The 57671-nt window shown below is 40.7% G+C and carries 56 protein-coding genes and 6 tRNA genes (2 of these 62 only partly in view); 54 read left to right on the forward strand and 8 right to left on the reverse strand.

Annotated features, from left to right (window positions below; translation table 11 throughout):
* From birA to tuf (H4J41_RS16530), 20 genes are all read left to right on the forward strand, one after another.
* Positions 1–832, forward strand: the 3' portion of a protein-coding gene (gene birA / locus H4J41_RS16435; RefSeq protein ID WP_182137221.1) for a bifunctional biotin--[acetyl-CoA-carboxylase] ligase/biotin operon repressor BirA. 143 nt of this gene lie to the left of the window's left edge; only the last 832 of its 975 coding nucleotides appear in the window; its start codon lies beyond the left edge, outside the window; it ends in the stop codon at positions 830–832.
* Positions 829–1563: a type III pantothenate kinase gene (locus H4J41_RS16440; protein WP_182137222.1), complete on the forward strand. Its 735-nt coding sequence runs from the start codon at positions 829–831 to the stop codon at positions 1561–1563. Before birA ends, H4J41_RS16440 begins: the two co-directional genes overlap by 4 nt.
* A gap of 134 nt (positions 1564–1697) precedes the next feature.
* Positions 1698–1773 (forward strand) — tRNA-Thr (locus H4J41_RS16445).
* Between the two features lie 34 nt (positions 1774–1807).
* A tRNA-Tyr gene (locus H4J41_RS16450) sits at positions 1808–1892 on the forward strand.
* 29 nt (positions 1893–1921) lie between these two features.
* Positions 1922–1996 (forward strand) — tRNA-Gly (locus H4J41_RS16455).
* 16 nt (positions 1997–2012) lie between these two features.
* Positions 2013–2088, forward strand: a tRNA-Thr gene (locus tag H4J41_RS16460).
* A gap of 77 nt (positions 2089–2165) precedes the next feature.
* Positions 2166–3350: an elongation factor Tu gene (gene tuf / locus H4J41_RS16465; protein ID WP_182137223.1), complete on the forward strand. Its 1185-nt coding sequence runs from the start codon at positions 2166–2168 to the stop codon at positions 3348–3350.
* A 385-nt stretch (positions 3351–3735) separates the two neighbouring features.
* Positions 3736–3812, forward strand: a tRNA-Trp gene (locus tag H4J41_RS16470).
* A gap of 108 nt (positions 3813–3920) precedes the next feature.
* Positions 3921–4304 (forward strand): preprotein translocase subunit SecE, encoded by a 384-nt coding sequence (gene secE / locus H4J41_RS16475; RefSeq protein ID WP_182137224.1) that lies wholly within the window; start codon positions 3921–3923, stop codon positions 4302–4304.
* A gap of 9 nt (positions 4305–4313) precedes the next feature.
* Positions 4314–4892, forward strand: a complete 579-nt coding sequence (gene nusG, locus H4J41_RS16480; protein WP_126667296.1) for a transcription termination/antitermination protein NusG — start codon at positions 4314–4316, stop codon at positions 4890–4892.
* A 615-nt stretch (positions 4893–5507) separates the two neighbouring features.
* The gene (gene rplK / locus H4J41_RS16485; RefSeq protein ID WP_182137225.1) at positions 5508–5936 is read left to right on the forward strand and encodes a 50S ribosomal protein L11; all 429 of its coding nucleotides are present in this window, start codon (positions 5508–5510) and stop codon (positions 5934–5936) included.
* Between the two features lie 2 nt (positions 5937–5938).
* Complete coding sequence (gene rplA / locus H4J41_RS16490; protein ID WP_182137226.1) at positions 5939–6634, forward strand: 50S ribosomal protein L1; 696 nt, start codon at positions 5939–5941, stop codon at positions 6632–6634.
* A 311-nt stretch (positions 6635–6945) separates the two neighbouring features.
* Complete coding sequence (rplJ, locus tag H4J41_RS16495) at positions 6946–7440, forward strand: 50S ribosomal protein L10 (RefSeq protein ID WP_182137227.1); 495 nt, start codon at positions 6946–6948, stop codon at positions 7438–7440.
* A gap of 100 nt (positions 7441–7540) precedes the next feature.
* On the forward strand, positions 7541–7903 hold the full coding sequence (gene rplL / locus H4J41_RS16500) for a 50S ribosomal protein L7/L12 (RefSeq protein ID WP_146877795.1): 363 nt from the start codon (positions 7541–7543) through the stop codon (positions 7901–7903).
* A gap of 198 nt (positions 7904–8101) precedes the next feature.
* On the forward strand, positions 8102–12130 hold the full coding sequence (gene rpoB / locus H4J41_RS16505) for a DNA-directed RNA polymerase subunit beta (protein WP_182137228.1): 4029 nt from the start codon (positions 8102–8104) through the stop codon (positions 12128–12130).
* Positions 12131–12235: 105 nt separating this feature from the next.
* Positions 12236–16441, forward strand: a complete 4206-nt coding sequence (gene rpoC / locus H4J41_RS16510) for a DNA-directed RNA polymerase subunit beta' (RefSeq protein WP_182137229.1) — start codon at positions 12236–12238, stop codon at positions 16439–16441.
* Positions 16442–16654: 213 nt separating this feature from the next.
* Positions 16655–17029 (forward strand): 30S ribosomal protein S12, encoded by a 375-nt coding sequence (gene rpsL / locus H4J41_RS16515; protein ID WP_011045492.1) that lies wholly within the window; start codon positions 16655–16657, stop codon positions 17027–17029.
* A 96-nt stretch (positions 17030–17125) separates the two neighbouring features.
* On the forward strand, positions 17126–17599 hold the full coding sequence (gene rpsG / locus H4J41_RS16520; RefSeq protein WP_182137230.1) for a 30S ribosomal protein S7: 474 nt from the start codon (positions 17126–17128) through the stop codon (positions 17597–17599).
* Positions 17600–17740: 141 nt separating this feature from the next.
* Positions 17741–19837 (forward strand): elongation factor G, encoded by a 2097-nt coding sequence (gene fusA, locus H4J41_RS16525; protein ID WP_182137231.1) that lies wholly within the window; start codon positions 17741–17743, stop codon positions 19835–19837.
* Between the two features lie 68 nt (positions 19838–19905).
* On the forward strand, positions 19906–21090 hold the full coding sequence (gene tuf / locus H4J41_RS16530; protein WP_182137223.1) for an elongation factor Tu: 1185 nt from the start codon (positions 19906–19908) through the stop codon (positions 21088–21090).
* A 433-nt stretch (positions 21091–21523) separates the two neighbouring features.
* On the opposite strand, the gene H4J41_RS16535 is transcribed toward tuf (H4J41_RS16530), so the two are convergent.
* Together H4J41_RS16535 and fusA (H4J41_RS16540) are read right to left on the reverse strand one after the other, a co-directional pair.
* On the reverse strand, positions 21524–23527 hold the full coding sequence (locus tag H4J41_RS16535; protein WP_182137232.1) for a methyl-accepting chemotaxis protein: 2004 nt from the start codon (positions 23525–23527) through the stop codon (positions 21524–21526).
* 235 nt (positions 23528–23762) lie between these two features.
* On the reverse strand, positions 23763–25868 hold the full coding sequence (fusA, locus tag H4J41_RS16540; protein WP_182137233.1) for an elongation factor G: 2106 nt from the start codon (positions 25866–25868) through the stop codon (positions 23763–23765).
* Positions 25869–27065: 1197 nt separating this feature from the next.
* Here fusA (H4J41_RS16540) and rpsJ point away from each other — a divergent pair.
* The 29 genes from rpsJ to H4J41_RS16685 all read left to right on the forward strand — a co-directional run bounded on the left by rpsJ (position 27066) and on the right by H4J41_RS16685 (position 41952).
* Positions 27066–27377, forward strand: a complete 312-nt coding sequence (gene rpsJ / locus H4J41_RS16545; protein WP_070375080.1) for a 30S ribosomal protein S10 — start codon at positions 27066–27068, stop codon at positions 27375–27377.
* A 13-nt stretch (positions 27378–27390) separates the two neighbouring features.
* Positions 27391–28029, forward strand: coding sequence for a 50S ribosomal protein L3 (gene rplC / locus H4J41_RS16550; RefSeq protein WP_182137234.1), 639 nt, complete (start codon positions 27391–27393; stop codon positions 28027–28029).
* 15 nt (positions 28030–28044) lie between these two features.
* Positions 28045–28650: a 50S ribosomal protein L4 gene (rplD, locus tag H4J41_RS16555; RefSeq protein ID WP_146877787.1), complete on the forward strand. Its 606-nt coding sequence runs from the start codon at positions 28045–28047 to the stop codon at positions 28648–28650.
* A complete protein-coding gene (gene rplW / locus H4J41_RS16560) occupies positions 28647–28949 on the forward strand; it encodes a 50S ribosomal protein L23 (protein ID WP_182131657.1) in 303 nt (100 codons plus the stop codon). The genes rplD and rplW overlap by 4 nt, the downstream gene beginning before the upstream one ends.
* A 12-nt stretch (positions 28950–28961) precedes the next feature.
* Complete coding sequence (rplB, locus tag H4J41_RS16565) at positions 28962–29786, forward strand: 50S ribosomal protein L2 (protein ID WP_182137235.1); 825 nt, start codon at positions 28962–28964, stop codon at positions 29784–29786.
* Between the two features lie 28 nt (positions 29787–29814).
* Positions 29815–30090 carry a 30S ribosomal protein S19 gene (rpsS, locus tag H4J41_RS16570; RefSeq protein WP_146877784.1) on the forward strand — a complete coding sequence of 92 codons (276 nt, stop codon included), beginning with the start codon at positions 29815–29817 and terminating at the stop codon, positions 30088–30090.
* A gap of 10 nt (positions 30091–30100) precedes the next feature.
* The gene (gene rplV, locus H4J41_RS16575) at positions 30101–30433 is read left to right on the forward strand and encodes a 50S ribosomal protein L22 (RefSeq protein ID WP_126667308.1); all 333 of its coding nucleotides are present in this window, start codon (positions 30101–30103) and stop codon (positions 30431–30433) included.
* A gap of 11 nt (positions 30434–30444) precedes the next feature.
* On the forward strand, positions 30445–31143 hold the full coding sequence (rpsC, locus tag H4J41_RS16580) for a 30S ribosomal protein S3 (RefSeq protein WP_146877782.1): 699 nt from the start codon (positions 30445–30447) through the stop codon (positions 31141–31143).
* 11 nt (positions 31144–31154) lie between these two features.
* Complete coding sequence (gene rplP / locus H4J41_RS16585; RefSeq protein ID WP_146877781.1) at positions 31155–31568, forward strand: 50S ribosomal protein L16; 414 nt, start codon at positions 31155–31157, stop codon at positions 31566–31568.
* Positions 31568–31759 carry a 50S ribosomal protein L29 gene (rpmC, locus tag H4J41_RS16590; RefSeq protein ID WP_182131655.1) on the forward strand — a complete coding sequence of 64 codons (192 nt, stop codon included), beginning with the start codon at positions 31568–31570 and terminating at the stop codon, positions 31757–31759. The genes rplP and rpmC overlap by 1 nt, the downstream gene beginning before the upstream one ends.
* Positions 31759–32010 (forward strand): 30S ribosomal protein S17, encoded by a 252-nt coding sequence (rpsQ, locus tag H4J41_RS16595; RefSeq protein WP_182137236.1) that lies wholly within the window; start codon positions 31759–31761, stop codon positions 32008–32010. The genes rpmC and rpsQ overlap by 1 nt, the downstream gene beginning before the upstream one ends.
* Positions 32011–32373: 363 nt before the next feature.
* The gene (gene rplN, locus H4J41_RS16600) at positions 32374–32742 is read left to right on the forward strand and encodes a 50S ribosomal protein L14 (protein WP_182137237.1); all 369 of its coding nucleotides are present in this window, start codon (positions 32374–32376) and stop codon (positions 32740–32742) included.
* 12 nt (positions 32743–32754) lie between these two features.
* Entirely contained in the window at positions 32755–33069 is a 315-nt protein-coding gene (rplX, locus tag H4J41_RS16605) for a 50S ribosomal protein L24 (RefSeq protein WP_182137238.1), read from the forward strand.
* A gap of 12 nt (positions 33070–33081) precedes the next feature.
* Positions 33082–33627, forward strand: coding sequence for a 50S ribosomal protein L5 (rplE, locus tag H4J41_RS16610; protein WP_182137239.1), 546 nt, complete (start codon positions 33082–33084; stop codon positions 33625–33627).
* A gap of 4 nt (positions 33628–33631) precedes the next feature.
* Positions 33632–33937 (forward strand): 30S ribosomal protein S14, encoded by a 306-nt coding sequence (gene rpsN / locus H4J41_RS16615; RefSeq protein ID WP_146877776.1) that lies wholly within the window; start codon positions 33632–33634, stop codon positions 33935–33937.
* A 19-nt stretch (positions 33938–33956) separates the two neighbouring features.
* A complete protein-coding gene (gene rpsH / locus H4J41_RS16620; RefSeq protein WP_404842454.1) occupies positions 33957–34346 on the forward strand; it encodes a 30S ribosomal protein S8 in 390 nt (129 codons plus the stop codon).
* Between the two features lie 12 nt (positions 34347–34358).
* Complete coding sequence (gene rplF / locus H4J41_RS16625; protein WP_182137240.1) at positions 34359–34892, forward strand: 50S ribosomal protein L6; 534 nt, start codon at positions 34359–34361, stop codon at positions 34890–34892.
* 9 nt (positions 34893–34901) lie between these two features.
* On the forward strand, positions 34902–35255 hold the full coding sequence (gene rplR, locus H4J41_RS16630) for a 50S ribosomal protein L18 (RefSeq protein WP_182137241.1): 354 nt from the start codon (positions 34902–34904) through the stop codon (positions 35253–35255).
* Between the two features lie 9 nt (positions 35256–35264).
* On the forward strand, positions 35265–35774 hold the full coding sequence (gene rpsE, locus H4J41_RS16635) for a 30S ribosomal protein S5 (RefSeq protein WP_146877772.1): 510 nt from the start codon (positions 35265–35267) through the stop codon (positions 35772–35774).
* A gap of 6 nt (positions 35775–35780) precedes the next feature.
* Positions 35781–35960, forward strand: a complete 180-nt coding sequence (gene rpmD, locus H4J41_RS16640; RefSeq protein WP_182137242.1) for a 50S ribosomal protein L30 — start codon at positions 35781–35783, stop codon at positions 35958–35960.
* Between the two features lie 2 nt (positions 35961–35962).
* Complete coding sequence (gene rplO, locus H4J41_RS16645) at positions 35963–36397, forward strand: 50S ribosomal protein L15 (protein ID WP_182131650.1); 435 nt, start codon at positions 35963–35965, stop codon at positions 36395–36397.
* 8 nt (positions 36398–36405) lie between these two features.
* Complete coding sequence (secY, locus tag H4J41_RS16650) at positions 36406–37731, forward strand: preprotein translocase subunit SecY (RefSeq protein WP_182137243.1); 1326 nt, start codon at positions 36406–36408, stop codon at positions 37729–37731.
* Positions 37732–37761: 30 nt separating this feature from the next.
* Positions 37762–37875, forward strand: coding sequence for a 50S ribosomal protein L36 (gene rpmJ, locus H4J41_RS16655; RefSeq protein WP_182137244.1), 114 nt, complete (start codon positions 37762–37764; stop codon positions 37873–37875).
* 133 nt (positions 37876–38008) lie between these two features.
* Positions 38009–38365, forward strand: coding sequence for a 30S ribosomal protein S13 (rpsM, locus tag H4J41_RS16660; protein WP_182137391.1), 357 nt, complete (start codon positions 38009–38011; stop codon positions 38363–38365).
* Between the two features lie 13 nt (positions 38366–38378).
* Positions 38379–38768 carry a 30S ribosomal protein S11 gene (gene rpsK, locus H4J41_RS16665; RefSeq protein ID WP_076420861.1) on the forward strand — a complete coding sequence of 130 codons (390 nt, stop codon included), beginning with the start codon at positions 38379–38381 and terminating at the stop codon, positions 38766–38768.
* A gap of 33 nt (positions 38769–38801) precedes the next feature.
* A complete protein-coding gene (rpsD, locus tag H4J41_RS16670; RefSeq protein WP_146877767.1) occupies positions 38802–39422 on the forward strand; it encodes a 30S ribosomal protein S4 in 621 nt (206 codons plus the stop codon).
* Between the two features lie 24 nt (positions 39423–39446).
* A complete protein-coding gene (locus H4J41_RS16675) occupies positions 39447–40436 on the forward strand; it encodes a DNA-directed RNA polymerase subunit alpha (RefSeq protein WP_146877766.1) in 990 nt (329 codons plus the stop codon).
* 41 nt (positions 40437–40477) lie between these two features.
* On the forward strand, positions 40478–40885 hold the full coding sequence (rplQ, locus tag H4J41_RS16680; RefSeq protein ID WP_182137245.1) for a 50S ribosomal protein L17: 408 nt from the start codon (positions 40478–40480) through the stop codon (positions 40883–40885).
* Positions 40886–41052: 167 nt separating this feature from the next.
* Positions 41053–41952: a phosphoribulokinase gene (locus H4J41_RS16685; protein ID WP_182137246.1), complete on the forward strand. Its 900-nt coding sequence runs from the start codon at positions 41053–41055 to the stop codon at positions 41950–41952.
* Positions 41953–42282: 330 nt separating this feature from the next.
* Here the strand turns inward: H4J41_RS16685 and H4J41_RS16690 are convergent, their stop codons facing one another.
* Positions 42283–42687, reverse strand: coding sequence for an OsmC family protein (locus H4J41_RS16690; protein WP_182137247.1), 405 nt, complete (start codon positions 42685–42687; stop codon positions 42283–42285).
* A 287-nt stretch (positions 42688–42974) separates the two neighbouring features.
* Here H4J41_RS16690 and H4J41_RS16695 point away from each other — a divergent pair, with 287 nt between their 5' ends.
* On the forward strand, positions 42975–45518 hold the full coding sequence (locus H4J41_RS16695; protein ID WP_182137248.1) for a TonB-dependent receptor domain-containing protein: 2544 nt from the start codon (positions 42975–42977) through the stop codon (positions 45516–45518).
* A gap of 174 nt (positions 45519–45692) precedes the next feature.
* Here H4J41_RS16695 and H4J41_RS16700 read toward each other — a convergent pair.
* Positions 45693–45769, reverse strand: a tRNA-Arg gene (locus H4J41_RS16700).
* Between the two features lie 459 nt (positions 45770–46228).
* Between H4J41_RS16700 and H4J41_RS16705 the strand changes: the two genes are divergently transcribed.
* From H4J41_RS16705 to prsR, 4 genes are read left to right on the forward strand one after another with little or no spacing between them, the layout of a single operon-like run.
* Positions 46229–47221, forward strand: coding sequence for an efflux RND transporter periplasmic adaptor subunit (locus H4J41_RS16705; RefSeq protein ID WP_182137249.1), 993 nt, complete (start codon positions 46229–46231; stop codon positions 47219–47221).
* A 5-nt stretch (positions 47222–47226) separates the two neighbouring features.
* Positions 47227–50271, forward strand: a complete 3045-nt coding sequence (locus H4J41_RS16710) for an efflux RND transporter permease subunit (RefSeq protein ID WP_182137250.1) — start codon at positions 47227–47229, stop codon at positions 50269–50271.
* Between the two features lie 3 nt (positions 50272–50274).
* Positions 50275–52332, forward strand: coding sequence for an XrtA/PEP-CTERM system histidine kinase PrsK (gene prsK, locus H4J41_RS16715; protein ID WP_182137251.1), 2058 nt, complete (start codon positions 50275–50277; stop codon positions 52330–52332).
* A 13-nt stretch (positions 52333–52345) separates the two neighbouring features.
* Positions 52346–53695 (forward strand): PEP-CTERM-box response regulator transcription factor, encoded by a 1350-nt coding sequence (prsR, locus tag H4J41_RS16720; RefSeq protein ID WP_182137252.1) that lies wholly within the window; start codon positions 52346–52348, stop codon positions 53693–53695.
* Positions 53696–54162: 467 nt separating this feature from the next.
* Here prsR and H4J41_RS16725 read toward each other — a convergent pair whose 3' ends face one another.
* The 4 genes in view from H4J41_RS16725 to H4J41_RS16740 are tightly spaced (at most 4 nt apart) and all read right to left on the reverse strand, a layout consistent with a single transcriptional unit that may run on beyond the window.
* Positions 54163–55194 carry an XrtA/PEP-CTERM system-associated ATPase gene (locus H4J41_RS16725; protein ID WP_182137392.1) on the reverse strand — a complete coding sequence of 344 codons (1032 nt, stop codon included), beginning with the start codon at positions 55192–55194 and terminating at the stop codon, positions 54163–54165.
* Positions 55195–55198: 4 nt separating this feature from the next.
* Entirely contained in the window at positions 55199–56827 is a 1629-nt protein-coding gene (locus tag H4J41_RS16730) for a TIGR03016 family PEP-CTERM system-associated outer membrane protein (RefSeq protein WP_182137253.1), read from the reverse strand.
* Complete coding sequence (locus tag H4J41_RS16735; RefSeq protein ID WP_182137254.1) at positions 56784–57647, reverse strand: XrtA-associated tyrosine autokinase; 864 nt, start codon at positions 57645–57647, stop codon at positions 56784–56786. The genes H4J41_RS16730 and H4J41_RS16735 overlap by 44 nt, the downstream gene beginning before the upstream one ends.
* A gap of 3 nt (positions 57648–57650) precedes the next feature.
* A protein-coding gene (locus tag H4J41_RS16740; protein ID WP_182137255.1) for an XrtA system polysaccharide chain length determinant crosses the window boundary here: on the reverse strand, positions 57651–57671 show its 3' end. It continues 1572 nt past the right edge of the window; 21 of the gene's 1593 nt are visible here — the last part of the coding sequence; its start codon lies beyond the right edge, outside the window — the gene reads right to left on this strand; its stop codon occupies positions 57651–57653.

A 57671-nucleotide genomic window follows, 5' to 3' on the forward strand; every position in this document is an offset into this window, starting at 1 on the left:
TTTTAGTGTCACCGGCAAAGGCTATCGATTAGCCGAACCCATTGAACTGCTCAACGAAAGTCTCATCGTTGCAGAATTGGCCGAGCAAAATACTAGCGCCAAGGTAGAAGTTCATAACTTAATCGACTCAACTAATAGTTATTTAATGCGCCGTTTGCCGAACCAAAATGTTATCGGGCAAGTGTGTATTGCTGAATATCAAAGTGCTGGTCGAGGACGCAGGGGGCGACAATGGATTTCACCTTTTGGCTCACACATTTACTTGTCAATGTATTGGTATTTAGAACAAGGTATGTCAGCAGCCATGGGGTTAAGCGTTGTGGCGGCATTGGCGGTGAGTGATGCAATAAAAGCACTTTATCAAGTGGATGTTGAATTGAAGTGGCCAAATGATATTTATTTCAATGGTGTTAAACTTGCTGGCATTTTAATTGATCTTGAAGGTCAAGCGATGGAGCCTTGTCATTGTGTTATTGGCATTGGCCTCAATATTAAAATGCCCGCCAAGAGTGCTGTATTAGTCGATCAACCCTGGATTGATTTGTCGAGCGCTATAGGTGTTGATATTGATCGAAACATGTTAGCGGCCAGCATCATTGCAGCCTTACATAGGCGTTTAAAAGTGCATAGCGAAACGGGCATCAATACTATGGTGACTCAGTGGCATGCACAAGATTTCTACATTAACAAACCTGTTGCTTTGATTACGGGTGAGAAAGTCACTCGGGGTATTTGTCGCGGTATTAACGGCCAAGGGGCATTAATGTTGGAGGTAAATGGCCAAGTAAGTCCTGTGTATGGTGGTGAAGTTAGTCTAAGGGCTGGGTTATGAGGCTGTTAATTGATGTCGGTAATACCCAGGTAAAATATGTTTTTCAAGCATTGGGTGTTTCTGCGCCACTTTCTGACATTGTTTATCTCAACTATCACGCTTTTCAAGCACAGTTATCGCAAGGTAAATTTTCACAAGTGAGCGAAGTTATTCTTGCTAACGTGCATGGTAGTGAAGTGCATGATGCGATCGAAAAGTGGGTAACAGACTATAATATTGCTTTTGTACAAGTACAGAGTTCAGCAAGCGCGTTTGGAATATCCTCGTCTTATCAGCAGCCAGAAAGCCTAGGCGTTGATCGTTGGCTGGCTATGATAGGGGCGAAACAGCTTTATCCACAAAATAACTTACTTATTATCGATGCTGGCACTGCGACAACGGTTGATCTGTTAGCGGCGAATGGTCAGCATTTTGGTGGCTGGATCATGCCGGGCGTACAAACCCTATTTGATAGTTTATTAACCCGCACCACTAAAATTATCGCCACACCTAAAGTTACCGCAAGTATATCTTTTGGTCAGGACAGCTCAAATTGTTTGAACCATGGTAGTTGGGCGATGACCATAGGGGCGGTTAAAGAAGCTATTATTCAAGCAAATAGTTTGTTAACACTTGACAAGGTACTGATAACTGGCGGCAATGGTGAACAGATTGCAAAGCTAATGGCTGAGCACTGTCAACTTGAACCCAAGTTAGTTTTTCTTGGTTTAAGCTGTTTTCAAGCGCGTTAAGATCTGTGTTTATAGTTAAAAATTTGTGATTGTGGGTAAAAAACCATCAAACGCATAAAAACATGCTTATTATTTGCATTTTGCTGTTGCAAGCACGAAAACATTACTCTAGAATTCGCACCACTTAATGTAGTGCCGACTTAGCTCAGTTGGTAGAGCAACTGACTTGTAATCAGTAGGTCGCCAGTTCGACTCCGGCAGTCGGCACCATTAATACATTACTTGTAATGTGGTATTAAAATTTGGAGGGGTTCCCGAGTGGCCAAAGGGATCAGACTGTAAATCTGACGGCTCAGCCTTCGGTGGTTCGAATCCACCTCCCTCCACCATTTTAACAGAGATAATCTGATAGAATTTAGCGGGTGTCGTATACTGGCTATTACCTCAGCCTTCCAAGCTGATGAAGCGGGTTCGATTCCCGCCACCCGCTCCAGTCTTTATAGAGAAATGCTGATATGGCTCAGTTGGTAGAGCGCACCCTTGGTAAGGGTGAGGTCGGCAGTTCGAATCTGCCTATCAGCACCACTTCTTTAGGCCTTCTATAGATTAATCAATGTTGACTAAGAAATTAATAGATTTAATCTACCCAGAGGTACTTTAAGATGGCTAAAGCAAAATTTGAACGTTTAAAACCGCATGTTAACGTTGGTACTATCGGTCACGTCGATCACGGTAAAACAACTTTAACAGCCGCTATCTCTGCGGTATTAACTAAAGTTCACGGCGGTGAAGTTAAAGACTTCGCACAAATCGATAACGCTCCTGAAGAACGTGAACGTGGTATTACCATTAACACTTCTCACATTGAGTACGATACAGCTGCACGTCACTACGCGCACGTAGATTGTCCTGGTCACGCCGATTACATCAAAAACATGATTACCGGTGCTGCACAAATGGATGGCGCTATCTTAGTAGTTGCTGCTACAGATGGTCCTATGCCACAAACACGTGAGCACATCTTGTTATCACGTCAAGTTGGCGTACCTTTCATCATAGTATTCATGAACAAATGTGATGTTGTTGATGATGATGAATTATTAGAATTAGTAGAAATGGAAGTTCGTGAACTTCTTTCTGAATATGACTTCCCAGGTGATGATTTACCGGTAATTCAAGGTTCAGCACTTGGCGCTCTTCAAGGCGACGAGAAATGGGAAGCGAAAGTAATCGAACTTGCTGATGCATTAGATAACTACATTCCAGAGCCAGAGCGTGCAATCGACGGAGCATTCATCATGCCTATCGAAGATGTATTCTCAATCTCAGGTCGTGGTACGGTTGTAACAGGTCGTGTTGAACGCGGTATTGTTAAAATCGGCGACGCAGTTGAAGTTGTTGGTATTCGTGACACACAAACATCTACTTGTACTGGTGTTGAAATGTTCCGTAAGCTTCTTGACGAAGGTCGTGCTGGCGAGAACTGTGGTGTTCTTCTTCGTGGTCTTAAGCGTGAAGACGTTGAACGTGGTCAAGTACTATGTAAGCCTGGTTCAATTTTACCTCATACTAAGTTTGAGTCAGAAGTTTATGTACTAAGCAAAGATGAAGGTGGTCGTCATACGCCATTCTTTAAAGGCTACCGTCCACAGTTTTACTTCCGTACAACGGATATTACTGGTGCAGTAGAGCTTCCTGAAGGTGTTGAAATGGTAATGCCAGGCGACAACTTGAAGTTTGTTGTAGAGCTTATCAACCCAGTTGCGATGGATGAAGGTTTACGCTTCGCTATCCGTGAAGGTGGTCGTACAGTTGGTGCTGGTGTTGTATCTAAAATTATTGCTTAATTTTAGAAGACATTAACACGATAAAAAAAAGACGCTTAGGCGTCTTTTTTGTTTTCTAGTTGAGCTATAGTGAAGTGGCAATAGGTCAATAGTTGTTGGTCTGGTATCTGCTGTTACCTTAACGTAACGTTGCTTGATTTTAGAACACGTTAAGGCGATAAAAAAGCCGCTTAGTCGGCTTTTTTTTGCAGATTTTTGCGTGTCAATGTTATTTATAAAAGCCAATAAGCAGGGTGAAAAATCAAGGCTGATACAGCATCTAGTTAAAACTCGAAAATAGTCCTTGAGTAAAATATTTTGATTAGTATAATAGCGCCTCACTTCTAGAGTCTCTCTTAATTCCCAAACAACTAAGAATCACTCGGTAAGTGTAAGTACAGATTGAAGGGGTATAGTTCCAATTGGTAGAACAGCGGTCTCCAAAACCGACGGTTGGGAGTTCGAATCTCTCTACCCCTGCCATTTTTGAGTAAAGTGCTTATTAATAAAATAATAGGGGCTTTAGATTTTAACTCCGATTGTATCGGGGTGCTTTGTCTTAGATTAGACATGTAATTACGGGTAGTAGATATGAATGCAAGTACTGAAGCTGAACCAAGTGGTTCATTTGATTTTTTAAAGTGGAGCGTAATCGTTTTACTTCTAGCTGGCGCTGTTTTTGGTAATTACATTTTTGCTGAACAATCAGTTCTCGTGCGCGCTATAGCGGTAGTTGCTGCTATTGTTATTGCAGGGCTTATTGCTATGCAAACAGTTAAAGGCCGTACAGCTGTAGCATTTGCTAAAGAGTCTCGTACTGAAGTACGCAAAGTGGTTTGGCCAACGCGTCAAGAAGCCGTGCAAACAACGGGTATAGTATTAGTAGCAACATTAATTATGTCTTTATTACTTTGGGGTTTAGATTCAGTTCTGTTCTGGGTTGTTGGATTAATTACTGGATTAAAAGTAGGTTAAGGTACCGTCATGACTGAAGAAATTACAATTACAGATACGCCTGAAAAAAATAACAATCCTAAATTACGTTGGTATGTAGTCCAAGCGTTCTCTGGCTATGAAGGCCGTGTACAAAAAACATTGCTTGAGCATATTGGTATTCATGGTTTAGAAGAAAAGTTTGGTGAAATTCTTGTGCCGACTGAAGAAGTTATTGAAATGCGCGCCGGGCAAAAGCGTAAAAGTTCACGTAAATTCTTTCCAGGCTATGTCTTAGTTCATATGGAATTAGACGATGAATCATGGCATTTAGTTAAAAGTGTGCCGCGTGTATTAGGTTTTATTGGTGGCACTAAAGAAAGACCAGCACCTATTTCACAAAAAGAGGCGGATCGCATTTTACAACGCCTTGAGGACACTGACAAACCTAAGCCTAAAACATTGTTCGAACCAGGTGAAGTGGTACGTGTTATTGACGGTCCATTTGCTGACTTTAATGGTGTGGTTGAAGAACTTGATTACGAGAAAAATCGTATTAAAGTCTCTGTGCTTATTTTTGGTCGTTCAACACCTGTTGATTTGGAATTTGGGCAAGTCGAAAAAGGCTAGCAATAAATATTCCCAAAAAAGCCAGAGTTTTTACTCTGGCTTTTTTATATCCTCTGATCTATGCCTTCTGCTTCAGTCCTGTCTTTTTTCTTCCTGTGCACTATTTTATTTATGTTTTTACAGGGAGGAAACAATGAGAAGGGAATGAGTAGAGACTGAAAAAATTTAAAGATGCCCTGATCTATACTTTCTCCTGTCGTCCTTCTTTTTTTCTTCCTGTTAATTATTTTATTATGTTTTTACAGGGAGGAAACAATGAGAAGGGAATGAGTAGAGACTTAAAAATTTAAAGATGCCCTGATCTATACTTTCTCCTGTCGTCCTTCTTTTTTTCTTCCTGTTAATTATTTTATTATGTTTTTACAGGGAGGAAACAATCAGAAAAGAAGGCGTAGATCCCCCCTTGGCTTACTGATAGCGCATTTCGGTCTTTTTTTATACAAATCAAGCATCATGTCTTGCACTACCACCTTGTAATAATATATAATCCGCTGCCGATTTTATCTAATGATTTTATCTAATGATTTTATCTGATGAATAAAAAATCGATTTTTTGTTAACGGGGAGCTGTTTTAAATCATCAGCGTTTGAACCCATACTAAAGGTATTAAAACCATGGCTAAAAAAGTCACAGCTTTAATTAAGCTACAAGTTGCTGCTGGTGCAGCAAATCCGTCACCGCCAGTTGGTCCTGCACTAGGTCAACACGGTGTAAATATCATGGAATTTTGTAAAGCGTTTAACGCAAAAACTGATTCTTTGGAAAAAGGCGCTCCAGTACCAGTAGTTATTACTGTTTATGCTGACCGTTCTTTCACATTTGAAACAAAAACTCCACCCGCTGCTTATTTACTTCTAAAAGCTGCTGGTGTTAAGAGTGGTTCAGGTCGTCCTAACACTGATAAAGTTGGTACTGTTACTACAGCACAACTTGAAGAGATTGTTAAGATGAAAGAAGCCGATCTTACTGCTGGTTCTTTGGAAGCTGCAGTGCGTACCATTGCGGGTTCTGCTCGTTCAATGGGTTTAGTGGTAGAGGATTAATTATGACTAAATTATCAAAACGCACTCGTCTTATCCGTGAAAAAGTAGACGTACTAAAAGAATATGACATCGCTGAAGCACTTTCTTTATTAAAAGAATTGGCTACTGCTAAATTTCGTGAAAGCGTAGATGTTGCTGTTAACCTTGGCATTGATGCTCGTAAATCAGATCAAAACGTACGTGGCGCGACTGTATTACCAAATGGTACAGGCCGTGACGTTCGTGTTGCTGTATTTACGCAAGGCGCTAACGCTGATAAAGCGAGAGAAGCCGGTGCTGACATCGTAGGTATGGAAGATTTAGCAGAACAAGTTAAAGCCGGTGTAATGGACTTTGACGTGGTAATTGCTTCTCCAGATGCTATGCGTGTTGTTGGTCAACTAGGTCAGATTTTAGGTCCACGTGGTCTAATGCCTAACCCGAAAGTTGGCACAGTTACACCTGACGTTGTTACTGCAATAAAGAACGCAAAAGCGGGTCAAGTCCGCTACCGCAATGACAAAAACGGTATCATCCATACTACCATTGGTAAGGCTGATTTCGACGATGCTAAATTGCAGGAAAACCTTGAGTCATTATTGGAAGCGCTTAAAAAAGCAAAACCAGCTAATGCTAAAGGCCAGTACATTAAGAAAATTTCTGTTTCAACTACTATGGGTGCCGGCGTTGCCGTTAACCAAGCTAGCTTGACGCTGTAGTTTTCAATAAAGTGTCGGTAATCGATGCTTTACAGGGGTTAAATTGTAGACTATAATTTCGCCCCTTAAATTTTGGTAGGTGTTGTCTACTTAATTCGCGTAAATTAGTGTTAATTAATTTTAGACAACCCCGTCAAAGACCGTAGGAGCCGAGACGATTCTTCGTTGAAAGCTTAATTTTTCCTACGTAGATGGTGATTACCCAGTATTTCCTAATTCTGGTCCTCGCCGTAACGGCCTAAGCGGATCTTAGTTTGCTTAGGGATAGTAAATACCGGTTTTTTATTACCGGTGAACCAGGAGTAAAGCCAATGGCTATCAATCTTGATAACAAAAAAGCAATAGTTGCTGAAGTTCAAGAAGCTGCTAATGGCGCTCAATCAGCTGTAATCGCGGATTCTCGCGGTGTTGCAGTTGAAGCAATAACGACTTTACGTAAAGAAGCTCGTGCAAATGGTGTATGGATGAAAGTTATCCGTAACACGTTAGCACGTCGTGCTTTACAAGGTACTGACTTTGAATGTGTTGCTGACACATTGGTTGGTCCATCGTTAATTGCATTCTCAAACGAGCATCCAGGTGCAGCAGCGCGTTTATTTACAGACTTTGCGAAGAAAAATCCATCGTTTGAATTAAAAGCCGCCGCATTTGAAGGCAATTCAGTAGACGTAAATATGTTAGCTAAGCTACCAACTTACGACGAAGCAATTGCCCGTTTAATGAGCGCAATGAAAGAAGCATCTGCAGGCAAATTGGTCCGCACGATTGCTGCAGTACGCGATCAGAAAGAACAAGAAGCTGCTTAATAATTGTTTATCTCTTAAATTTAAGAGCACAATTTGCACTTTTTGTATTTATAGTTATTTATAACAGCCAACAGGTTGTTAATTGAACAGGAAATTTAAAATGTCTATTTCTAAAGACGATATCCTAAACGCAGTTGCTGAAATGTCAGTAATGGACGTTGTTGCACTTATTGAAGCAATGGAAGAAAAATTTGGCGTATCTGCATCAGCTGCTGTTGCCGCTGCTGGACCTGCTGAAGCTGTTGAAGAACAAACTGAATTTGATGTAGTGATGACTAGCTTCGGCGAGAAGAAAGTTGCTGTAATCAAAGCAGTTCGTGGCGCTACAGGTCTTGGCTTAAAAGAAGCTAAAGATTTAGTTGAGTCAGCTCCAAAAGCAATTAAAGAAGGCGTTGATAAAGCTGAAGCTGAAGCGCTTAAGAAAACTCTTGAAGAAGCAGGTGCTTCTGTTGAGATCAAATAGTCTGTTTTTAAACAGATTATTTGCCTGAAAAGGCAATGGCTGGTGATTTAAACGTCACCGGCCTTTTTGCGCTAAAGAAAGTGGTTTTTTTTTAAACCAAAACAGTGCATTATTTGATGCTTGATAAAAAAAGTATCACTGCTATATCCTGTCTTTTTTAAGACAGATTCGGCCATAACCAGCAAGCTGAGGAACCCCATGGTTTACTCTTACTCTGAAAAGAAACGTATTCGTAAGGACTTTGGTAAAAGTGTTCAAGTAATGGATTATCCATTCTTGTTATCAATCCAACTCGAATCTTTCCGTAAGTTTATTGATATTGATCCAACAGGTGAAACAGGCCTAGAGGCTGCATTTCATTCTATTTTTCCAATTAAAGCTTATTCTGGTAGCTCAGAATTACAATTTGTAAGCTATCGTTTGGGCGAACCGTTATTTGACGTCAAAGAATGTCAAATCCGCGGTATCACCTACTCTGCGCCATTACGCGTTAAATTGCGTTTAGTCGTTTATGATAAAGAAGCGGCGGCAGGCACAGTAAAAGATATCAAAGAACAAGAAGTATACATGGGTGAAATACCATTAATGACTGACAACGGTACGTTTGTCATCAATGGTACAGAGCGTGTTATTGTTTCACAATTACACCGTTCTCCAGGTGTGTTTTTCGATCACGATAAAGGAAAAACGCATTCATCAGGTAAAGTGTTATATAACGCTCGTGTTATACCTTACCGTGGTTCATGGTTAGATTTCGAATTTGATCCAAAAGATAACTTATTTGTTCGTATTGACCGTCGTCGTAAATTACCTGCGTCGATAATTTTGCGTGCTTTAGAGTACTCAACGGAAGAAATTTTAGATATCTTCTACGATACAACAGAATTTTCTATTAAAGGCGATAAGCTAGTAATGGATTTAATTCCAGAACGCTTACGTGGTGAAACGGCTACTTTCGACATAAAATTACCTAAAGGTGATGTTTTAGTTGAGCAAGGCCGACGTATCACTGCTCGTCATATTAAATCGCTAGAAAAAGCTAAGCTTGAAAAATTAGAAGTACCTGCTGAATATATCGTTGGTAAAGTACTGTCTAAAGCTTACATTGACAAATCTACGGGTGAAGTCATTGCTGAAGCGAATGCTGAAATCACGCTAGAAATGTTAGCTGAGTTAAGCCAAGCTGGCCATAAAGTACTTTCTACTTTATATATGAACGAATTTGATGTTGGTTCATATATGTCAGACACACTACGTGTTGACAATTCAACTAACCGCTTAGAAGCGTTAGTGGAAATTTATCGTATGATGCGTCCAGGCGAGCCGCCAACAAAAGACGCAGCCGATACGCTATTTAACAACCTATTTTTTGCATTAGAGCGTTATGACCTGTCAACAGTAGGTCGTATGAAGTTCAACCGTCGTGTTGGCAATGCTGATGATATTGGTACTGGTGTTTTATCTAAAGAAGACATCATTTCAGTGATGAAAACCTTAATCGGCATACGTGACGGTAAAGGTGAAGTTGATGATATTGATCACTTAGGTAACCGTCGTATTCGCTCTGTAGGCGAAATGGCAGAAAACCAATTCCGTGTTGGTTTAGTTCGTGTTGAACGTGCTGTTCGTGAACGTTTAAGTCTTGGTGACTTAGATGCGATCATGCCACAAGATTTAATTAACGCTAAGCCGATTTCTGCTGCCGTTAAAGAATTCTTTGGTTCATCACAATTGTCACAATTTATGGATCAAAACAACCCGTTATCAGAAGTGACGCATAAGCGTCGTATTTCTGCTTTAGGGCCAGGTGGTTTGACACGTGAACGTGCTGGTTTTGAAGTACGTGATGTACATCCAACTCACTATGGTCGTGTTTGTCCAATTGAAACACCGGAAGGTCCAAACATTGGTTTGATCAACTCGTTATCGTGTTATGCACGTACTAACGATTTCGGCTTCTTGGAAACACCTTACCGTAAAATTGTTGATGGTTTAATCACTGACGACATAGATTACCTTTCTGCTATTGAAGAAGGTAACTTCGTTATTGCACAAACCACTGCTGAAGTTGATGCAGAAGGTAAATTAGTCGCAGGCTTAGTGGCTTGTCGTCATAAAAACGAATTTACTTTGATGTCTGCTGAACAAGTTCAGTATATGGATGTTTCTCCACAGCAGATCGTTTCTGTTGCAGCGTCACTTATCCCATTCCTAGAGCACGATGATGCGAACAGAGCCTTGATGGGCTCGAACATGCAACGTCAAGCAGTACCGACACTAAGAGTGGATAAACCACTTGTGGGTACCGGCATGGAGAAAATTGTTGCTGTTGACTCTGGTGTAACTGTTGTTGCTAAACGTGGTGGTGTTGTTGCTTACGTTGATGCTTCACGTATTGTCGTTAAAGTTAATGAAAATGAAATGCACGCTGGTGAAGCGGGTATTGATATTTATAACCTAACTAAATACACCCGTTCAAACCAAAACACTTGTATCAACCAACGTCCAATTTGTCGTATGGCTGAGCCTGTAGTTCGTGGTGATGTGCTAGCCGATGGTCCTTCAACGGACATGGGCGAATTAGCCCTTGGTCAGAACATGCGTATCGCATTTATGCCTTGGAACGGTTACAACTTCGAAGATTCAATGTTGTTATCTGAGCGTGTAGCTACTGAAGATCGTTTTACGACGATTCATATTCAAGAGCTAACTTGTATCGCTCGTGACACTAAGCTAGGCAGCGAAGAAATAACGGCTGATATTCCAAATGTTGGCGAGTCTGCATTATCTAAACTAGATGAAGCGGGTGTTGTTTATATTGGCGCTGAAGTTAATGGTGGCGACATCTTAGTGGGTAAAGTTACTCCTAAAGGTGAAACACAGTTAACGCCAGAAGAAAAACTATTACGTGCCATCTTTGGTGAAAAAGCGGCTGACGTTAAAGACAGCTCTTTACGTGTACCTAACTCAGTGTCTGGTACCATCATCGATGTACAAATCTTCACCCGTGACGGTGTAGAAAAAGATGCTCGTGCTGTTGAAATCGAAGAAATGCAACTTAAACAAGTTAAGAAAGACTTGGGTGATGAGTTTAGTATTTTAGAAGATGGTATTTATGCACGTGCGAAAAAATTATTGCTAGGCTCAGGTTTAAATGAATCTGATCTTAACAGCATGTCTCGTGATAAGTGGTTAGTTCAAAACTTAGCTGATGAAGGTCAACAGTCAGAGCTTGAGCAAATTGCTGAACAATACGACAACATTAAAGCAGACTTTGATAAAAAGTATGAAGTTAAGCGTCGTAAAATCACTCAAGGTGCTGATTTAGCGCCAGGCGTGTTAAAAATTATTAAAGTGTATTTAGCGGTTAAGCGTCGTATCCAGCCAGGTGATAAAATGGCCGGTCGTCATGGTAACAAAGGTGTTATTTCAAACGTAGTACCAGTTGAAGACATGCCTTATGACCAATACGGTGTTCCTGTTGATGTAGTACTTAACCCGTTGGGTGTACCATCACGAATGAACATTGGTCAGATCCTAGAAACACATTTAGGTATGGCTGCACGTGGTATCGGTGAAAAAATTAACCGTATGTTGGAAGCTCAATTAGAAATTCACAAATTACGTGAATTCTTAAAAGAAGTTTACAACCTAGGTGAATCTCGCCAAGAAGTTGATATTGATTCATTCTCAGATGATGAAATCATGCGCTTAGCGGGTAACTTACGAGCAGGTCTTCCTATTGCGACACCAGTATTTGATGGTGCCAGCGAGAAAGAAATTAAAGACTTATTTAAACTTGCTGATATGCCTGAAAGTGGTCAGTTTACGCTGACAGATGGCCGTACTGGTCGTAACTTTGAGCGTCCTGTGACGGTTGGTTACATGTATATGTTAAAACTAAACCATTTAGTAGATGACAAAATGCATGCACGTTCTACGGGTTCATACTCGCTAGTAACGCAACAGCCTCTAGGTGGTAAAGCACAGTTTGGTGGTCAGCGTTTCGGTGAGATGGAAGTATGGGCACTTGAAGCATACGGTGCTGCTTACACCTTGCAAGAAATGTTAACGGTTAAATCTGATGATGTTAACGGTCGTACTAAGATGTATAAAAACTTAGTTGACGGTGATCATCGCATGGAGCCGGGTATCCCTGAATCATTCAACGTATTGTTGAAAGAAATTCGTTCGTTGGGTATCAACATCGAATTAGATCAGGACTAAGCTACCTCAAGCTACATTGCTGACTTTTAGCATCAGCTGAAGTCAGTACAGGGAGAGAACAGATAACTGTTCTCTCCGGTATTTAACTCCGACAGGAGAGAGTGTGTGAAAGATTTACTTAAGTTTCTTAAGCAACAAAATCAAACAGAAGAGTTCGATGGTATTCGCATCGGACTAGCTTCACCTGACATGATTCGTTCATGGTCATTTGGTGAAGTAAAGAAACCTGAGACGATTAACTATCGTACTTTTAAGCCGGAACGTGATGGTTTGTTCTGTGCGCGTATTTTTGGCCCAGTTAAAGACTACGAATGTCTTTGTGGCAAATACAAACGCCTTAAGCACCGTGGTGTAATTTGTGAAAAATGTGGCGTTGAAGTTACATTAACTAAAGTTCGTCGTGACCGCATGGGTCATATCGAGCTAGCAAGTCCAGTTGCCCATATTTGGTTCTTAAAGTCATTACCATCTCGTATCGGTCTATTATTAGACATGACGTTACGTGATATTGAGCGTGTGCTTTATTTTGAATCTTACGTTGTTACCGAACCTGGTATGACAACATTAGAGAAAAGCCAAATTCTAACCGAAGAAGAATATCTTGATGCGTTAGAAGAGCACGGTGACGAATTTGACGCCCTAATGGGTGCTGAAGCGGTACTTGCGTTATTACAACAGATTGATCTTGACGGTGAAGTAGCGCAAATGCGTGAAGAGTTACCTGAAATTGGTTCTGAAACAAAGCGTAAGAAAATCACTAAACGTTTGAAATTAATGGAAGCATTCGCGGCATCAGGTAATAAGCCTGAGTGGATGATCATGAACGTTTTACCAATTTTGCCACCAGATTTACGTCCGTTGGTACCATTGGATGGCGGTCGTTTCGCGACGTCTGATCTAAACGATTTATACCGTCGTGTTATTAACCGTAACAACCGTTTAAAACGTCTTCTAGATCTAGTAGCACCAGATATTATCGTACGTAACGAAAAGCGTATGTTGCAAGAATCTGTTGATGCATTATTAGATAACGGTCGTCGTGGTCGCGCTATTACTGGTTCTAACAAACGTCCTCTTAAATCTCTTGCCGATATGATCAAAGGTAAGCAAGGTCGTTTCCGTCAGAATTTATTGGGTAAACGTGTTGATTATTCTGGTCGTTCAGTAATCACTGTTGGTCCAACGCTACGCTTACATCAGTGTGGTTTACCTAAGAAAATGGCACTTGAGTTATTCAAACCATTTATTTACGGTAAATTAGAAGCACGTGGTTTAGCAACAACAATTAAAGCAGCTAAGAAATTAGTTGAACGTGAAGGCGCTGAAGTTTGGGATGTACTTGACGAAGTAATTCGTGAACATCCGGTTATGCTTAACCGTGCACCAACACTTCATAGATTGGGTATCCAAGCGTTTGAACCTGTATTAATTGAAGGTAAAGCGATTCATTTGCATCCATTAGTTTGTGCGGCCTATAACGCCGATTTCGATGGTGACCAAATGGCGGTACACGTACCGTTGACAATCGAAGCACAAATGGAAGCACGTACGTTGATGATGTCAACGAACAACGTACTTTCTCCAGCGAACGGTGATCCAATCATCGTACCATCACAAGATGTTGTATTAGGTCTATATTACCTAACGCGCGATCGTGTGAATGGTTTAGGTGAAGGTATGGTTTTTACCGACATCAAAGAAGTTGAAAAAGCTTACCGTACAGGTTTTACTGAACTTCATGCCCGCGTGAAAGTTCGTATTACTGAACATGTTCGTAACAGTGATGGTGTTTTTGAACCGGTAACTAAGCTGCGCGATACCACTGTTGGTCGTGCAATCTTATGGCAAGTATGTCCAGATGGCATGCCTTATGATCTTATTGATCAGCCACTAGGTAAAAAGCCAATTTCAAAACTGATTAACCATGCGTATCGTAACTTAGGTCTTAAAGATACCGTTATCTTTGCTGACCAAATTATGTACACAGGTTTCCACTACGCGATGATCGCGGGTGCTTCAGTTGGTATCGACGACATGGTTATTCCAGAAGCGAAATACACCATCATCGAAGATTCAGAAGAAGAAGTTAAAGAAATTCAAACTCAGTTCGAGCAAGGTCTTGTAACTCAGGGTGAAAAATACAACAAAGTTATTGATATCTGGTCATCTGCCAACGAGAAAATCTCGAAAGCTATGATGGACAACTTATCAAAAGAAACTGTTATTAACCGTCATGGTGAGCCAGAAGAGCAAGACTCTTTCAACTCAATCTACATGATGGCCGATTCAGGTGCTCGTGGTAGTGCTGCGCAGATTCGTCAGCTTGCAGGTATGCGTGGTTTGATGGCTAAGCCAGATGGTTCAATCATCGAAACACCAATTACCGCTAACTTCCGTGAAGGTTTGAACGTATTACAATACTTCATCTCGACTCATGGTGCGCGTAAAGGTTTGGCCGATACGGCATTGAAAACAGCTAACTCGGGTTACTTAACTCGTCGTTTAGTTGATGTTGCACAAGATTTGGTCGTAACCGAACATGACTGTGGAACATTAGACGGTTTACAAATGACGCCATTGATTGAAGGTGGTGATGTTGTTGAGCCGTTACGCGAACGTGTGCTCGGTCGTGTTGTAGCTGAAGATGTTGTCAAGCCAGGTACTGACGAAGTTCTATTACCTCGTAATACGCTAATTGACGAAGCTTTATGTGATTTCATTGAAGAAAACTCAATTGATCAAATGAAAGTACGTTCAATCATTACCTGTAAAACCGATTTTGGTATTTGTGCTCATTGTTACGGCCGTGATTTGGCTCGTGGACATATGATCAACCAAGGTGAAGCGATTGGCGTTGTGGCAGCACAATCTATCGGTGAACCAGGTACACAGTTAACTATGCGTACGTTCCATATTGGTGGTGCGGCATCTCGTGCATCAGCAGAGAACAACGTACAGGTTAAGAATACAGGTACACTGAAATTACAAAATGCTAAATTTGTAACTAACTCTGAAGATCACTTAGTGATTACCTCTCGTTCATCTGAGCTAACCGTAATTGATGAGCTTGGTCGTGAGAAAGAGCGTTATAAAGTACCTTACGGTACCATTCTTAATAAGAAAGATGGCGAAGTACTAAACTCAGGCGATATCATTGCCAACTGGGACCCGCATACGCATCCTATTATCACAGAAGTAGCCGGTAAGGTGCAGTTCGTTGAGCTTATTGATGGCGTAACTATGGTTCGCCAAACTGATGATCTTACGGGTTTATCAAGTATCGTAGTCACAGATGTTGGTCAACGTAATACTGCGGGTAAAGAAATGCGCCCAGCAGTTAAATTGGTTGATGCTAAAGGCAACGATGTGATGATCGCGGGTACTGAAATTCCAGCACAATACTTCTTACCAGGTAATGCAATTGTTAACCTAGAAGATGGTGCAGAAGTTGGTATTGGTGATGCGTTAGCGCGTATTCCTCAAGCGTCGTCAAAAACGCGTGATATTACCGGTGGTTTGCCACGTGTAGCTGATTTATTTGAAGCGCGTAAGCCAAAACTTCCAGCGATACTAGCTGAGAAGACAGGTATCATCGCCTTCGGTAAAGAAACTAAAGGTAAAGTGCGTTTATTAATCACACAACCCAGTGGTGAAGTATACGAAGAGATGATCCCTAAAATGCGTCAATTAAACGTGTTTGAAGGTGAATCTGTACTTAAAGGTGAAGTTATTGCCGATGGTCCAGAGTCTCCACATGACATCTTACGTTTACGTGGTGTAGCGCCAGTAGCTAACTATATTGTTAACGAAGTACAAGAAGTGTACCGTTTGCAAGGTGTTAAGATTAACGATAAGCATATTGAAGTTATCGTGCGTCAAATGATCCGCAAGTGTGAGATCTTAGATGCCGGTGATAGCACCTTCCTTAAAGGCGAAATCCTGGAAGTTGCCCGTGTCAATATCTCTAATCGTGAATTAGAAGCTGCAGGTAAACAACCGGCTGAATACGAAATGCAAATGATGGGTATTACTAAAGCATCATTAGCCACTGAGTCATTCATCTCGGCAGCCTCTTTCCAAGAAACGACGCGTGTACTGACTGAAGCAGCGGTAGCTGGTAAGAAAGATAAACTTCGTGGCTTAAAAGAGAATGTTATTGTTGGTCGCTTAATCCCAGCAGGTACAGGTTATTCTTATCATCAAGAACGAGCGCGTGCTAAAAACGCCGTTCCTGTAGAAGAAGTAACAGTATCAGCTGACGACGCAGCGCAAGCATTAACGGATGCTTTGAATGCAGATTTGTCTTCTTAGGCAATCGTATTGAAAAAGTGGTTAAAGCAGATGATTAACCTGTCTATTGCGAGTAAAGCTTGACAGGTTAAAGCTTGACCTATAGAATTCCGCGACCCTGTATTCCCTACTTTTAGGTATTGAATATGAGGTCGCGGATTTTCACGTTTATAAGGGTGTAAATTTCCCCATTGATTGGAATTTACACAAATTTAACTAATCGGGAGCTATTTAATGGCAACTATTAACCAATTAGTACGTAAACCACGTGTAAGACAAGTAACTAAAAGTAACGTACCAGCGTTACAAGCTTGTCCACAACGTCGTGGCGTATGTACTCGTGTGTATACAACTACACCAAAAAAACCTAACTCAGCATTACGTAAAGTAGCTCGTGTTCGTTTAACTAACGGCTTCGAAGTAACTTCATACATCGGTGGTGAAGGTCATAACTTACAAGAACATAGTGTTATCTTGATTCGTGGTGGTCGTGTTAAAGATTTACCAGGTGTGCGTTACCACACCGTTCGTGGTGCACTTGATTGTTCAGGTGTAAGCGACAGAAGACAAGGCCGTTCTAAATACGGTGCTAAACGACCTAAATCTTAAGCTATTTTATTTCTTTAATTAGAGATAGAAAGCGTTAAGTAAGGCCAAATAAAATATTAAATTTTGGGTTATACCTGAAAACAACGGAGAATTAAGATGCCAAGAAGACGCGTCGTAGGGCAACGTAAGATATTGCCAGATCCTAAGTTCCATAACGAACTTTTAGCAAAATTCATCAACATCCTTATGGTTGATGGTAAAAAATCTACTGCAGAAAAAATTGTTTACGGTGCATTAGACATTTTAACTGAGAAAGACACTGAGAAGACTCACCTTGAGTTATTCGAAACAGCGTTAGACAACATCCGCCCACAAGTGGAAGTAAAGTCTCGTCGTGTTGGTGGTTCTACTTATCAAGTTCCAGTTGAAGTTCGTCCTGTGCGTCGTAATGCACTAGCCATGCGTTGGTTAGTTGAAGCATCTCGTAAACGTGGTGAAAAATCAATGGCTCAGCGCCTAGCTAACGAAATGTTAGATGCGTCTGACAGCAAAGGTTCAGCGGTTAAGAAACGTGAAGACGTTCACCGTATGGCCGAAGCTAACAAAGCATTCGCTCACTACCGTTGGTAGGCACTATGAATTAGCAAGCTTTGCTAATTTTATAGTAACAAGCGTAATGCCGTGGTTATCACCGTGTATCAACATTGATATAAAGTGATAACCACAACTGTTTTATAATCTGAGATAAAGTCTCAGAAAGAGGAAGTAATTGTGGCACGTATAACCCCTATTGAGCGTTACCGAAACATTGGTATTTGTGCTCATGTCGATGCCGGTAAAACGACAACAACAGAAAGGGTACTTTTCTACACTGGTCTTTCACATAAGATCGGCGAAGTTCATGATGGCGCAGCCACTATGGACTGGATGGAGCAAGAGCAAGAGCGTGGTATAACCATAACTTCTGCGGCAACAACTTGTTTCTGGAAAGGCATGCAAGCCCAGTTTGAAGACCATCGCATTAATATCATCGACACCCCTGGTCACGTAGATTTTACGATTGAAGTAGAACGCTCATTACGTGTATTAGACGGTGCGGTATTAGTATTATGTGCTTCTTCAGGAGTTCAACCACAAACAGAAACTGTTTGGCGTCAAATGGAGAAATACTCTGTTCCACGGCTAGTTTTTGTTAATAAGATGGACCGCACAGGTGCAGACTTCTTATTAGTAGTTGAGCAACTTAATTCTCGCTTGAAAGCTAATGCAGTGCCTATTCATTTAGCAATCGGCGCTGAAGATGACTTTACTGGTGTTGTCGACTTAATAAAGATGAAAGCCATTAACTGGAACGAAAGTGACCAGGGTATGACTTTTACTTATGAAGATATCCCAGCAGAGATGCTAGAGCAAGCCGAACATTGGCATGAACATCTGGTCTCTGAAGCTGCAGAAGCCTCTGAAGAATTAATGGATAAATACCTTGAAGAAGGTGACTTATCCGAAGCAGAAATAAAATCTGCGCTGCGTACCCGTACGCTAAACAATGAAATTGTCCTTTGTGCTTGTGGCTCAGCTTTCAAAAACAAAGGCGTTCAAGCAGTACTTGATGCTGTTGTAGAATTTTTACCTTCGCCAACTGATGTTGAAGCGATAAAAGGTATTAATAACGACAAAAACGAAACTGAAGGTTTTCGCGAAGCTGATGATAAAGCGCCATTTGCTGCTTTAGCATTTAAAATCGCCACTGACCCATTTGTCGGTACGTTAACGTTCTTTCGCGTCTATTCAGGTGTAGTAAAAACTGGTGACAGTATATACAATCCTGTGAAAGGTAAAAAAGAACGTTTAGGTCGTATTGTGCAAATGCATGCAAATGACCGTCAGGAAATTAAAGAAGTAAGAGCGGGCGATATAGCTGCGGCTATTGGTCTTAAAGATGTCACTACAGGTGATACTTTATGTGATGTAAATCATGTGATCACGCTCGAACGAATGGAGTTTCCTGAACCAGTAATTTCTGTAGCAGTTGAGCCAAAAACTGTCGCTTCCCAAGAAAAAATGGGCATTGCGTTAGGTAAATTGGCCGCAGAAGATCCGTCATTTAGAGTAGTCTCTGATGAAGAAACGGGTCAAACCATCATTTCAGGTATGGGGGAATTACACCTCGATATTCTAGTTGAACGTATGAAACGTGAATTTGGCGTTGAATGTAATGTCGGTAATCCACAAGTGGCTTATCGCGAAACCATTCGTTCAGCAGTTGAAGTGGAAGGTAAATTTGTTCGTCAATCAGGTGGTCGTGGTCAATTTGGTCATGTTTGGTTGAAAATGGAGCCCTTGCCAAAAGGTGAAGGCTTCGAGTTTGTCAATGAAATTGTCGGTGGTAGTGTTCCAAAAGAATTTATCCCCTCAGTTGAACAGGGTTGTAGAGAGCAAATGGACAGTGGTGTGTTGGCGGGTTACCCGTTATTAGACATCAAAGTCACACTCTTCGATGGCTCTTTTCATGAAGTTGACTCAAACGAAATGGCGTTTAAAGTCGCTGCATCGATTGGTTTTAGACAAGGGGCGCTAAAAGCGTCACCGGTAATTCTTGAGCCTATGATGAAAGTCGAAGTTATTACGCCAGACGCAAACATGGGTGATGTTGTTGGTGACTTAAACCGTCGCCGTGGCATGATCGATGGCATGGACGAAGGTCCAGCTGGTTCGAAGATAGTGAATGCATTTGTACCGCTATCTGAAATGTTTGGTTACGCTACTGCATTGCGTAGTGCAACTCAAGGTCGCGCATCATATTCAATGGAGTTTCACGAATACAGTGAAGCACCAAAGGCTGTTGCCGACAAAATAATTGAATCTTAGTAAGGCTTTTTGAAAGTCTGGCTCGGTCTTTTGGCCGGGCTTTTAATAAACTTTAAGGTAATTGAAAAATGGCTAAAGCAAAATTTGAACGTTTAAAACCGCATGTTAACGTTGGTACTATTGGTCACGTCGATCACGGTAAAACAACTTTAACAGCTGCTATCTCTGCAGTATTAACTAAAGTTCACGGTGGTGAAGTTAAAGATTTCGCACAAATCGATAACGCTCCTGAAGAACGTGAACGTGGTATTACGATTAATACTTCTCACATTGAGTACGATACAGCTGCACGTCACTATGCACACGTAGATTGTCCTGGTCACGCCGATTACATCAAAAACATGATCACCGGTGCTGCACAAATGGATGGCGCTATCTTAGTAGTTGCTGCTACAGATGGTCCTATGCCACAAACACGTGAGCACATCTTGTTATCACGTCAAGTTGGCGTACCTTTCATCATAGTATTCATGAACAAATGTGATGTTGTTGATGATGATGAATTATTAGAATTAGTAGAAATGGAAGTTCGTGAACTTCTTTCTGAATATGACTTCCCAGGTGATGATTTACCGGTAATTCAAGGTTCAGCACTTGGCGCTCTTCAAGGCGACGAGAAATGGGAAGCGAAAGTAATCGAACTTGCTGATGCATTAGATAACTACATTCCAGAGCCAGAGCGTGCAATCGACGGAGCATTCATCATGCCTATCGAAGATGTATTCTCAATCTCAGGTCGTGGTACGGTTGTAACAGGTCGTGTTGAACGCGGTATTGTTAAAATCGGCGACGCAGTTGAAGTTGTTGGTATTCGTGACACACAAACATCTACTTGTACTGGTGTTGAAATGTTCCGTAAGCTTCTTGACGAAGGTCGTGCTGGCGAGAACTGTGGTGTTCTTCTTCGTGGTCTTAAGCGTGAAGACGTTGAACGTGGTCAAGTACTATGTAAGCCTGGTTCAATTTTACCTCATACTAAGTTTGAGTCAGAAGTTTATGTACTAAGCAAAGATGAAGGTGGTCGTCATACGCCATTCTTTAAAGGCTACCGTCCACAGTTTTACTTCCGTACAACGGATATTACTGGTGCAGTAGAGCTTCCTGAAGGTGTTGAAATGGTAATGCCAGGCGACAACTTGAAGTTTGTTGTAGAGCTTATCAACCCAGTTGCGATGGACGAAGGTTTACGCTTCGCTATCCGTGAAGGTGGTCGTACAGTTGGTGCTGGTGTTGTATCTAAAATTATCGCTTAATTTTAGAAGACATTAACACGATAAAAAAGACGCTTAGGCGTCTTTTTTGTTTTCTAGTTGAGCTATAGTGAAATGGCAATAGGTCAATAGTTGTTGGTCTGGTATCTGCTATTACCTTAACGAATCGTTGCTTGATTTTAGAACACGTTAACACGATAAAAAAAAGACGCTTAGGCGTCTTTTTTGTTTTGTAGCTGAGTATAGTAAAGTGCGAATAGCTCAATAGTGGCTAGTATGGTATCTACAATTTCCTGCACAAATCATAGATAGGTATTGACCTATCAGCGTTACTTTCATCACAAGTGTAAAGCGGTGATGACGATAATGCTGAAACCAATAACTTTAGCAGAAAGTTAGCGTCTTAGTAGTGTGTTAACCGCAGCATGAATTCACGCCACGGCGGTTTTCAGTCTGTAAGAGGTTTCCGCTTAGGCTAAACGTTAAATTGGTTGACGACTTTTGACAATGAATTAGCTTGATCAGATAAATTGGCCAGACTAGTTTTCATCGTTGTGGAGACATCAACAGTATCGTCAGTTAACACTCTAACGTTCTCAATGTTTTTCGATACTTCTTCGGCGACATTGGCTTGTTGTTCTACTGCATGGGCTACTTCAAACGTTTGGCTTTGAAATTGACCAATAACCTCTGCAATATCAGCTAATACTTGCTGTACTTGCTGTGTTAGCTGGACACTATTTTCTGCCTGCAAGCAACTAGACTCCATCACTCCTACGGCATTTACCGCGGTTGCTTGTAGCTCTTCAATTATGCGTTGGATATTAGCGGTAGATTCTTGGGTACGTGACGCCAGGGTGCGAACCTCGTCAGCAACAACAGCAAAGCCTCGGCCTTGTTCTCCGGCTCTAGCCGCTTCAATGGCTGCGTTTAACGCCAATAAATTTGTTTGTTCAGCGATACTGCGTATTACGGTGACAACATCACCAATGGTTTGCGTGCCTGTTTTTAGCTGATGCACAACCTGTGATGCGTCATCAACATTATTTGAAAGTTGTTGAATGCCAATGGTAGCTTGGTTAACAACATCAGAGCCTAAGGCCACTTTCTCTTCAGCTTTCGTCACCAATTGCTTTGAATAATTTGTGTTGTTAGATATCTCGATGCTGGTTTGAGCTAATTCGGTGGCTGCGGTGGCGACAAGATCTATTTCTCGTTTTTGCGCTTCAACAATATGAACTGTTTTTTTGCCGATTTTCTCTGCGGCACCACTTGAAGCTGACACTTCTCTAGTAATAACGATAGTTTGACTGACCAGTTGTTGAATTGAATCAACAAAGAGATTGAATTCATCAACCAACTTGCCAATTTCATCATTCTTTAACGGCGCTATTCTTTGGGTTAAATCACCATCGCCATCGGCAATGTCTTTCATGGCATTTCTAAGGCTTGTTATGCGCTTAACAAAAGGTAATACGCTTAGCCACACAACAATAGCAATCATAATAATAATCGCGATAACAATAGCCACAGAAGACCTAAAAGCTGCTTCAACCGGCTTTGCTATTAGTTGCTCAGGGACCAGAAAGCCAAGTTTCCAATTCATTAGCGGATAGTCACTTTTGACTTGATTAAAAATGACTTGATAGTCTATGCCACGCAGAGATACCTGGGTAATGCCACTATCGTTCTGGGCAAGAGTTGTTTGCAATTGTGAAAAGCCCGATGTGTTTGAGAATTGGCTATCTACACTGGCCATAGTGTCTCCAGGTTTGAAATTATCATCAAAGCCAGGGAAGAAGACTAATTTTCCTGTGTCTGTCATTAAGAAGGCTTCTCCTTCGTTTTTATATTTAATAGGGGCGAGTAAATCATGTCCTATGGTGGTAATTAGAATGTCCATACCACCAATACCTAATAATTGTCCATCGGGTAAATAGTAGGGTGAAGTAATAGTTGCTGAAATTGAACCGTCGTTATTGTCTACTGCGGGTTCAGTGACATACATTGTTGCTGCGCTAAGACTGCTCGACCACCAAGGTCGCTCATTGGTGTAATATTTCTCATCGTCATAACGACCATTTAAGTCGAAATATTCATGGGTATTTTCGCTACCAAAAAATACACTTTTTATCGCAGGGTCTTTTTCTGAAAAGAATTTAAAATACCGGGTTACATCTTGGTATTGCTTATTATCACTGATATTGGAAAGTCGTTTATCGTAGTTGTTAAACCAATCAATAACCAAGGGGTTAGCAAATACACTATGATTTATTTGGCCTTTTGCGACAAAAAATTCTTTCACTTTGGTTGATTGCAAAGTAACAATATTCTCTATATCAGAGATAAGTTGCTCTCTGGTATTATCACTCACATTGGATAAAATAAAGAATGAGGTAATGACCAGTAGTATGGCAACTGCGCTTGATATGGTAATCACCAATTTTCGCATTATTGATTGACTAAAAAAATTGAACATACTATTTAATACCTATTTGAGAAATCTTATTATTAAGGGGGTAAATCGTACTAACATCAGTAATAACGTCAGTAATAACAAGTGGATGAAACATTCATAAAACATCAGCACTTAAAGAAAATAGTATCATGTGCTTTATCTCATGGCTATATTTTGCGCGCGCTTGCTGAAGATGTTTTAGGCAATAAAAAAGGATGCCGAAGCATCCTTTTATAAAAAGACTAAAGTAAGTGAATTACTTTTTAGCTTTAGCTTTAGCTTCTTTCATTTCTTTTACTTCAGCAATAACGGCTTCTGCCACGTTGCTTGGACATGGAGAGTAGTGAGAGAATTCCATAGAGAATTGACCACGACCTGATGTCATTGTACGTAAAGTTCCGATGTAACCAAACATTTCTGAAAGTGGTACATCAGCTTTAATACGAACACCAGAAACACCAGCATCTTGACCTGCGATCATGCCACGACGACGGTTTAAATCACCAATAACATCACCAACGTGATCATCAGGCGTAAACACATCAACTTTCATGATAGGTTCGATTAACTGGGCACCAGCTTTTGGAATTGATTGACGGAAAGCACCACGAGCAGCGAGTTCAAATGCAACAGCAGATGAATCGACAGCATGGAAGCCACCATCGTACAATTCAATTTCAACGTCAAGTACAGGGAAACCAGCAAGAACACCAGTATCCATCATGCCTTTGAAGCCTTTTTCAATAGCTGGGAAGAATTCTTTTGGTACATTACCACCAACAACTTTTGATGAGAATGTAAAACCAGAATTTGGTTCACCTGGACGGATAATATAATCAATTTTACCAAATTGACCAGAACCACCCGATTGTTTCTTATGCGTATAGCTATCATCAATTTCTTGAGTAATAGTTTCACGGTAAGCAACTTGTGGTTTACCAACAGCTAATTCAACACCGTAAGTACGTTTTAGAATATCTACTTTGATATCTAAGTGAAGTTCACCCATACCAGATAAGATTGTTTCACCTGAATCTATGTCAGTTTCAACTTGGAATGTTGGATCTTCAGCAACCATTTTACCGATAGCAATACCCATTTTTTCCGTTGAACCTTTATCTTTTGGTGTCACAGAAATTGAAATTACAGGCTTAGGGAATACCATAGCTTCTAGGATGATTGGGTGCTTTGGATCACATAATGTGTGACCTGTCTGAACGTTACTTTTCATACCAACAATCGCGATGATATCACCGGCTTGTGCTGAAGTAAGTTCGTTACGGTCATCGGCTTGCATTTCACACATGCGGCCAACACGCTCAGTTTTTCCTGTTGCAGCATTAAGAATGCTATCGCCTTTCTTCAACGTACCTGAATAGATACGTACGAAAGTTAATGTACCAAAACGGTCATCAGTGATTTTGAATGCTAACGCTTTGAATGTTTCATCTGCAGAAACGATTGCGTATTTACCATTAGGCTCACCTTCTTCATCAGTAAGTGGTTGTGGATCAACATCCACTGGTGATGGTAAGTAATCAACAACGGCATCAAGAATGTTTTGAACACCTTTGTTTTTAAACGCAGAACCACAGTAAGTAGGGAAGAAGTCCATAGTACGTGTGCCTTTACGGATACAACGTTTGATGTCTTCCATAGATGGCTCTGTGCCTTCTTCTAGATAGGCTTCGAAAAGATCATCATCTTGCTCAAGAGCAGTTTCAAGCAGCATTTCGCGGTATTCTTCTACTTTATCAACCATGTCTGCAGGTACATCAGTGATTTCGAAGTTTTCTGGAAGACCGGTTGCATCCCATATCCATGCTTTGCGGGTAAGTAGGTCAACAACACCAACAAACTCATCTTCTTCACCAATTGGCAACACCATGATAAGTGGGTTAGCACCAAGTACTGTCTCAGTTTGTTTAACAACACGATAAAAATCAGCACCTAAACGGTCTAATTTGTTTACAAAGATAATACGGGCAACTTTTGAGTCATTCGCATAACGCCAGTTAGTTTCTGATTGTGGCTCAACACCACCAGAGCCACAAAATACACCAATACCGCCATCAAGTACTTTAAGTGAACGGTAAACTTCAACGGTGAAATCAACGTGACCAGGAGTATCGATTACGTTAAAACGGTGATCGTCCCAAAAACAGCTTACCGCAGCAGACTGGATGGTAATACCGCGCTCAGCTTCTTGTTCCATGAAGTCAGTCGTAGATTCACCATCATGTACTTCACCTGTTTTATGGATCTGACCGGTAAGTTTAAGGATACGTTCAGTTGTTGTGGTTTTACCAGCATCAACGTGAGCGAAGATACCAATGTTTCTGTATTTAGATAAATCTGCCATTACTTTACTCTATTTAAGTCGCTACTAAAAAAGCGGAATTGTTGAAAATTTGCGCGCGAGTATACCATTACTCAAGACGAATCGACATAAAAAATCATTTAAGTTTGCTAATTTTTGCTCAGCGCAGTTAAAAAGCTCAGTTGTGAAGCATATTTGGTGGTATTGAGATAATAAATAAAAAAATAACAAACCAATAGCTCTGCTTATATATGGCTATTAAATATAGTAATTGAAAACTGCAATGAAATTTGAATCAAGGCAATATGGCCTTAAATATTGTTTTGACATTGTGTTGATAGTGTTTTGACATTATCTATACCGCTTGAGTGAATATTTTTAGCCTAGATTAAACCATCTAATATTAGTCTCTATTGAGCAAACACCATCATAATGTAATAAGACTATACCCGACTTACTGCAATATACTCTTTTACCACTAAACTAGGCAATCAGATTAAAGGACAATTCGAAGGTAAGTGCCATTATCAGTAATTAGGTTCAGTGCTGCTTTAATAGCAACAGTGGCGAGACTGCTTCATTGATAATGGAATAACTCATCGACGCGAGCAGAAAATCATTGCTCTTGTTTATTAAAGCTATTTATAGAAGGTTTTGCTTGCTGGCCTAAGCTTATTGAGTGTTGTTCAGACTCAACATTTATACGCCCTTACAGACTAAATTCATTTGGCTGCAGGGAATATAAGACGCCTGATAGCATTATCTATATCAGCATTTGATTAAGTATGATGGTAAGAGACGATTTTGCTAGCGTTAAGATCAACTTCTTACAGACAAGTTATTAAAGGCTCATTTGTTATATTATTGATTGCAAGAAAAGCACAATTATTGCTGATGAGGATAGCCTACTTTACACAACACTCATCATCGATAGTCTAGTCTTCAATCCATATATAGCTAAGCCTTTCTAGACTTGCAAGCCTGTATTTAAAAGCGAAAAGGTTATAGGTGTTAAAGCGGTTAAATAAATAGTTGAAATTATCATCGCTCTCTGTATAATACGCCTCCACGTCGAGCTAGTCTCAACGTGTTTATCAGTTAACGTATTAGTTTAAATTATTAATAGTTAACACACAGCAATTCCGATACGGAGTTGAATGTTATAGCGATACTCCCCCCTTTTATATAAAAAGGTGATGGGCAGTATTTTGTTGTTCTTTAAAATGGGGATTTGTCTTAATGTCAAATCAAAGAATTCGCATTCGTTTGAAAGCGTTCGATCATCGCTTGATTGATCAATCAACAGCTGAAATCGTTGATACTGCTAAACGTACTGGCGCACAGGTTCGTGGTCCAATTCCACTTCCTACACGCAAAGAACGTTTCACTATCTTGACTTCACCACACGTTAACAAAGATGCACGTGATCAGTACGAAATTCGTACTCACAAACGCATGATTGATATCGTAGAACCAACTGAGAAGACTGTAGATGCATTAATGCGTTTAGATCTTGCAGCTGGTGTTGACGTTCAAATCAGCTTGGGTTAATAGGAGTTTTAACATGACTATAGGTCTAGTTGGACGTAAAGTGGGCATGACTCGCATCTTCTCTGAAGATGGCGTATCTACTCCTGTCACCGTCCTAGAAGTTGAAGCGAACCGTGTTGCTCAGGTTAAAACTGTTGACAACGATGGTTATTCGGCGCTTCAAGTTACTACGGGAAGCAAAAAAGCTAACCGTGTTAACAAGCCAACAGCTGGTCATTTTGCGAAAGCTGGTATCGAAGCAGGCCGTGGCCTGTGGGAATTCCGCTTAAATGCAAATGAAGGCGAAGGTCTTGTAGCTGGCAGTGAAATCACTGTTGAGCTATTTAATGACACGAAATTAGTAGATGTTACTGGCACCTCAAAAGGTAAAGGTTTCCAAGGTGGTATTAAGCGTTGGAATTTTTCAATGCAAGATGCAACTCATGGTAACTCACTATCTCACCGTTCAAACGGTTCGATAGGTATGTGTCAAACACCAGGTCGTGTTTTCAAAGGCAAAAAAATGTCTGGTCACATGGGTGCTGCAAAAGTTACAACGCAAAACCTTGAATTGGTTCGTGTTGATGTAGAACGTAACTTGCTCCTTATTAAAGGTGCGGTTCCGGGTGCAATCAACGGTAGCGTAATCATCAAACCAGCTGTTAAAGCCTAGTCCAGGAGATTTGTGATGGAATTAGCATTAAAAGACGCTTCAGGCGCTCTTGAAGTTTCTGAAACAACTTTTGGACTTGAGTTTAATGAAGCTCTTGTACACCAAGTAGTAGTTGCTTATGCAGCTGGTGCTCGTGCAGGTACTCGTGCTCAAAAAACTCGTTCAGAAGTTAGTGGTGGTGGCGCAAAACCATGGCGTCAAAAAGGTACTGGCCGTGCACGTGCTGGTACTAGTCGTGGTCCAATCTGGCGTACAGGTGGCGTAACATTCGCTGCTAAGCCACAGGATCACAGCCAAAAAGTAAACCGTAAAATGTACCGTGGTGCGATTAAAAGCATCCTTTCTGAGCTAGTTCGTCAAGAACGCTTGATCGTGGTAGAAAATTTTACAGTTGAAACACCAAAAACTAAAGAGTTAGTAGCTAAACTAAACGCATTGGAGTTAAAAGACGTATTAATCGTTACTCCAGATGTTGATGAGAACTTGTTCTTATCAGCGCGCAACTTGTATAAAGTTGACGTGCGTGACGTAGACGGTATTGACCCAGTTAGCTTGGTAGGTTTCGAAAAAGTTTTGATGACTGCATCAGCAGTTAAGCAACTTGAGGAGATGTTAGGATGATAAACGAAGAACGTTTACTGAAAGTGCTTTTAGCACCGAACATTTCTGAGAAAAGCACAATGGCTGCTGAAGTTAACAACACAGTTGTTTTCAAAGTTGCCACTACTGCTACTAAAGCTGAAATCAAAGCTGCTGTTGAGAAACTTTTTGAAGTTTCAGTTGATGGTGTTCGTACATTAAATGTCAAAGGTAAAGTGAAACGTACTGGTGCTCGTTTTGGTCGCAGAAGCGATTGGAAAAAAGCATACGTTACACTTGCTGAAGGCAGCGACATCAACTTCGTTGGCGCGGAATCATAGGAGTTTACGAAAATGGCTATAGTTAAATGTAAACCTACTTCTCCGGGTCGTCGCCACGTTGTTAAAGTGGTAAACACGGAGTTGCATAAAGGTAAGCCTTACGCACCATTGTTAGACACTAAGTCTAAATCTGGTGGTCGTAACAATAATGGTCGCATTACTGTTCGTCACATTGGTGGTGGACACAAGCAACATTATCGTATGGTTGACTTTAAACGTAATAAAGATGGTATCCCTGCTAAAGTAGAACGTTTGGAATATGATCCAAACCGTAGTGCAAATATTGCACTAGTACTTTACGCTGATGGTGAACGTCGTTACATCCTAGCCCCTAAAGGCTTAAGCGCTGGAGATTCAATCCAGTCTGGTGTCGATGCTCCTATTAAGCCAGGTAACACTTTACCACTTCGCAACACACCATTAGGTAGTGTTGTTCACGCAATCGAACTTAAACCAGGTAAAGGTGCTCAAATCGCACGTGCTGCTGGTACTTACGCTCAACTAGTTGCGAAAGACGGTGCTTATGTCACTTTACGTCTTCGCTCTGGTGAAATGCGTAAAATAGAGTCAGATTGTCGTGCTACTTTAGGTGAAATCGGCAACGCTGAACACATGCTTCGCTCTTTGGGTAAAGCTGGTGCTTCACGCTGGCGTGGTGTTCGCCCAACTGTTCGTGGTGTTGCCATGAACCCAGTTGATCACCCACACGGTGGTGGTGAAGGTAAAACATCAGGCGGTCGTCACCCGGTATCACCTTGGGGTGTACCAACTAAAGGTTACAAGACTCGTTCTAACAAGCGTACCGATAAATTTATCGTACGTCGTCGTGCTAAATAATAGTACTTTTAATTAAAGAGGAATCACCATGCCACGTTCTCTCAAGAAAGGTCCATTCATAGACCTACACTTGTTGACGAAGGTAGAGACAGCGGTGGAAAGCGGGATTAAAAAGCCAATTAAGACTTGGTCTCGTCGTTCAATGATCATCCCTACGATGATCGGATTGACCATTGCCGTCCATAATGGCCGTCAACACGTACCTGTATTTGTAACTGATGAAATGATCGGTCACAAATTAGGTGAATTTGCACCAACTCGTACTTACCGTGGCCATGTCGCGGATAAGAAAGCGAAGAGATAGGGGAAATTAGATGGAAGCTATTGCTACACATAAATTTGCCCGTGGCTCTGCACAAAAAGCACGCTTAGTTGTGGATCAGATCCGCGGCTTGCACGTTGAAAAAGCACTTGAGATCTTAACATTCAGCAATAAATCTGCTGCTGTTTTGGTTAAAAAAGTACTTGATTCAGCTATTGCTAACGCAGAGCACAACGAAGGTGCAGACATTGACGAGCTTATCGTAAAAACTATTATGGTTGACGATGGTCCAACAATGAAACGTATTAAGCCTCGTGCGAAAGGTCGCGCGGATCGAATCCTTAAGCGTACAAGTCACATTACTGTGATTGTATCTGATAGCTAGGAGATATTAGAATGGGTCAAAAAGTCCATCCAAATGGTATTCGCTTAGGTATCACGAAACCTTTCGCGTCTACTTGGTTTGCAAGTACTAAAGATTTCGCAGCTAATTTACACGGTGACCATTTGGTTCGTGAATATTTAACTGAAAAGCTTAAGCGTGCTTCATTATCAAAAATTGTAATTGAACGTCCGGCTAAATCTATCCGCGTTACAATCCACACGGCTCGTCCGGGTGTTGTAATCGGTAAGAAAGGCGAAGATGTTGAGAAACTACGTTTAGCGGTTTCTAAAATTGCTGGTGTTCCTGCTCAAATCAACATTGCTGAAGTGCGTAAACCAGAAATGGATTCGCAGCTTGTTGCTGATAGCATCGCTAGTCAATTAGAACGTCGTGTAATGTTCCGTCGTGCGATGAAACGTGCTGTACAAAATGCTATGCGTTTAGGCGCAAAAGGCATCAAAGTACAAGTAAGTGGTCGTTTAGGCGGTGCAGATATTGCACGTGCTGAATGGTATCGTGAAGGTCGTGTTCCATTACACACTTTACGTGCTGACATTGATTACTCAATTGCGCGTGCTGATACCACTTACGGTGTTATCGGTATCAAAGTATGGATCTTTAAAGGCGAAGTAATTGGCAACATGCCATTACAAGTAGAGCAACCAGCTGCTAAGCCTAAAAGAAAACCTAACCGCAAGACCAGTAAGTAGGGGAATAAGTAATGTTACAACCAAAACGTACTAAGTTCCGCAAGCAATTTAAAATGCGTAACCGCGGTCTTGCACATGTAGGTAGTTCAGTAAGCTTCGGTACTTTCGGGTTAAAATCAATGGAACGTGGTCGTATGACTGCGCGTCAAATTGAAGCGGCTCGTCGAGCAATGACTCGTCACGTGAAGCGTCAAGGTAAAATCTGGATCCGTGTATTCCCTGATAAGCCAATTACTAAAAAACCTCTTGAAGTTCGTATGGGTAAAGGTAAAGGTTCAGTGGAATATTGGGTATGCCAAATTCTACCTGGTCGTGTTCTTTATGAAATGGAAGGTGTTTCGGAAGAGATTGCTCGTGAAGCATTTGCTTTAGCAGCAGCTAAACTTCCGTTCAAAACAACTTTCGTAACTAGAACGGTGATGTAATGAAAGCTAGTGAATTGAAAGAAAAAAGCATTGAAGAGCTAAACGCTGAATTGCTTGAGTTGTTACGCGAACAGTTTAACTATCGCATGCAAGCAAGCACAGGTCAGTTAACGCAAACTCATTTGCAAAGAAATGTACGCCGTAACATCGCGCGTGTTAAGACTATCATAACTGAGAAGGCAGGTAAGTAATGAGCGAAGCAAAAATTCGTACACTACAAGGTCGTGTCGTCAGTGACAAAATGGATAAGTCTATCACTGTCCTGATCGAACGACGTGTTAAGCACCCTATGTACGGTAAGTACATGACGCGTTCAACTAAGTTGAAAGCGCATGATGAAACTAACCAATGTGCAGCTGGTGATTTAGTATCTATTCGTGAATGTGCACCAATTTCTAAGACTAAGTCTTGGACTTTGGTAGCTGTATTAGAGAAAGCTTAATCGCCTGATCTAATTCACAATAAGAACTTTGAAAAGGCTCTGCTTCGGCAGGGCCTTTTTTTTCAACAAAAAATTATAGATAGATTTTAAACGTCATTTTTTAAATGTGATATTAATACGGGATAATTAAGTGAATTATACCCTTGGTATAGTGCATTTTTCGGAGACTGTGGCAGCAATCCTCCTACAGACCCCTCCTAGCATAGTGGTTACTTTTTAGCTAAATAAAGTATCACTTTTAAATCACCGGTGTTATAATCTCGCGCCCGCTCGTTGTGAGTGGGATTTAGAAGGCAGTGACGGGTCAAATTTCTGGCCTTGAATTTAATCTTTTATAAAGATAATTTAGCGGAGACATATTAAATGATCCAAATGCAATCACAACTGAACGTAGCTGATAACAGCGGCGCTCGACGTGTACAATGTATAAAGGTTCTTGGTGGTTCGCACCGTCGCTACGCACGCATTGGTGACATCATTAAAATTGCAGTGAAGGAATCAACTCCTCGCGGCAAAGTTAAAAAAGGTGATGTCCTAACTGCAGTAGTGGTGCGCACTAAGAAAGGTGTTCGTCGTTCAGATGGTTCTACCATCCGTTTTGATGAAAATGCGGCTGTAATGTTAAATGCTAACTTACAACCAATTGGTACTCGTATTTTCGGTCCTGTGACTCGTGAACTTCGTAATGAAAAATTCATGAAAATTGTTTCACTTGCACCAGAAGTACTATAAGGAGTCACGATAATGGCATCTAAGATTCGTCGTGATGATGAAGTAATCGTACTTGCAGGTAAAGACAAGGGCAAAACTGGTAAAGTGACCAAAGTTCTTGTTGAAGACGGCAAAGTATTTGTTGAAGGTATTAACTTAATCAAGAAGCACACTAAGCCTGTACCTCAGTTACAGCAGCCTGGTGGGATTGTTGAAAAAGAAGCACCTTTAAATGTATCCAACGTTGCGATTGTTAACCCAGCTACTGGCAAAGCAGATCGTGTTGGTTTTAGAGATGAAGACGGCAAAAAAGCCCGTTTTTTCAAATCTAATAACGAATTAATTTAATTGGAGTAAACGATGGCGAAACTGCATGATTTATATAAAGATACAGTTGTAGCTGAATTGCAAAAGCAATTTGGTTATAAAAGTGTCATGCAAGTCCCTCGGATTGAAAAGATCACCCTTAACATGGGCGTTGGCGAAGCTATTTCTGATAAAAAAGTTTTAGAACACGCCACAAATGATCTTACTGCAATCTCAGGTCAAAAGCCGGTCACGACAGTAGCACGCAAATCAGTTGCGGGCTTCAAAATTCGTGAAGGCTATCCTATAGGCACAAAAGTAACTCTACGTGGCGAACGTATGTGGGAATTTTTAGAGCGTTTAATCTCTATTTCTATTCCTCGTATCCGCGATTTCCGTGGCTTAAATCCTAAGTCATTCGATGGTCGTGGTAACTACAGCATGGGCGTACGTGAGCAAATCATTTTCCCTGAAATCGAGTACGATAGAATCGATAAAATTCGCGGAATGGATATCACTATCACTACAAGTGCGAAGAACAATGAAGAGGGTCATGCATTATTGACTGCCTTCAACTTCCCATTTAAGAAGAAGGTGTAGAGTTATGGCAAAAACGTCAATGAAAGCTCGTGAAGCTAAAAGAACCAAGTTAGTTGCACAATATGCTGAAAAGCGTAGTGCACTAAAAGCTATCATCTCTGGTGCTGATTCTTCTGAAGAAGATCGCTGGGATGCTGTATTGAAACTTCAAAGTTTACCTCGTGATTCGAGTAGTAGTCGTCAACGTAACCGTTGTAATATTACTGGCCGTCCACATGGTTTCTTACGTAAATTTGGTTTAAGCCGTATTAAATTACGCGAAACTATGATGCGCGGTGAAGTTCCAGGTCTTAAGAAAGCTAGTTGGTAATTCACGGGAGTAAATGGTTATGATGACTGATCCTATCGCGGACATGTTTACACGCATCCGCAACGGTCAATCTGCAGCAAAAACTGCAGTAAAAATGCCATCTTCTAAGGTAAAAGTTGCACTTGCCAACTTGCTTAAAGAAGAAGGTTACATTTCAGAGTTTACAGTTTCAAGCGATGCAAAGCCTGAATTAACTGTTGAATTGAAATATTTTGAAGGTAAAGAAGTAATTGAAGTGATCAAACGTGTTTCACGTCCAGGTCTTCGCGTATACAAAGGTGCTCAAGAGCTTCCTAAAGTATTAGCGGGCATGGGTATCGCAATTATTTCTACTTCTAAAGGTCTAATGACTGATCGCGCCGCTCGCAATGCGGGTCTTGGCGGTGAAGTTCTTGGTTTCGTAGAGTAAAGGAGCAGAATTATGTCTCGTGTTGCAAAAGCACATGTCGCAATCCCTGCTGGCGTTACTATTACGTTATCAGGTCAAGACATCAAAGTTAAAGGTCCAATTGGCGAATTATCGCATACGATCCATAGCGCTGTTGTTGTTTCTCAAGAAGAGAGCAAGATCATCACTAATATCGTCGCCGATACTAAAGGCGCTTGGGCTCAAGCCGGAACTGTACGCTCTTTAATCAATAATATGGTTGAAGGTGTTAGTAAAGGTTTTGAAAGGAAATTATTGTTAAACGGTGTTGGTTACCGTGCTAAAGCTGCAGGTAAGGTTTTAAACTTATCTTTAGGTTTTTCGCATCCGGTTGAGCACGCAATCCCTGAAGGGATTACCGTTGAAACTCCTACCCAAACTGAAATCATACTGAAAGGTGCTGATAAACAGTTGGTCGGTCAAACTGCAGCGAACATTCGCGCATACCGTAAACCTGAGCCTTACAAAGGTAAAGGGATTCGTTATAGCGATGAGAATGTCCGTCGTAAAGAAGCTAAGAAGAAGTAGGGTAATACTATGGATAAGAAAACATCTCGTTTGCGCAGAGCTAAACGCTCTCGTGCAAAAATTAGCGAGTTGGGTGCGAATCGTTTAGTTGTATTCCGTACTCCTCGTCATATTTACGCGCAATTGATTGCACCAACAGGTTCTGAAGTAATCGCATCAGCGTCTACTTTAGATAAAGAAGTTAGTGCTCAGTTAGAAAAAACAGGCAACGTTGAAGCAGCTACGGCTGTAGGTAAGGCTCTTGCAGAACGTGCAGTAGCTAAAGGCATCACAAGTGTTGCTTTTGACCGTTCAGGTTTCCGTTACCATGGTCGCGTGAAAGCGTTAGCAGATGCAGCTCGCGAAGCTGGTCTTCAGTTTTAGGGGTTGATAATGGCTAATCATAATCAAGAAAACTCACAACAAAGTGATATGGCTGAAAAGCTAATCGCAGTTAACCGCGTTTCAAAAGTGGTTAAAGGTGGTCGTATTTTCAGTTTCACAGCATTAACCGTAGTTGGTGATGGTGCTGGTCGCGTTGGTTTTGGTTACGGTAAAGCACGTGAAGTGCCTGCTGCAATCCAAAAAGCAATGGAAAAAGCGCGTCGTAACTTAGTAACCGTAGATTTGAAGGGTACTACTCTTCAGCATGTCATCATTGGCAAGCATTCAGGTTCTAAAGTTTACATGCAACCAGCTTCTGAAGGTACGGGTATTATCGCCGGTGGCGCTATGCGTGCAGTACTTGAAGTTGCAGGCGTACAGAACGTATTGTCAAAAGCATACGGTTCTACTAACCCAATCAACGTAGTTCGCGCTACTGTATCTGCTCTTGCGAATATGCATTCGCCTGAAGCTGTTGCAGCAAAGCGTGGCAAAAGCGTTTCAGATATCTTGGGGTAATTGAGCATGGCTAAAACAGTTAAAATAACTCAGTTAAAAAGTTCTATCGGTCGTTTACCGAAGCATAGAGCTACATTAAAGGGTCTTGGTTTACGTCGTATCCGTCATACAGTAGAGTTAGAAGATACTCCCGCTGTACGTGGTATGATCAATCAAGTATCTTATATGATTAAGGTGGAGGATTAATAATGCATTTAAATACTTTATCTCCTGCACCAGGTGCTAAGAAAGCCAAGAAACGCTGTGGGCGTGGTATTGGTTCTGGCATAGGTAAAACAGGCGGTCGTGGTCACAAAGGTCAGAAATCTCGTTCTGGCGGTAGTGTACGTCCTGGTTTCGAAGGTGGTCAAATGCCATTGAAACAACGTTTACCTAAGTTTGGTTTCACGTCACGTAAATCTTTAGTTCGCGCTGAAGTACGTTTACATGAACTAAACAACATCACAGGTGATGTTGTCGATATCTTTGCCCTGAAAGATGCTAACCTAATCACACGTAACATTGTCGCGGTGAAAATCATGCTTTCTGGTGATATCACTCGTCCAATTACTGTACGTGGTTTAGGTGTTACTAAAGGCGCACGTGCAGCTATTGAAGCGGCAGGCGGAAAAATCGAGGAATAGTACAGGTTATGGCTACACCAGGAATTGATAATAAAGCAAAGGGCGGCTTGTCTGAGCTTAAACAAAGATTATGGTTTGTATTCGGTGCACTTATTGTGCTTCGTTTGGGAACATTTGTGCCAATCCCTGGTATTGACGCCGCTGTATTAGCTCAGTTGTTTGATCAACAAAAGGGCACCATTGTAGAGATGTTTAACATGTTCTCTGGTGGTGCACTTGAGCGAGCCTCTGTATTGGCACTGGGTATTATGCCGTACATCTCAGCTTCAATCATTATGCAATTGCTTACGGTCATGCACCCGGCAATGGCAGAATTGAAAAAAGAAGGTGAAGCTGGACGACGTAAAATCAGTCAATACACCCGCTACGGCACTTTAGTTCTAGCGACTGTACAATCAATTGCAATAGCAAGAAGTTTACCGGGAATGATGCCAGGTCTAGTAATGGACGCAGGTTTCGGATTCTACTTTGCTGCGGTAGTAAGTTTGGTTACTGGTACCATGTTTCTAATGTGGTTAGGTGAACAAATTACTGAACGCGGTATTGGTAACGGTATTTCTGTCTTGATATTTGCAGGTATAGTTGCTGGTATGCCGTCAGCTGTTGCTCAAACAGCAGAGGCGGCGCGTCAAGGTGAATTGCACTTATTAGTATTATTGCTAATTGGCGTAATTATATTTGCTACTACTTTCTTTGTAGTATTTGTGGAACGTGGTCAACGACGTATTGTTGTTAACTATGCTAAACGTCAGCAAGGCCGTAAGGTTTTCGCTGCTCAAAGCACGCATTTACCGCTCAAAGTCAATATGGCAGGTGTTATTCCACCAATTTTCGCTTCAAGTATTATCTTGTTTCCAGGCACGCTTGCGAGCTGGTTTGGCCAAGGTGAAGGTATGGTTGCTGATTTCCTACAAGAAGTATCAATTGCTATTTCTCCAGGACAGCCGTTGTATGTCATGTTACTTGCCGCTGCGATAATATTTTTCTGTTTCTTTTACACGGCGCTTGTTTTCAATCCGCGTGAAACGGCAGATAACCTGAAAAAATCCGGTGCGTTTATTCCTGGGATCCGTCCTGGTGAGCAAACGTCAAAATATATCGATAAAGTTATGACTCGCTTAACCTTAGCTGGTGCGATGTATATTACCTTTATCTGTTTGGTACCTCAGTTTATTATCATGGCATGGGACGTCAATTTTTACTTTGGCGGCACATCACTACTTATTATTGTAGTTGTGATAATGGATTTTATGGCACAAGTACAGACCCATTTGATGTCACATCAATATGATAATGTACTTAAGAAAGCAAACCTTAAGGGCTACGGTCGTTAGACTGAGTCGTTAGGTAACGGAGTATATAGAATGAAAGTACGTGCATCCGTAAAAAAGATTTGTCGTAACTGTAAAATTGTTAAACGTGCTGGTGTTATTCGTGTAATTTGCGAAGAGCCAAAACATAAACAACGTCAAGGCTAAATCTTTAAGCAGTAGCATTATGCAGATAAGTCTGTATAATGCCGCTTCGATTTACAAAGAAATGCGGCTGGTTGAGTATCCTAACGGGCTTTTCAACTGGTAAATTTTAATTTAAAAATAGGAGATGTGTTTAGTGGCCCGTATCGCTGGCATTAACATCCCTGATCGTAAGCATGCAGTAATCGCCATTACTGCGATCTTCGGTATCGGAGCAACACGTGCGAAAGCAATTTGTGTTGCAACTGGTATTGCAGAGTCAACTAAGATCAGTGAATTGGACGAAGCTCAAATTGATTTGCTTCGTACAGAAGTGGATAAATACACCGTAGAAGGTGATTTACGCCGTGAAGTTTCAATGAACATTAAACGTCTTATGGATTTAGGTTGTTACCGTGGTATTCGCCACCGTCGCAGTCTTCCTCTACGTGGTCAACGCACTAAAACTAATGCGCGCACCCGTAAAGGTCCTCGTAAGCCAATTAAGAAGTAAGAGGAACTAGATAATGGCTAAAACACCTGTACGTACGCGTAAACGCGTTAAAAAACAAGTTGCTGATGGCATGGCTCATATCCATGCATCTTTCAACAACACAATCGTAACTCTTACAGATCGTCAAGGTAACGCCTTATCATGGGCGACTGCTGGTGGTTCAGGTTTTCGTGGTTCACGTAAATCTACTCCATTTGCTGCGCAAGTAGCTGCAGATCGTGCTGGTAAAGCTGCACAAGAGTTTGGCTTGAAGAATATTGAAGTGTTCGTTAAAGGTCCGGGTCCAGGTCGTGAATCTGCTATCCGTGCTCTAAATGCTGCTGGTTTTAAAATCACCAACATTACAGACGTAACACCGATTCCTCATAATGGTTGTCGTCCTCCTAAGAAACGTCGCGTTTAATCGTACTTTTTTTAGGATTGTTGGAGAAAGAAAATGGCTAGATATTTAGGTCCTAAGTTAAAGCTTAGTCGCCGCGAAGGTACAGATTTGTTCCTTAAAAGCGGTGTTAGAGCAATTGACACTAAATGTAAAATCGAAACAATACCAGGTCAACATGGCGCCCGTCGCGGTCGTTTATCTGATTACGGTATTCAGCTTCGTGAAAAACAAAAAGTTCGTCGTATTTATGGCGTACTAGAAAAACAATTCCGCAACTACTATAAAGAAGCGGCTCGTCTAAAAGGCAATACAGGTGAGAACTTGTTGCAACTTTTAGAGAAACGTCTTGATAACGTAGTATACCGTATGGGCTATGCCAGCACTCGTGCTGAAGCTCGTCAACTTGTTAGCCATAAAGCTATCGTAGTTAACGGTGTTGTTGTTAATATTCCATCTTTCACTGTTAAAGCTGAAGATGCAGTTTCTGTACGTGAAAAGTCTAAAACTCAAGCGCGTATCATCGCTGCTTTAGAATTAGCTGAACAACGTGAGAAGCCAGTTTGGATTGAAGTAGATAACAAGAAACTTGAAGGCGTTTTCAAACGTGTTCCTGATCGTTCTGACTTGTCTGCCGAAATTAATGAACAGTTGATTGTTGAACTTTACTCTAAGTAAAGTTGCACTTTAAGAGAGGACATAATGCAGGGTTCTGTAACCGAATTCCTTAGACCACGATTGGTTGGTATCGAAACTATTAGCCCTACTCGTGCTAAAGTAACTTTAGAGCCATTAGAACGTGGTTTTGGTCACACTTTAGGTAATGCGTTACGCCGCATTCTTTTATCTTCAATGCCAGGTTGTGCTGTAACTGAAGTTGAAATTGACGGTGTACTTCATGAGTACAGTAGTAAAGAAGGTGTGCAAGAAGACATCATCGAAATACTGTTAAACCTTAAAGGATTAGCTATAAGTTTAGAAGGTAAAAATGAAGCTGTTCTTACCTTAACTAAATCTGGTGAAGGCCCTGTAACGGCAGCCGATATCCAACATGATGGTGATGTAGAAATTGCAAATCCAACTCATGTAATCTGTCATTTGACAGGTGATGGCTCTATCAGTATGCGTATAAAGGTTGAAATGGGACGTGGTTATGTTCCTGCTTCAACTCGACGTGATGCCGAGGAAGAAGATCGTGCAATTGGACGTTTGTTAGTTGATGCTTCATTCAGTCCTGTTGTAAGAATTGCCTATGACGTTGATTCTGCACGTGTTGAACAACGTACAGATTTGGACAAATTAGTCTTAGACATGGAAACTAACGGTACGTTAGACCCTGAAGAAGCAATTCGTCGCGCTTCAACTATTCTAGCTGAACAGCTAGATGCGTTTGTAGAGCTTCGTGATGTAACTGAAGTAGAGCCAAAAGAGGAAAAACCACTGTTTGATCCTATTTTGCTTCGTCCTGTTGATGACCTTGAACTTACTGTTCGTTCAGCAAACTGCTTAAAAGCAGAAGCAATTCAATATATTGGCGACTTAGTACAGCGTGCTGAGGTTGAACTTCTTAAAACACCTAATTTAGGTAAGAAGTCTTTAACCGAAATCAAAGACGTTTTGGCGTCTCGTGGTTTGTCTCTGGGCATGCGCCTAGAAAACTGGCCACCAGAAAGCATAGCTGATAACGACTAAGTCGATCATCGTTTTTTAATAGTTGAGATAAGGATTAACTTATGCGCCATCGTAAAAGCGGTCGCCAGTTAAACCGTAATAGCAGTCATCGTAAAGCGATGTTCCGCAATATGGCAAGCTCTTTAGTGAAGCACGGTTTGATTAAAACGACTGTAGCTAAAGCTAAAGAACTACGTATGGTCGTAGAGCCATTGATTACATTGGCTAAGACCGACAGTGTTGCAAATCGCCGTTTAGCGTTTGCTCGTACACAAGATAAAGAAGTAGTAGGTATTTTATTCAACGAACTTGGTGCTCGTTACCAAGATCGTCCAGGTGGTTACACTCGCATTTTAAAATGTGGTTTCCGTACTGGTGATAAAGCCCCTATGGCTTATGTTGAACTTGTTGACCGCCCAGCAGTAGAAGATGCAGCTGAAGTAGTTGAAGAAGTCAGCGCAGAAGCATAATTTAGTACTTGTACTAAATTTATTCTGACGATATTAAAAGCGGAGCTTAGGCTCCGCTTTTTTGTGCGCTAAAATTACTTACCTTAAGATAAGAACATTAGCTAAAGCTTGACCCGCCTAGTAATACCTCGTATAACAATTGTCCATTAATAATAAGGTCAGCCATTATGTCGTCACGAAATCCTATCATCGCTGTTACCGGTTCTTCGGGTGCAGGCACTTCTACGACAACAGAATCGTTTGAGCATATTTTTCGTTCATTGGGCATTACATCAGCAAACGTTGAGGGAGATAGTTTCCATCGCTACTCGCGCCAAGAAATGGATTTAGAAAAGCGCAAAGCGAAAGAACAGCAACTTAAATTAAGTTACTTTGGCGCTGCGGCCAATGATTTTGACGCCTTAGAAAAATTATTTAAAGACTACTCAGAAACAGGTAAAGGCAAAATGCGCCGTTATCTGCATACATTCGATGAAGCTGTGCCTTATAACCAAATGCCGGGTACTTTTACACCGTGGGAAGCTCTGGGCGAGGGTACGGATCTACTTTACTACGAGGGGTTACATGGCGGAGTTGTTACCGAAAATAATGACGTAGCCAAGCATGTTGATCTACTCATAGGTATGGTGCCGATTGTAAACTTAGAATGGATACAAAAGATAATACGTGACACCGACAAGCGCGGTCATAGCCGTGAGGCTGTAACGCAAAGCATTGTTAGAAGTATGGAAGATTACATTTCATTTATCACACCCCAGTTTTCGCGTACCCATATTAACTTTCAAAGAGTACCCACTGTTGATACCTCAAACCCTTTTAGTGCTAAAGCGATTCCAACGTTAGATGAGAGTTTTGTGGTGATTCGTTGCCGTGAATCAAGTCAACTTGATTTTCCCTATTACCTCAGCATGATCGATGGATCATTTATGTCTCGAATGAACACCTTGGTTGTGCCTGGTGGAAAAATGGGTTTAGCGATGGAATTATTACTAACCCCGTTGATTAAAGACTTAATGCTTAAAAAGAGTGAAGCAAACAAACAACTTGATTGGATGAGTGACTTGTAACCCAAGGCTACACTTTTTAAGCCTGTAACAAATTGTTTGATTTAACCTTTACTGCTTCTGCCGTTCTGCTTCTTTTCTCGCTGTGAATCATTTCTTATTTTACAGGGAGGAAACGATGGGGAAACAATGAGTAGCGACTGAAAGGAGTTCAGGCCAAGCGATATTTATAACAAGTCGATTAATATCGGTTAGTATCTAAGCCTTGGTATCTTGATGCTGCCTATTTAATCTTTAATCAGCAAGCTGACTTTAGCATTCAATATAAAAAGCTTAAAGCGCTGCTAGGGTAAAAAGAAAGTTACCCTAGCAGTCACAATGATAGCAAATGCGTTACCGGCTTATAACCTCGAAGTCGTGAGTAATATTAACCGACTTATTAAGCATCAATGCTACCGAGCAATATTTATCGGCAGATAAACTGACCGCACGCTCAACATGCTTAGTACCCACATCGTCACCTTGAATAACGAAATGTAAGTGGATATCAGAAAATAATTTTGGCACAGAATCAACACGCTGAGCTGATATTTCAACTTTACAGCTAGTAATAGTTTGTCGTGCTTTTTCCAATATGCTCACCACATCAACGGAAGAACAAGCGCCTAGAGATATTAATACACTTTCTAATGGGCTTGGCGCAAGAGCACCTGCGTTCGCATCTAATACAATCGTGTGGCCACTTTCAGACGTGCCGATAAACATTTCTTCGCCGATCCATTTTACCTGTGCTTTCATTTATATCTTCCTGAGTGTTAAATTCAGCTGAATCTTAACTATTTATAATAACATTAGCTACTAACTCCAATGACATTTGTTGCTAAAATCATATCAATGGCGGCTAGGCAAATCTAAGTCTATTTATATTGTTATCAATGAAACTTTTGTTGATCGCAGGACAAATCAGGCAAATATTGGATCGCCTGTTAATTGTCAATAAAATGATGGAAAAATGTTTAGTTTCACTGTAAATTTATCGCCACAAATTTGTGGTTTTTTCTATTTCTAAATTAAAGGTGAAAAAGTTGTTCTTTAATAAATACTTTCGTTTACACACCCTAGCTATCGCTATAGGTACATCATTTTCTTGCTCATCATCTTTTGCGGCTGCTACAGCCTCTGTTGATGAAAGTTTAGAAACCATTGCAATACTTGGCTCTCGTGTTTCAAGTAGAACAGCAACTGAGTCAAGTTCCCCCATTGATATTATTTCCAGTGAGTCACTAACTAAAGGTGGTTTTAGCGAATTAGGTCAAAGTCTTCAGGCGATGGCTCCGTCATTTAACTTTAGTAGAACGCAAGTATCAGATGGCTCTGATTTATTTAGACCGGCAACGCTTCGAGGTCTACAACCTGATCAGACCTTAGTGCTAGTCAACGGCAAGCGACGTCATAATCAAGCCATTTTTGGTTTAAATGGTACCGTTGGTGCCGGTGCTGCCGGTACTGATATGAATGCAATCCCCATGACCGCGTTAAAAAATGTGCAAATACTTCGCGATGGCGCCGCTGCTCAGTACGGCTCTGATGCCATAGCGGGTGTGATAAACCTTGAGCTTAAAGACAGCACAAATGTGACATCGGGCTTTATCCAAACAGGTGCTACAGGAGAGGGCGACGGTGATGTTTTAGTTGCAGGCTTAAATACGGGTTTTGATTTAGGCAACGAGGGCGGATTTATTAATTTAACCGCTGAATATAGAGATTACGACGGCACTAATCGCGCGCAAAAAGATACCGGCGGCAGTTCAACCACGCCACCAGGTACTTTATCTGAAAAGGTACGATGGGGCCAAGGTAATGCTGAATCAAGCTTTAAGTCATTTTTCTATAACGCCATGCTACCATTAGAAAATATGGAGCTTTATGCTTTTGGCGGATACTCAAATAGAACCGCTTTAGGTAATGGCTTTTACCGTAGCTTTAATGAAGCCGAAAAGAATGTACCCCAAATCTATCCAGATGGCTTTTTACCTAGAATTGATAATGAAGCACAAGATATATCAACAGCATTGGGTCTAAGGGGTGAGCTAAGTGATGATTGGAGTTTTGATGTTTCCGCTACCTATGGCGAAAATGAATATGACTTTTATTCAAACAATACCATCAACGCTTCTTATGCTGCAGAATATCTAGCACTGAACCCTACCGCAAGCGATCAAGACATTGCTAATAATGCCGGACCAACATCAGGTTACTCTGGTGGCTTTAGGTATGATCAATTAACCTTTAACGCTGATATTTCAGGGCTTATTGAAATGAATAATGGCGAAACGCTGTTTGTTGCTTTTGGTGCTGAATATCGCCAGGAAAATTATGAAATTGTTGCCGGTGAAGTAGCCTCTTATGCTTGTGGTGCAAATAATAGTTCAACCTCTTCTGCGTCTGTGATCGACAGTAATGTTTTCGCGGGTTGTGGTTTTCAAGCTTATCCAGGCTTAAGACCAGATGCAGCAAATGATGCAGACCGTCACAGCTATGCCTTATATCTTGATCTTGAACAGCAAATAACAGAGCAATGGAACTTAGGCGCAGCATTGCGTTATGAAGATTCCTCTGAAGCTGGCAGCAAGCTCATCGGTAAGTTATCAACGCGTTATGAACTTACAGATAGTTTAGCCGTTAGGGGAGCAGTATCAACAGGTTTTAGAGCACCATCTCTTCAGCAAAGTGCATATACTGCCTATACCACTAATTTAGGTGCAGGTGGCGTGTTATTGTCATCATTCACCGCAACAGCGGGTTCAGCATTTCCCTCAGCATTAGGTGTAGACAGTTTACAGCTTGAAACATCTAAAAATTTAAGCCTAGGTATAGTTTATGATGTTAACAGTGCACTGTCGGTATCTTTAGATGCCTATCGAGTAAAGATTGATGACCGCATTACCTTAGGCAGTTTGTTAAATGCGGATAACGTGTCATTTAACACTGAAGCAGTGACGGCGCTAAACGCTACAGGGGCAGTACAAGGTAATTACTTCTCAAATGCAGTGAACTCAACTACCCAAGGGCTTGACCTTGTTATTACTTATCAGACAGAGCTATTAGCAGGTAATTTAGACGTAACGCTCGCGGGTAATTTAAATGAGACTACAATTGATAGTGTAAACTCGCCAGAAGGTATTCCAGAAACTGTCGCGTTAGACGATTTACAACGTAGCTTCTTAACGGATGGACAACCGAAACAACGTGCTACTTTGACCTTTGACTATAGTAACCAAGCATGGAGTGGCGTTATTCGAGCCAATTACTATGGTGAAACTGACATTATGTATTTTGGTAATGATCATATCGGACTACCGGGATTTTTATCACCAACAGGCAGTTTTAAACCGACCAGTGTCGTAGAATCAGCAGTATTAATTGACGTTAATTTAGCGTATCAGCTTAGCGATACTTTGCAATTATCTGCCGGTATAAATAACGTATTTGATAAGACACCCGACGAGCTTGGTGAAGATGAAGTGTTAAACTTCATTACTAATGGCGCCTTTAAATACCCAGTCAGAGCACTACCTTATGGCTTCGATGGCATGAGCTATTACGCTCGAGTAAACTTTAGTTTCTAGTGCCTAGTTTCTAGTGCCTAGTTTCTAGTCTCTAGTTTAGAAGATTACATTAAATTTTATTATCATTAGAGCACTACACAGTAGTGCTCTTTTTATTTAATAACAGCCATAATCTGAGGTTTGAATGAGCGCTTGGTAAGTAACTGAAATTAATCTAGGCATCTCTTGAGAAAGTGGCCCACCCGACAGGAATCGAACCTGTGACCACACGCTTCGGAGGCGTGTACTCTATCCAGCTGAGCTACGGGTGGTTTTTGACTTGTGTTACATAGATATAACAAACAATAAATTATCATTTAATAAAAATAAAATCATCTAATGATCAAATTGATTGTTAACGCTTTATTAATCAACTTCCCTTTTAGAGACAGTGCTATATCTAGCTAAAGCATAGGAGCATATTGAAAAGATTTAAGCGCGGCAAATACTATAGATTATCGTCGTTTATGTCTAGAAGATTGCGAAATTTATTATCTAAAAGCTTCACTTGTGAGTCATTTTTGTAAATTAGCTTTAAATGCGCTATTAATCTGGCTGCATAACAAGGTGTTTGCGCGGTTTGCACTATGCGAAAAACAGGCTATTACATTAACATAAGATTAATATATTGTTAATGTGATGGGGGAAAAGATGTACTTTCGTCATGAAGATGTCTAAAGTAAAGGCCATAATATCTTTTATCTCAAGACGCTATAAGTAAACACTTGGCTATGAAACGATTCTTAATTGTATTTACCTTATCACTTATTTCAATAGCGAAACCGTTATTGGCTCAGTCATATGATACAGAGGTTATCAGCGCTGAACTTTACCATGACACCATTGAACGTAGTGGCAAGCTTGATTACAAGAGAACATTGAGCCTGTCATTTAAAACTAGTGGCTACTTAACGTTACTCAGTATTGACGAGGGCGAGCAATTTAAGAAAGGGCAATTGTTGGCGTCGCTTGATATTACTGAGTTAACAGAACAGAAAAATTCCAACTATGCTCAAATGACACAAGCAAAGCGTGAAGTGAAACGCATTAGTGGTTTAATGGATAATCAACTGGCTTCTGAGCGCGATATGGACGCCGCTATCACTCGAGTAGAAATTACTCAGGCGGCTTATCAAGTAGCTTATTATAATTTAGTCAAGGCCAAAATATACGCGCCGTTTTCAGGTGTTGTTTTAGCCCGCGATACAGAGCTTGGTGAGTTTCAAAGCCCAGGCCATCAAGCACTGAAAGTTGCCAAGCTAGACTGGGTGATAAAAGTGGCACTAACGGGCCAAGAAATTAGTCAAGTTCGATTAGGTCAAAAAGCCAGCGTCGCTTTAAGTCAAACCGGTATTGTTGAAGGCATTATTAGTAAAATCCCTGCCATGGCCAATGAAAGCAGCCACTTATTCATTATTGAGGTTTTGTTACCGAAAATAAAAATAACCTCAGGTATGATCGCGGGACAACTTGCCAAAGTTAGCATCGCTTTTGAAAGTGACGTGTTTGTTTATCAGCTGCCAATCGCAGCACTTGTTGCTGTTGATGACGAAGATAAAGCCATTGTTATTGTGCAGTCATCAGATAATTCAGTTTTTAAAGAGCAGAGTTTCCAAGTTTTCCAGATAGACAATGATTATGTCTACTTAAAAGCAGTGCGTAATAGCCAACCTTTAAAAATAGTTACTAAAGGTTGGCAAAATATCGTCGTGGCTGGAAATTAGTTATTATGCAGCTCCCTCGCATTGCCATAAAAAATGCTCAGTTTACCTTCACTATTGTTGTACTGATGGTACTTGTTGGCATTGTTTCCTATTTTCATATGCCTCGTTCTGAAGACCCTCAATTTGATATTCCAATTACCTTGCTGGAAATTATCTACCCAGGCGCGTCACCTACTGATATTGAAACCTTAGTGGTGGACCCGCTTGAAGAAGAGCTTTCTGATATTGAAGGCATTAAAAAAATTGAGTCACAAATTAAAAATGGTGGCGCCCGCATCAAGTTAACTTTTTTATATGGTAGCGATCCAAATACCGCTTATAACGAAGTTAAACAAGCGGTATCAACGGTCAAGCCAAGCTTACCTCAAGGTGTACAAGATCTCTTAGTGTTAAAAGCAACACCCACTAGTGTGGCTATTATTCAGTTGGCGCTTTGGAGTGAATCCACTGACTATAAAAGTATGGAATTTCACGCAAAACAGCTTGAAAAACGTTTGGAAGCTATTGAAGCGGTAAAAAAAGCCGATATATGGGGTTATCCCACACAAGTTGTGGCCGTAGATTTAAACCTTGCGATGTTAAAACACTACGGCATTAGTATGCTCACCATTAATAGTTTGCTACAAAAACGGGCTATTAACATCACACCCGGTTTTATTGACGCTAATACACGGCGATTTAACGTTAAAACCAGTGGTAACTTTCAACATATTGACGAGCTTAACAACACAGTGGTATTTTCGAATGACACGGGCGTTATTCGTTTGAAAGATGTTGCTAGTGTCGGTTTTTCTAGTAGAGAGCCTAGCTATTTGGCTTACTACGATACCAAGCCTGTGATATTTTTGACGGTAGAGCAAAGATCAAATACCAATATATTTGCGCTCACTGAAGCCATTGATGAAGAAATATTGGCGTTTAAACAAACCCTGCCTGACACCATTAAAACAGCCATGCTGTTTAAACAATCTGACGGTGTAGAAAATCGCATTAACGGCTTTTTTGATAACTTATGGCAAGGTTTAGTACTTGTCGGGCTAATGTCATTAATATTTTTAGGGGTACGCGAAGCTATTGTGGTCATTATTGCCATCCCATTGTCTTTTTTAATTGCTATTGGTTGGCTCGATTTTACCGGTTTTGGCCTGCAACAAATGTCTATCGTGGGGTTAATTATTGCCTTAGGTTTGTTAGTTGATAATGCCATTGTCGTCACAGAGAGTATTCACCGGGAAAAGAAAAATGCACCAACGTTGGCGCAAGCCTCGGCATTAGGCACCAGTAAAGTCGGTTGGGCCATTACAAGTGGCACAGTAACGACCATGTTGGCTTTTTTACCCATGCTTATGCTGGCGAGCGACACAGGTGATTTTGTGCGTTCGATGCCAGTGACTGTGATATTGGTACTGTTGGCATCTTTGCTGATTGCCTTAACACTTACCCCCTTACTGGCCAGTAAGTTTTTTAGTCAAAAACCCAGTAAAGTTAAAGCGCTACAACATTATGCCAACCTATTTGCTGAGCGCTATTATGTTGGGTGGTTAGGTCGTTTAATGAATATAAAAATTATCATGTTAGTGCTCGCCTTCGTCGCCTTATTTGCTATGGCATCTCTCTTTGGACAAGTAGGTGTGAGCTTATTTCCTAAAGCTGAGAAAGCAATGTTGTTAATTGACGTTGAAACACCGGCTAACTCATCATTAGATTATACCAATGATGTTATGCACTCGATGACAGCGTTTATTAAAACTCAACCCTATGTTGATAAAGTTGCCCTTAATGTTGGTAGCTCTAATCCCCGTATTTATTACAACGAAATTCCTAAACGTGGCGTAGCAAGTTATGGTCAAGTGCTACTGGTATTGCAGCCATATGATGAAACAGCAGTAAATACTTTAGTCAAAGCATTACGAGCAGAATTTTCACAATGGCATCAAGCAAAAATTACTGTGAAAGAATTTACTCAAGGCCCAGTGACTGATCAGCCGATTACCGTTAGATTGATCAGCGAATCCTTATCTGATCTTGAAGAGGTTGCCGGTGATTTACAGACCAAAATGGCTGCAATTGAAGGGGTGATTAATCTAGATAACCCTATTGGTATTGCCAATACTGAATTAGCTTTAGCGATAGATTATGATAAAGCGGCACTGTCAGGCATTGACATAAACCAGTTGGATAATAGTATTCAAACCGCGCTTTCGGGCACATTTATTGGACAATTTAATGATGTTAATGGTGAAAACTATCCTATTTTAGTACGTCGGCCTAAAAGTGGTTTAACTGGGCTTTCTGATATAACGATTGTTAATCAACAAGGTGAGAGTATTCCTTTAGGCCAGTTTGTTGAGATAAAATTGCAGAAAGGCCGGACAGATTTTTTTCATTATCAAAAGTTACGTATGGCACGTGTATCAGCTGATGCAGCTCAAGGTTATTCTGTGCAAGCCATCACCAGTGAAGTGGTTAACTACCTAGACAAGTATACATTGCCAGCAGGTATGTATTACCGCTTAGGCGGAGAAGAAGAGTCTCGACAAGAGTCTTTTTCCGGCCTGTCACAAATTATGTTAATAACCGCTATCGGTATTTTTGCTATTCTAGTGTTGCAGTTTAAATCATTTTCACAGCCACTGATCATTTTTACTTCAATACCTTTTGCTATGGCAGGCGCAGTATTTGGCTTATATTTAACTAACCTGTCATTTTCTATGATGGCTTTTATTGGCTTGATCAGCCTCTTTGGTATTGTGGTTAATAATGCCATTATATTAATCGACACAACCAACCGAAATTTATCAACAGGTTTAAATAAAAAACAAGCTATTTTATCTGCCAGTGCCACGCGTTTTACACCGATATTATTAACAACAATGACGACTATTGGCGGTTTATTACCCTTAACACTTTTTGGTGGCAGTTTGTGGCAACCCTTGGGTGTCGTTATTATTTCTGGCTTATGTGTCTCGGCTATTGCGAGTTTTATCATTGTGCCCATACTCACCGAGTTATTTACAAAAACAGACTCTTCAAGAAAGATCAAAGCATAATTTATGGACTTTATTGGTTTATTAGGCTTCTCTTTAGCCGTCGTGGTCTATGTATTACTCGCACTGCTGATTATTGCTGCCCGTAACCCCAGCTTAATTGCACAGGCGGTATTATTTTGTACCTTAGTCACGTTAAGCAGTAATCTAGTGGCTGCCCTGCAAATTAAATTAGGTTATAGCCTGCAATGGGCTATGTTAGCAGATGGCTTTAAAATAGCCTGTTGGTCGTTATTAATTATTTTATTTAATACTGAACATCGTGACTTTAAAGCACTGATGAGCAATTACACCGTTCGCCAATACCTTGGTGTTTGGCTACTGTTAATGTTGGGCTGTTGGCTAGCAAGTTACTGGTTAGATTACGCCTACAAATATATATTCTTGCTGTTTATCGTGCTTAATTTGTGGATATTGGTGTTGCTTGAACAGCTTTATCGCAATGCTAGCCGACAAGTGCGCTGGGCTATTTGGCCCTTGGTCGTCGCTCTTGCCAGTGTCGCTATATTTGACTTTGTGCTATATGCACAAGCCGCCATGGTTAATGGCATTGATTTTAACTTTTGGTTTAGCCGAGGTTTCTTAGCGCTATTTGTTGCACCACTTTTATTGATCAGCATTCGCCGTATTAACAATGGCGAAGTGCGTATTTTTGTCTCTCGTCACGTTGTTTTTTATAGCTCTATGTTGATGATAGCAGGCGCTTACTTACTGCTAATGTCATTTACTGGTTATGTTATAAATTACCTAGGCGGACAATGGGGTGATTTAGTTAGCATTGGCTTTTTAATGCTCAGTGGTATTGTCCTTGTTGCTTTGCTGATTACAGAGTCTTTGCGCCGTCGCGTTAAAGTTTTTATCGCCAAAAACTTTTTTGCCAATAAATATGAATATCGCGACGAGTGGTTAAATCTGATTGAAAAAATCGAAACGGCTAGCGGCGAAAGTCATTATCAAATGGCAACACACATTATGATGTCTAAAGTAGATGCTTCACGTGGGGCCATCATTAAAAAGTTTACCAACCAACAATATCAAATTCAATACAGCGATGGGCTTGAAATCAATGAAGAGATAGAAAAACAGCTTTTGGAGGTTGGGCTATTCTGCCACCAAAAAGGATGGATAGTTGACGTCAATGAATACGAAAACTCTCCTTTGCTTTATCCTGAGTTAACCTTAGATGTTGCGCTATGTCGGTCTAACAAGATTCAAATTATAGTGCCAATATTTATTGGCAAAGCATTTTATGGCTTATTTTTACTTGCTGATGAAAATGAACTCAAAGGATTAAATTGGGAGGACAGAGATTTATTATTTGCCATATCTAAACAACTTGGCAATTTTATTTCACTCTATGAAGCCACCGATAAACTCAGTGAATCAAAGCAATTTGATGCCTTTAATCGTATGTCAGCATTTTTGGTACATGATCTGAAAAATGTTCAGGCGCAATTAGCCTTAATTACGTCAAATGCCGAAAAGCATCGCAATAATCCTGAATTTATTGATGACGTTTTTGAAACGGTCGAGTCAGCAACACAAAGGCTAGAAAAAGTATTGTCTCAACTGCGAAAAAAACAGATTGAGCAGTCTTCTCATAGCCAGACAGCTTTAGCTATAATCGTTAAAAAAGTTGTTTCGCAATGTAATCAAAGCTTACCAAGGATTGAATTTGAGCAACAAGGTAGTTGTGTGACTTATATAGATAGTGAATCTTTTCAATCTGTTATGCATCATTTGATACAAAACGCACAAGAAGCAACAACAAAGGATGGTTGGATAAAAGTATCCCTTATTGAAAAAAAACGTACCATTAGAATTATCATTGCAGATAATGGCTGTGGCATGAGTGAAGAGTTTATTAAAAGTCGATTGTTTCGACCTTTTGACTCAACCAAAGGTAATGCTGGCATGGGCATCGGAGTATTCGAAGCAAAGCAGTTTTTTGAAAATATGGCAGGTATTATCAAAGTAGCAAGTACGCCTAAACAAGGAACAGTTTTTACTATCGATCTGCCATTAAAATTAGCGGGCGCAATAAGCGGTCAAGATTTACTATAAGGATCCAACTAGCATGGAAAAGTTGTTAATCGTAGACGATGATAAAGGCATCCAAAAGCAATTAAAATGGAGTTTATCTGATTACGATGTTGTACTCGCAGGCGATCGTGAAAGCGCGATTGCTGCGGTTCGCCGTCATGAACCTAAAGTTATCACCTTAGATTTGGGCTTACCACCCGATGCAGCTAACGCGTCAGAAGGTCTAGCTGCATTGCAAGAAATTTTGACTATTGCACCTCATAGTAAAGTTATTGTCATCACCGGCAATGATGATCGAACTCATGCGTTAGCAGCGATTTCTGCTGGCGCGTATGACTTTTATCAAAAGCCGATTGAAACTGACGTGATTAATGTCATTGTTTCTCGTGCATTTAGTTTGGCAGCCATTGAAGAAGAAAACCGGAAAATGCGTGCGGTTGCCGGCAGTGACATGGGTATTATTGGCAACAGTGAGAGTATTGAACGTTTGCGCATGATGGTAAAACGTATTGCTCCAACCAGCATAACGGCTTTACTGTTAGGCGAAAGTGGCACCGGTAAAGAGGTAGCGGCTAATGCTGTGCACTTAGCGAGTGATCGTAAAAAAAAGCCTTTTATTGCGATAAATTGTGCCTCTATTCCAGAGACTTTATTAGAAAGCGAATTATTTGGTTTTGAAAAAGGCGCTTTTACTGGCGCGCATCGGACCACCAAAGGAAAAATTGAATGTGCAGAAGGCGGGACATTATTTCTCGATGAAATTGGTGATATGCCCTATAGTTTACAAGCCAAATTGTTACGCTTTTTGCAGGAAAAAAATATAGAGCGTCTTGGCGGCCGACAAGAAATTTCAGTTGATGTCAGAGTTGTTTGCGCGACAAATCAAGATCTTGAACAGATGGTTGCTGATAAGACCTTTCGAGAAGATTTGTTTTATCGTGTGAGTGAAATTACTTTAAATATTCCGCCGTTACGTGATCGAGATGAAGACGTCATCATCCTTGCACAGTACTTTCTTCAACATTATGCTATCGAATATAAGCGTAACGTTAAAAGTTTCTCTGAAGATGCATTAAGCGCGATTAAAGCGCACAAGTGGCCAGGTAATATCCGTGAGTTACAAAACAAGGTGAAAAGTTCGGTTATTATGACGACGGGCACACAGGTAACCGCAATGGACTTAGGTTTCTTTGATCATCAAGATAAAAGTTTTGCACTCTCACTTAATTTACGTGTAGTACGTGAGCAAGCTGAATCAATCGCCATTCAAAAAGCCTATACACTCTCTGACGGCAACATGTCCAAAGCAGCTGATTTGCTTGGTGTAACTCGGCCAACACTTTATTCATTAATAGAAAAGTATGGGTTAAAAGTTAATGGTTAAATGTCATTTAACTTGATGGACTAAAATTCAACCTACATTGACCCTAGGGGGGATAATCTCCCTTGGGCAATTTTTTTGTAGGACGGACTTCAGTCCGTCAATCGTTAAGCGGGCGATTAACGTGATAGGCCAAAAAAATTCACAGTGGCTACTACCTCATCGATTGGCATTTAGCTCAACCTAGGCAGGGCAATTTTTTGTAGGTCGGACTTCAGTCCGTCAATTGTTAAGCGGGCGATTAACGTGATAGGCCAAAAAAATTAGCAGTGGCTACTACCTCATCGATTGGGATTTAGCTCAACCTAGGCAGGGCAATTTTTTGTAGGTCGGACTTCAGTCCGTCAATCGTTAAGCGGGCGATTAACGTGATAGGCCAAAAAACATTCGCAGTGGTTACACTTCATCGATTGGCATTTAGCTCAACCTAGGCTTAATCTGCGCAGGCAAAGCTATAACCATAAGATGGGTTATTTTTGGGTGCTCTCGTCTGTATTGGTGTAAATACGGCTTTTATGTTTGAGTATTTTATCAACATAACGGGCCATTTTTATTTTTTGTTTTATATTACCTTCCAGTATTTCTTCAACTTCTCTTAATATCTCTTTAATGCTTTCCACTTTTTCTGAAGAATTTACCACAACTTGACTTGGCTCATTACTGGCCAGCTCTGCGGTATTTAGTGAGCCGGTAAGTTCAACTGTCATTTCTTGTGCAACTTCATTAATCGCATCAGTGTCTATACTTTTAAGTTCCTCCAAAAAACCAAATAAAAGTAACCGGTCAACAAAAATATTTATCTTTCGTGGCACACCGAGGGTTTTCTCATGAATGAGGTCAAATGCCGCATTGGAAAACAAATCATCTTTAATACAACCTGCCTGGTGCAACCGATGATTTATGTATTCTTTCACCTCTGCTTTTGATAAAGGTTTCAAATGTGCAGAAGCAATAATACGTTGGCGAAACTGCTCCATATTAGGCGCTTGTATAATGCCTTTTAGTTCTTCTTGGCCAAGTAAAAAACTCTGTATTAAAGGTTTATTATCCAGCTGGAAATTAGACAACATACGTAACTCTTCAACGGTTTCACTCGGTAAATTTTGCGCTTCATCAACAATTAATAAGGCTCTTTTTCCTTGCTGATGTAATCGAATTAGAAATTTTTCAATGCCTTGCAGTAAATCTGCTTTGCTATTACCAATAACAGAGATGTCAAATTCTGAAGCGACTAACTCAAGTAACTCCTGAGGGTTTAGTTTAGTGGTAACAAGCTGAGCTGCTACGATACTTTTATCACCTAAGTTATTTAATAAATTGCGGGCGATAGTAGTTTTTCCAGTACCTATTGGCCCAGTAACCACGATAAATCCTTCACCTTGATCTAAGCCATATTGAAGGTATGACAGGGCTCTTTGATGATGACTAGAAGCAAAAAAGAATCTCGGATCGGGACTTAATTGAAATGGTCTTTCTTTAAAACCATAATAACTTTCATACATACGACTAGAAGCCTTTGGTAATTTTGGCGCTAACGCGGCCTTCTTCATAATTGAGCGGAGCATTGCCAGAGCTTCTGTTTAGATAGCTCACAGCGACATTAAAAGACAATGCACTATTTAAGGATGTTTCGTAGTCTAGTTGGTAACGTCGATAACGATCGGTTCGCTCAAATTCGGTATCAAGTTGTAAACTAGTTTCAGTGTAAGATAAATTCAAACTAACGTTAGAACGGCCACTGACTTTTCGCTTTATGCTTAAACTTGCTGAGCTCAATTCGTCTTCAATACGGGTGTCGAGATTTTCGCGATTTCGCTGATCCGCATTAAAACTAATCGTTGTGCGCGGCAGTGTCAGTGAAGAGTTCCAGCTCAGTGTTTTATTAAGTGAAAAAACGTTATCTTCTACTAATGTAAAATCTTGAATTGCCAATATCACATAGTCCTGACCGTTAGGGTCATTAGGATTGTCAGGAATAATAGTGTCACCCTCACTGAGAATACACTCCTCTATCAGTAACGAATTATTATTAGGACATAAATAAAATCCGACTATGTTAGCCACAAAATTATTACGAGTTAAGGTCTGAATATCTTCAACATAACTAATGGTGTTGGTTAAACGCCTATTTCTATGTGTTAAATCAAGGCCATAACTATTACCATAAAAGCGTTCAGAAAAATTTGCGGATAGTTTGGTACGGGTTGATGGTTGCCATAGCACCGCAGCATCAACATAGGCTTTTTGTTCATCGCCATCAATATCGAGTTTTTTACCAATCGGCTTATTATAGGAAGTATCGAGACGCAGTCGGGGAGAAATTAACCAGCGTACACCTACACCATATGAATTTGATTCTATTGAACGATTTGAATTATTTAAATCACCACTATTGTCTTCATTATAGTAGCGAACAAAAGGATTGATTTTATAGTCAGTGATTAACCCTATTATGGCTTCGCTTTGGCTCTGTTTACCATTCCGGTTATTGTTGCTTAGCTTTTGATAATTATGCCCTAGTGACCAAAAGGTATGTCGAGCGCTTGTGCCGTTGGTACTGTTGATATTGGCAACTACACCTTGACGATTACCAATGTCATCTTCTGAATTGGTTTGACGATAGCCCAGAGTAGAATTCAAGATAAAATCACTATTATCAATATTATACTCAAGGCCACCATCATAGGTTTCTACTCGCACAGTATCGGCTGAGACGATATCTGCTAAGGCATTTCTACTGCGATTACGGGATTGGTTTGAAATGTTTGCAGCACCAAAAAGTACAAGGCCGTTAGGCCAAAGCTGCAACCGTAAATCACTCGCTATCGTGTGGTAGTCATTATCAAGTTTATGATTATGGCTATAAAGTGCATAACGACTTTGCGACGACAAAGTGAATTTTGCTTGTTGTGCGGTATAACTGGTTTTTATATTAACCCCAGCTTGGCTTACTAAGCTAGACTGTTCATTATTAAAAACTAAACTAACATTGTCAGTATAAGTTTCATCAAGATTAATGCTCGGGTCAAATTGCCAATCACCTGAAAAAGCAAAGTTAGAGTAAATCAATGCTAAAAAAACAGTCGAGAGTTTAGTTTTTTGTGCCATACCCATAGCCGTAGCCGTAGTAGCCATACAAATCCTTATGAGATCTTATTGCTTTATTAAGTACCAGCCCCAAAGCTAAATTTTCGTTGAGGTGTTCAGTTGCCGCCTGTATATCAACAATTGAGGTTTTTGACTCCTCAACAACAATGATTGCTTGCCCCATTAAATTTGCTAATACCAGTGTTTCTGTGACGCCAATTAATGGCGGGCAATCAAAAATAACGATACGATCGGGATAACGATTAGCCAACTCATTAGCCAATGTGGCCATTTTCTCACTGGCTAATAATTCGTTAGACAAATGATGTAGTTTTCCCGCCGGTATTAATTTCAATTTATTAATATCGGTATTGTAAATGATATCGCTTACCTGTTCTGTTTTACCCAGTAAATAATCAATCATACCAAGCTGTTCTTCGATACCTAATTCACGCATAACACTTGGCCGCAGAACATCTGCATCGACAAGCAATACCGTTTTATCTTGTTCAAGCGCTATACTTAACGCTAAGTTAATCGCAACAAAGGTTTTACCTTCGTTGGGTTTAGCACTACTGACCATAATTAAATTACTATGGTGTAGTGTTTTTGCCGCTTTACCAAAAGCATTGTTCAGCAGTATTCGCTTGATTTTACGGAATTCGTCTTTGATACTTTTTCGGGTACCGTTATCAATCAGATAACCGCGCTCTGCTAAAGCTATTTTATCCAGGGTTAATTCGTGCTTTGGACTTGCGTCAATAGGCTCGTTAATGCTCTCTTCTTCTAGCGGATATTGAGCCTCCTTAACGGAGGTTTCTAAACTTTTCTGTTGTTGTTTTGCTCGCGCTTTTTCGATAATACTCATAAATTATAAAATCCCTCTGATCGG

The organism is Colwellia sp. MB3u-45 (assembly GCF_014077005.1).
Lineage (GTDB): Bacteria > Pseudomonadota > Gammaproteobacteria > Enterobacterales > Alteromonadaceae > Cognaticolwellia.

Excerpts from the sequence above, each read along its gene's own strand:
- secE (WP_182137224.1), top strand. The coding sequence starts at position 3,921 with ATGAATGCAAGTACTGAAGCTGAACCAAGTGGTTCATTTGATTTTTTA.
- H4J41_RS16730 (WP_182137253.1), bottom strand. The coding sequence starts at position 56,827 with ATGGCTACTACGGCTACGGCTATGGGTATGGCACAAAAAACTAAACTC.
- H4J41_RS16675 (WP_146877766.1), top strand. The coding sequence starts at position 39,447 with ATGCAGGGTTCTGTAACCGAATTCCTTAGACCACGATTGGTTGGTATC.
- rplC (WP_182137234.1), top strand. The coding sequence starts at position 27,391 with ATGACTATAGGTCTAGTTGGACGTAAAGTGGGCATGACTCGCATCTTC.
- rpsQ (WP_182137236.1), top strand. The coding sequence starts at position 31,759 with ATGAGCGAAGCAAAAATTCGTACACTACAAGGTCGTGTCGTCAGTGAC.
- H4J41_RS16440 (WP_182137222.1), top strand. The coding sequence starts at position 829 with ATGAGGCTGTTAATTGATGTCGGTAATACCCAGGTAAAATATGTTTTT.
- rplA (WP_182137226.1), top strand. The coding sequence starts at position 5,939 with ATGACTAAATTATCAAAACGCACTCGTCTTATCCGTGAAAAAGTAGAC.
- rplR (WP_182137241.1), top strand. The coding sequence starts at position 34,902 with ATGGATAAGAAAACATCTCGTTTGCGCAGAGCTAAACGCTCTCGTGCA.
- rpmD (WP_182137242.1), top strand. The coding sequence starts at position 35,781 with ATGGCTAAAACAGTTAAAATAACTCAGTTAAAAAGTTCTATCGGTCGT.
- rpsS (WP_146877784.1), top strand. The coding sequence starts at position 29,815 with ATGCCACGTTCTCTCAAGAAAGGTCCATTCATAGACCTACACTTGTTG.
- rplK (WP_182137225.1), top strand. The coding sequence starts at position 5,508 with ATGGCTAAAAAAGTCACAGCTTTAATTAAGCTACAAGTTGCTGCTGGT.
- H4J41_RS16690 (WP_182137247.1), bottom strand. The coding sequence starts at position 42,687 with ATGAAAGCACAGGTAAAATGGATCGGCGAAGAAATGTTTATCGGCACG.
- rpoB (WP_182137228.1), top strand. The coding sequence starts at position 8,102 with ATGGTTTACTCTTACTCTGAAAAGAAACGTATTCGTAAGGACTTTGGT.
- rplO (WP_182131650.1), top strand. The coding sequence starts at position 35,963 with ATGCATTTAAATACTTTATCTCCTGCACCAGGTGCTAAGAAAGCCAAG.
- rplE (WP_182137239.1), top strand. The coding sequence starts at position 33,082 with ATGGCGAAACTGCATGATTTATATAAAGATACAGTTGTAGCTGAATTG.
- H4J41_RS16710 (WP_182137250.1), top strand. The coding sequence starts at position 47,227 with ATGCAGCTCCCTCGCATTGCCATAAAAAATGCTCAGTTTACCTTCACT.
- rpmC (WP_182131655.1), top strand. The coding sequence starts at position 31,568 with ATGAAAGCTAGTGAATTGAAAGAAAAAAGCATTGAAGAGCTAAACGCT.
- rpsN (WP_146877776.1), top strand. The coding sequence starts at position 33,632 with ATGGCAAAAACGTCAATGAAAGCTCGTGAAGCTAAAAGAACCAAGTTA.
- rplF (WP_182137240.1), top strand. The coding sequence starts at position 34,359 with ATGTCTCGTGTTGCAAAAGCACATGTCGCAATCCCTGCTGGCGTTACT.
- rpsL (WP_011045492.1), top strand. The coding sequence starts at position 16,655 with ATGGCAACTATTAACCAATTAGTACGTAAACCACGTGTAAGACAAGTA.
- tuf (WP_182137223.1), top strand. The coding sequence starts at position 19,906 with ATGGCTAAAGCAAAATTTGAACGTTTAAAACCGCATGTTAACGTTGGT.
- rpmJ (WP_182137244.1), top strand. The coding sequence starts at position 37,762 with ATGAAAGTACGTGCATCCGTAAAAAAGATTTGTCGTAACTGTAAAATT.
- rpsK (WP_076420861.1), top strand. The coding sequence starts at position 38,379 with ATGGCTAAAACACCTGTACGTACGCGTAAACGCGTTAAAAAACAAGTT.
- rpsD (WP_146877767.1), top strand. The coding sequence starts at position 38,802 with ATGGCTAGATATTTAGGTCCTAAGTTAAAGCTTAGTCGCCGCGAAGGT.
- rplP (WP_146877781.1), top strand. The coding sequence starts at position 31,155 with ATGTTACAACCAAAACGTACTAAGTTCCGCAAGCAATTTAAAATGCGT.
- rplN (WP_182137237.1), top strand. The coding sequence starts at position 32,374 with ATGATCCAAATGCAATCACAACTGAACGTAGCTGATAACAGCGGCGCT.
- nusG (WP_126667296.1), top strand. The coding sequence starts at position 4,314 with ATGACTGAAGAAATTACAATTACAGATACGCCTGAAAAAAATAACAAT.
- rplL (WP_146877795.1), top strand. The coding sequence starts at position 7,541 with ATGTCTATTTCTAAAGACGATATCCTAAACGCAGTTGCTGAAATGTCA.
- rplJ (WP_182137227.1), top strand. The coding sequence starts at position 6,946 with ATGGCTATCAATCTTGATAACAAAAAAGCAATAGTTGCTGAAGTTCAA.
- secY (WP_182137243.1), top strand. The coding sequence starts at position 36,406 with ATGGCTACACCAGGAATTGATAATAAAGCAAAGGGCGGCTTGTCTGAG.
- tuf (WP_182137223.1), top strand. The coding sequence starts at position 2,166 with ATGGCTAAAGCAAAATTTGAACGTTTAAAACCGCATGTTAACGTTGGT.
- rplQ (WP_182137245.1), top strand. The coding sequence starts at position 40,478 with ATGCGCCATCGTAAAAGCGGTCGCCAGTTAAACCGTAATAGCAGTCAT.
- rpsE (WP_146877772.1), top strand. The coding sequence starts at position 35,265 with ATGGCTAATCATAATCAAGAAAACTCACAACAAAGTGATATGGCTGAA.
- rplB (WP_182137235.1), top strand. The coding sequence starts at position 28,962 with ATGGCTATAGTTAAATGTAAACCTACTTCTCCGGGTCGTCGCCACGTT.
- H4J41_RS16685 (WP_182137246.1), top strand. The coding sequence starts at position 41,053 with ATGTCGTCACGAAATCCTATCATCGCTGTTACCGGTTCTTCGGGTGCA.
- prsK (WP_182137251.1), top strand. The coding sequence starts at position 50,275 with ATGGACTTTATTGGTTTATTAGGCTTCTCTTTAGCCGTCGTGGTCTAT.
- rpsC (WP_146877782.1), top strand. The coding sequence starts at position 30,445 with ATGGGTCAAAAAGTCCATCCAAATGGTATTCGCTTAGGTATCACGAAA.
- rplD (WP_146877787.1), top strand. The coding sequence starts at position 28,045 with ATGGAATTAGCATTAAAAGACGCTTCAGGCGCTCTTGAAGTTTCTGAA.
- H4J41_RS16535 (WP_182137232.1), bottom strand. The coding sequence starts at position 23,527 with ATGTTCAATTTTTTTAGTCAATCAATAATGCGAAAATTGGTGATTACC.
- H4J41_RS16735 (WP_182137254.1), bottom strand. The coding sequence starts at position 57,647 with ATGAGTATTATCGAAAAAGCGCGAGCAAAACAACAACAGAAAAGTTTA.
- rpsG (WP_182137230.1), top strand. The coding sequence starts at position 17,126 with ATGCCAAGAAGACGCGTCGTAGGGCAACGTAAGATATTGCCAGATCCT.
- prsR (WP_182137252.1), top strand. The coding sequence starts at position 52,346 with ATGGAAAAGTTGTTAATCGTAGACGATGATAAAGGCATCCAAAAGCAA.
- H4J41_RS16705 (WP_182137249.1), top strand. The coding sequence starts at position 46,229 with ATGAAACGATTCTTAATTGTATTTACCTTATCACTTATTTCAATAGCG.
- rplW (WP_182131657.1), top strand. The coding sequence starts at position 28,647 with ATGATAAACGAAGAACGTTTACTGAAAGTGCTTTTAGCACCGAACATT.
- H4J41_RS16725 (WP_182137392.1), bottom strand. The coding sequence starts at position 55,194 with ATGTATGAAAGTTATTATGGTTTTAAAGAAAGACCATTTCAATTAAGT.
- rplV (WP_126667308.1), top strand. The coding sequence starts at position 30,101 with ATGGAAGCTATTGCTACACATAAATTTGCCCGTGGCTCTGCACAAAAA.
- fusA (WP_182137233.1), bottom strand. The coding sequence starts at position 25,868 with ATGGCAGATTTATCTAAATACAGAAACATTGGTATCTTCGCTCACGTT.
- rpsJ (WP_070375080.1), top strand. The coding sequence starts at position 27,066 with ATGTCAAATCAAAGAATTCGCATTCGTTTGAAAGCGTTCGATCATCGC.
- rplX (WP_182137238.1), top strand. The coding sequence starts at position 32,755 with ATGGCATCTAAGATTCGTCGTGATGATGAAGTAATCGTACTTGCAGGT.
- rpsH (WP_404842454.1), top strand. The coding sequence starts at position 33,957 with ATGATGACTGATCCTATCGCGGACATGTTTACACGCATCCGCAACGGT.